General features: G+C 63.6%; 57 protein-coding genes (1 of these 57 only partly in view). 34 read left to right on the forward strand and 23 right to left on the reverse strand.

Annotated elements, in window-relative coordinates; translation table 11 throughout:
• Positions 1-39: 39 nt before the first annotated feature.
• Together clpA and clpS are read right to left on the reverse strand one after the other, a co-directional pair.
• Positions 40-2,340 (reverse strand): ATP-dependent Clp protease ATP-binding subunit ClpA, encoded by a 2,301-nt coding sequence (clpA, locus tag AWB67_RS20615; RefSeq protein ID WP_087658087.1) that lies wholly within the window; start codon positions 2,338-2,340, stop codon positions 40-42.
• Complete coding sequence (gene clpS / locus AWB67_RS20620; protein WP_014190611.1) at positions 2,337-2,651, reverse strand: ATP-dependent Clp protease adapter ClpS; 315 nt, start codon at positions 2,649-2,651, stop codon at positions 2,337-2,339. The genes clpA and clpS overlap by 4 nt, the downstream gene beginning before the upstream one ends.
• Before the next feature lie 530 nt (positions 2,652-3,181).
• Here clpS and cspD point away from each other — a divergent pair.
• A complete protein-coding gene (gene cspD / locus AWB67_RS20625; RefSeq protein ID WP_008351201.1) occupies positions 3,182-3,388 on the forward strand; it encodes a cold shock domain-containing protein CspD in 207 nt (68 codons plus the stop codon).
• 79 nt (positions 3,389-3,467) lie between these two features.
• Here the strand turns inward: cspD and AWB67_RS20630 are convergent, their stop codons facing one another.
• Positions 3,468-4,007 (reverse strand): DUF2628 domain-containing protein, encoded by a 540-nt coding sequence (locus AWB67_RS20630; protein WP_125477629.1) that lies wholly within the window; start codon positions 4,005-4,007, stop codon positions 3,468-3,470.
• Positions 3,968-5,224 (reverse strand): NADP-dependent isocitrate dehydrogenase, encoded by a 1,257-nt coding sequence (gene icd / locus AWB67_RS20635; RefSeq protein ID WP_087658089.1) that lies wholly within the window; start codon positions 5,222-5,224, stop codon positions 3,968-3,970. Before icd ends, AWB67_RS20630 begins: the two co-directional genes overlap by 40 nt.
• Positions 5,225-5,526: 302 nt before the next feature.
• Between icd and AWB67_RS20640 the strand changes: the two genes are divergently transcribed.
• The 10 genes from AWB67_RS20640 (at position 5,527) to AWB67_RS20685 (ending at position 16,595) form a co-directional block, all read left to right on the forward strand.
• A complete protein-coding gene (locus AWB67_RS20640) occupies positions 5,527-6,096 on the forward strand; it encodes a pseudouridine synthase (RefSeq protein ID WP_087658090.1) in 570 nt (189 codons plus the stop codon).
• Between the two features lie 339 nt (positions 6,097-6,435).
• Entirely contained in the window at positions 6,436-6,654 is a 219-nt protein-coding gene (locus AWB67_RS20645) for a hypothetical protein (protein ID WP_087658091.1), read from the forward strand.
• A 189-nt stretch (positions 6,655-6,843) separates the two neighbouring features.
• Positions 6,844-7,353: a DUF192 domain-containing protein gene (locus AWB67_RS20650; RefSeq protein WP_374729837.1), complete on the forward strand. Its 510-nt coding sequence runs from the start codon at positions 6,844-6,846 to the stop codon at positions 7,351-7,353.
• A 264-nt stretch (positions 7,354-7,617) separates the two neighbouring features.
• Entirely contained in the window at positions 7,618-9,723 is a 2,106-nt protein-coding gene (fusA, locus tag AWB67_RS20655) for an elongation factor G (protein WP_087658092.1), read from the forward strand.
• A gap of 186 nt (positions 9,724-9,909) precedes the next feature.
• Positions 9,910-10,389 carry a cupin domain-containing protein gene (locus tag AWB67_RS20660; RefSeq protein ID WP_087658093.1) on the forward strand — a complete coding sequence of 160 codons (480 nt, stop codon included), beginning with the start codon at positions 9,910-9,912 and terminating at the stop codon, positions 10,387-10,389.
• 111 nt (positions 10,390-10,500) lie between these two features.
• A complete protein-coding gene (locus AWB67_RS20665; protein ID WP_087658094.1) occupies positions 10,501-12,186 on the forward strand; it encodes an ABC transporter substrate-binding protein in 1,686 nt (561 codons plus the stop codon).
• A 6-nt stretch (positions 12,187-12,192) separates the two neighbouring features.
• Positions 12,193-13,206: an ABC transporter permease gene (locus AWB67_RS20670; protein ID WP_087658095.1), complete on the forward strand. Its 1,014-nt coding sequence runs from the start codon at positions 12,193-12,195 to the stop codon at positions 13,204-13,206.
• Complete coding sequence (locus AWB67_RS20675; protein WP_087658096.1) at positions 13,203-14,060, forward strand: ABC transporter permease; 858 nt, start codon at positions 13,203-13,205, stop codon at positions 14,058-14,060. Before AWB67_RS20670 ends, AWB67_RS20675 begins: the two co-directional genes overlap by 4 nt.
• Positions 14,057-16,135 carry an ABC transporter ATP-binding protein gene (locus AWB67_RS20680; protein WP_087658097.1) on the forward strand — a complete coding sequence of 693 codons (2,079 nt, stop codon included), beginning with the start codon at positions 14,057-14,059 and terminating at the stop codon, positions 16,133-16,135. The genes AWB67_RS20675 and AWB67_RS20680 overlap by 4 nt, the downstream gene beginning before the upstream one ends.
• Positions 16,136-16,196: 61 nt before the next feature.
• Positions 16,197-16,595 carry a Rap1a/Tai family immunity protein gene (locus AWB67_RS20685; RefSeq protein WP_087658098.1) on the forward strand — a complete coding sequence of 133 codons (399 nt, stop codon included), beginning with the start codon at positions 16,197-16,199 and terminating at the stop codon, positions 16,593-16,595.
• Between the two features lie 6 nt (positions 16,596-16,601).
• Here the strand turns inward: AWB67_RS20685 and AWB67_RS20690 are convergent, their stop codons facing one another.
• The gene (locus AWB67_RS20690) at positions 16,602-18,044 is read right to left on the reverse strand and encodes an MATE family efflux transporter (protein ID WP_087658099.1); all 1,443 of its coding nucleotides are present in this window, start codon (positions 18,042-18,044) and stop codon (positions 16,602-16,604) included.
• 209 nt (positions 18,045-18,253) lie between these two features.
• Here AWB67_RS20690 and AWB67_RS41875 point away from each other — a divergent pair, with 209 nt between their 5' ends.
• From AWB67_RS41875 to AWB67_RS20700, 3 genes are all read left to right on the forward strand, one after another.
• Entirely contained in the window at positions 18,254-18,529 is a 276-nt protein-coding gene (locus AWB67_RS41875) for a hypothetical protein (protein WP_235025238.1), read from the forward strand.
• Positions 18,530-18,546: 17 nt separating this feature from the next.
• Entirely contained in the window at positions 18,547-18,990 is a 444-nt protein-coding gene (locus AWB67_RS41880) for a carbonic anhydrase family protein (protein ID WP_235025241.1), read from the forward strand.
• Positions 18,991-19,140: 150 nt separating this feature from the next.
• Positions 19,141-19,887, forward strand: coding sequence for a GntR family transcriptional regulator (locus tag AWB67_RS20700; RefSeq protein ID WP_087658100.1), 747 nt, complete (start codon positions 19,141-19,143; stop codon positions 19,885-19,887).
• Between the two features lie 6 nt (positions 19,888-19,893).
• Here the strand turns inward: AWB67_RS20700 and AWB67_RS20705 are convergent, their stop codons facing one another.
• The gene (locus AWB67_RS20705; protein WP_087658101.1) at positions 19,894-21,279 is read right to left on the reverse strand and encodes a CoA transferase; all 1,386 of its coding nucleotides are present in this window, start codon (positions 21,277-21,279) and stop codon (positions 19,894-19,896) included.
• A gap of 156 nt (positions 21,280-21,435) precedes the next feature.
• Here AWB67_RS20705 and mdtD point away from each other — a divergent pair, with 156 nt between their 5' ends.
• From mdtD to AWB67_RS20720, 3 genes are all read left to right on the forward strand, one after another.
• Entirely contained in the window at positions 21,436-22,824 is a 1,389-nt protein-coding gene (gene mdtD, locus AWB67_RS20710; protein ID WP_235025242.1) for a multidrug transporter subunit MdtD, read from the forward strand.
• A gap of 260 nt (positions 22,825-23,084) precedes the next feature.
• The gene (locus AWB67_RS20715; RefSeq protein ID WP_087658103.1) at positions 23,085-24,359 is read left to right on the forward strand and encodes an EAL domain-containing protein; all 1,275 of its coding nucleotides are present in this window, start codon (positions 23,085-23,087) and stop codon (positions 24,357-24,359) included.
• Positions 24,360-24,793: 434 nt separating this feature from the next.
• On the forward strand, positions 24,794-26,296 hold the full coding sequence (locus tag AWB67_RS20720) for a Dyp-type peroxidase (protein WP_200822271.1): 1,503 nt from the start codon (positions 24,794-24,796) through the stop codon (positions 26,294-26,296).
• A gap of 35 nt (positions 26,297-26,331) precedes the next feature.
• On the opposite strand, the gene AWB67_RS20725 is transcribed toward AWB67_RS20720, so the two are convergent.
• The 4 genes from AWB67_RS20725 to AWB67_RS39605 form a co-directional block, all read right to left on the reverse strand.
• Positions 26,332-26,502 carry a ribbon-helix-helix protein, CopG family gene (locus AWB67_RS20725; protein WP_235025239.1) on the reverse strand — a complete coding sequence of 57 codons (171 nt, stop codon included), beginning with the start codon at positions 26,500-26,502 and terminating at the stop codon, positions 26,332-26,334.
• Positions 26,503-26,574: 72 nt separating this feature from the next.
• Positions 26,575-27,156: a superoxide dismutase [Fe] gene (sodB, locus tag AWB67_RS20730; protein WP_087658105.1), complete on the reverse strand. Its 582-nt coding sequence runs from the start codon at positions 27,154-27,156 to the stop codon at positions 26,575-26,577.
• A 218-nt stretch (positions 27,157-27,374) separates the two neighbouring features.
• A complete protein-coding gene (xseA, locus tag AWB67_RS20735) occupies positions 27,375-28,742 on the reverse strand; it encodes an exodeoxyribonuclease VII large subunit (protein WP_087658162.1) in 1,368 nt (455 codons plus the stop codon).
• Positions 28,739-28,993 (reverse strand): hypothetical protein, encoded by a 255-nt coding sequence (locus AWB67_RS39605; protein WP_125477630.1) that lies wholly within the window; start codon positions 28,991-28,993, stop codon positions 28,739-28,741. Before AWB67_RS39605 ends, xseA begins: the two co-directional genes overlap by 4 nt.
• 163 nt (positions 28,994-29,156) lie before the next feature.
• Between AWB67_RS39605 and lpxK the strand changes: the two genes are divergently transcribed.
• From lpxK to AWB67_RS20760, 5 genes are all read left to right on the forward strand, one after another.
• Entirely contained in the window at positions 29,157-30,173 is a 1,017-nt protein-coding gene (gene lpxK, locus AWB67_RS20740) for a tetraacyldisaccharide 4'-kinase (RefSeq protein ID WP_087658106.1), read from the forward strand.
• Positions 30,154-30,360, forward strand: a complete 207-nt coding sequence (locus AWB67_RS20745) for a Trm112 family protein (protein WP_087658107.1) — start codon at positions 30,154-30,156, stop codon at positions 30,358-30,360. Before lpxK ends, AWB67_RS20745 begins: the two co-directional genes overlap by 20 nt.
• Before the next feature lie 12 nt (positions 30,361-30,372).
• Positions 30,373-31,170, forward strand: coding sequence for a 3-deoxy-manno-octulosonate cytidylyltransferase (gene kdsB, locus AWB67_RS20750; RefSeq protein ID WP_087658108.1), 798 nt, complete (start codon positions 30,373-30,375; stop codon positions 31,168-31,170).
• A 332-nt stretch (positions 31,171-31,502) separates the two neighbouring features.
• Positions 31,503-32,165 carry an adenylate kinase gene (gene adk / locus AWB67_RS20755; RefSeq protein ID WP_087658109.1) on the forward strand — a complete coding sequence of 221 codons (663 nt, stop codon included), beginning with the start codon at positions 31,503-31,505 and terminating at the stop codon, positions 32,163-32,165.
• Between the two features lie 118 nt (positions 32,166-32,283).
• Positions 32,284-33,042, forward strand: coding sequence for a 3-hydroxyacyl-CoA dehydrogenase (locus AWB67_RS20760; RefSeq protein WP_087658110.1), 759 nt, complete (start codon positions 32,284-32,286; stop codon positions 33,040-33,042).
• A 54-nt stretch (positions 33,043-33,096) separates the two neighbouring features.
• On the opposite strand, the gene AWB67_RS20765 is transcribed toward AWB67_RS20760, so the two are convergent.
• Both AWB67_RS20765 and murJ read right to left on the reverse strand, forming a co-directional pair.
• Positions 33,097-33,942, reverse strand: a complete 846-nt coding sequence (locus tag AWB67_RS20765) for a SirB1 family protein (RefSeq protein ID WP_087658111.1) — start codon at positions 33,940-33,942, stop codon at positions 33,097-33,099.
• Positions 33,942-35,492, reverse strand: coding sequence for a murein biosynthesis integral membrane protein MurJ (murJ, locus tag AWB67_RS20770; RefSeq protein WP_087658112.1), 1,551 nt, complete (start codon positions 35,490-35,492; stop codon positions 33,942-33,944). Before murJ ends, AWB67_RS20765 begins: the two co-directional genes overlap by 1 nt.
• A gap of 340 nt (positions 35,493-35,832) precedes the next feature.
• Between murJ and rpsT the strand changes: the two genes are divergently transcribed.
• Entirely contained in the window at positions 35,833-36,114 is a 282-nt protein-coding gene (gene rpsT, locus AWB67_RS20775) for a 30S ribosomal protein S20 (RefSeq protein WP_087658113.1), read from the forward strand.
• A gap of 149 nt (positions 36,115-36,263) precedes the next feature.
• Here the strand turns inward: rpsT and AWB67_RS20780 are convergent, their stop codons facing one another.
• On the reverse strand, positions 36,264-36,596 hold the full coding sequence (locus AWB67_RS20780; protein WP_087658114.1) for a DUF3579 domain-containing protein: 333 nt from the start codon (positions 36,594-36,596) through the stop codon (positions 36,264-36,266).
• Between the two features lie 461 nt (positions 36,597-37,057).
• Between AWB67_RS20780 and argF the strand changes: the two genes are divergently transcribed.
• Positions 37,058-37,987 (forward strand): ornithine carbamoyltransferase, encoded by a 930-nt coding sequence (gene argF, locus AWB67_RS20785; RefSeq protein WP_087658163.1) that lies wholly within the window; start codon positions 37,058-37,060, stop codon positions 37,985-37,987.
• A gap of 130 nt (positions 37,988-38,117) precedes the next feature.
• Entirely contained in the window at positions 38,118-39,347 is a 1,230-nt protein-coding gene (locus tag AWB67_RS20790; RefSeq protein ID WP_087658115.1) for an argininosuccinate synthase, read from the forward strand.
• 106 nt (positions 39,348-39,453) lie between these two features.
• On the opposite strand, the gene AWB67_RS20795 is transcribed toward AWB67_RS20790, so the two are convergent.
• Together AWB67_RS20795 and murB are read right to left on the reverse strand one after the other, a co-directional pair.
• A complete protein-coding gene (locus tag AWB67_RS20795; RefSeq protein WP_159964887.1) occupies positions 39,454-39,741 on the reverse strand; it encodes a M35 family metallo-endopeptidase in 288 nt (95 codons plus the stop codon).
• Between the two features lie 549 nt (positions 39,742-40,290).
• On the reverse strand, positions 40,291-41,307 hold the full coding sequence (murB, locus tag AWB67_RS20800; RefSeq protein WP_087658117.1) for a UDP-N-acetylmuramate dehydrogenase: 1,017 nt from the start codon (positions 41,305-41,307) through the stop codon (positions 40,291-40,293).
• 130 nt (positions 41,308-41,437) lie between these two features.
• On the opposite strand from murB, the gene AWB67_RS20805 reads away from it, so the two are divergent.
• Positions 41,438-41,923, forward strand: a complete 486-nt coding sequence (locus tag AWB67_RS20805; RefSeq protein WP_087658118.1) for a YajQ family cyclic di-GMP-binding protein — start codon at positions 41,438-41,440, stop codon at positions 41,921-41,923.
• 51 nt (positions 41,924-41,974) lie between these two features.
• Here the strand turns inward: AWB67_RS20805 and plsY are convergent, their stop codons facing one another.
• The 5 genes from plsY to queG all read right to left on the reverse strand — a co-directional run bounded on the left by plsY (position 41,975) and on the right by queG (position 45,914).
• Positions 41,975-42,598: a glycerol-3-phosphate 1-O-acyltransferase PlsY gene (gene plsY, locus AWB67_RS20810; protein ID WP_087658119.1), complete on the reverse strand. Its 624-nt coding sequence runs from the start codon at positions 42,596-42,598 to the stop codon at positions 41,975-41,977.
• Positions 42,599-42,641: 43 nt separating this feature from the next.
• Positions 42,642-43,133 carry a Cys-tRNA(Pro) deacylase gene (ybaK, locus tag AWB67_RS20815; RefSeq protein ID WP_087658164.1) on the reverse strand — a complete coding sequence of 164 codons (492 nt, stop codon included), beginning with the start codon at positions 43,131-43,133 and terminating at the stop codon, positions 42,642-42,644.
• A 108-nt stretch (positions 43,134-43,241) separates the two neighbouring features.
• Positions 43,242-44,180: a site-specific tyrosine recombinase XerD gene (xerD, locus tag AWB67_RS20820; RefSeq protein WP_087658120.1), complete on the reverse strand. Its 939-nt coding sequence runs from the start codon at positions 44,178-44,180 to the stop codon at positions 43,242-43,244.
• Positions 44,177-44,656, reverse strand: a complete 480-nt coding sequence (locus AWB67_RS20825; RefSeq protein WP_087658121.1) for a methylated-DNA--[protein]-cysteine S-methyltransferase — start codon at positions 44,654-44,656, stop codon at positions 44,177-44,179. Before AWB67_RS20825 ends, xerD begins: the two co-directional genes overlap by 4 nt.
• 4 nt (positions 44,657-44,660) lie before the next feature.
• Positions 44,661-45,914 carry a tRNA epoxyqueuosine(34) reductase QueG gene (gene queG / locus AWB67_RS20830; protein WP_087658122.1) on the reverse strand — a complete coding sequence of 418 codons (1,254 nt, stop codon included), beginning with the start codon at positions 45,912-45,914 and terminating at the stop codon, positions 44,661-44,663.
• An 18-nt stretch (positions 45,915-45,932) separates the two neighbouring features.
• Between queG and tsaE the strand changes: the two genes are divergently transcribed.
• Together tsaE and AWB67_RS20840 are read left to right on the forward strand one after the other, a co-directional pair.
• Complete coding sequence (gene tsaE / locus AWB67_RS20835; RefSeq protein ID WP_087658123.1) at positions 45,933-46,496, forward strand: tRNA (adenosine(37)-N6)-threonylcarbamoyltransferase complex ATPase subunit type 1 TsaE; 564 nt, start codon at positions 45,933-45,935, stop codon at positions 46,494-46,496.
• Entirely contained in the window at positions 46,478-48,013 is a 1,536-nt protein-coding gene (locus tag AWB67_RS20840; RefSeq protein WP_087658124.1) for an N-acetylmuramoyl-L-alanine amidase, read from the forward strand. The genes tsaE and AWB67_RS20840 overlap by 19 nt, the downstream gene beginning before the upstream one ends.
• Before the next feature lie 12 nt (positions 48,014-48,025).
• On the opposite strand, the gene AWB67_RS20845 is transcribed toward AWB67_RS20840, so the two are convergent.
• Together AWB67_RS20845 and AWB67_RS20850 are read right to left on the reverse strand one after the other, a co-directional pair.
• Positions 48,026-48,907, reverse strand: a complete 882-nt coding sequence (locus tag AWB67_RS20845; RefSeq protein ID WP_087658125.1) for an EamA family transporter — start codon at positions 48,905-48,907, stop codon at positions 48,026-48,028.
• Positions 48,908-49,024: 117 nt separating this feature from the next.
• Complete coding sequence (locus tag AWB67_RS20850) at positions 49,025-49,294, reverse strand: hypothetical protein (protein WP_087658165.1); 270 nt, start codon at positions 49,292-49,294, stop codon at positions 49,025-49,027.
• Positions 49,295-49,448: 154 nt separating this feature from the next.
• Between AWB67_RS20850 and AWB67_RS20855 the strand changes: the two genes are divergently transcribed.
• Together AWB67_RS20855 and trxA are read left to right on the forward strand one after the other, a co-directional pair.
• Complete coding sequence (locus AWB67_RS20855; protein WP_087658126.1) at positions 49,449-50,348, forward strand: pirin family protein; 900 nt, start codon at positions 49,449-49,451, stop codon at positions 50,346-50,348.
• Between the two features lie 88 nt (positions 50,349-50,436).
• Entirely contained in the window at positions 50,437-51,285 is an 849-nt protein-coding gene (trxA, locus tag AWB67_RS20860; protein ID WP_087658127.1) for a thioredoxin, read from the forward strand.
• 89 nt (positions 51,286-51,374) lie between these two features.
• Here the strand turns inward: trxA and tcdA are convergent, their stop codons facing one another.
• Positions 51,375-52,238 carry a tRNA cyclic N6-threonylcarbamoyladenosine(37) synthase TcdA gene (tcdA, locus tag AWB67_RS20865; RefSeq protein ID WP_087658128.1) on the reverse strand — a complete coding sequence of 288 codons (864 nt, stop codon included), beginning with the start codon at positions 52,236-52,238 and terminating at the stop codon, positions 51,375-51,377.
• Between the two features lie 223 nt (positions 52,239-52,461).
• Between tcdA and pdxH the strand changes: the two genes are divergently transcribed.
• From pdxH to AWB67_RS20885, 4 genes are all read left to right on the forward strand, one after another.
• Complete coding sequence (gene pdxH / locus AWB67_RS20870; RefSeq protein WP_087658129.1) at positions 52,462-53,103, forward strand: pyridoxamine 5'-phosphate oxidase; 642 nt, start codon at positions 52,462-52,464, stop codon at positions 53,101-53,103.
• Between the two features lie 173 nt (positions 53,104-53,276).
• Positions 53,277-54,491 (forward strand): class I SAM-dependent methyltransferase, encoded by a 1,215-nt coding sequence (locus AWB67_RS20875; protein WP_087658130.1) that lies wholly within the window; start codon positions 53,277-53,279, stop codon positions 54,489-54,491.
• A gap of 38 nt (positions 54,492-54,529) precedes the next feature.
• Positions 54,530-55,525 (forward strand): DUF72 domain-containing protein, encoded by a 996-nt coding sequence (locus tag AWB67_RS20880; RefSeq protein ID WP_235025243.1) that lies wholly within the window; start codon positions 54,530-54,532, stop codon positions 55,523-55,525.
• A 165-nt stretch (positions 55,526-55,690) separates the two neighbouring features.
• Positions 55,691-55,995: the 5' portion of a flavin reductase family protein gene (locus tag AWB67_RS20885; protein WP_087658132.1), read on the forward strand. It continues 208 nt past the right edge of the window; only the first 305 of its 513 coding nucleotides appear in the window; its start codon is at positions 55,691-55,693; the stop codon falls past the right edge of the window.

A 55,995-nucleotide genomic window follows, 5' to 3' on the forward strand; every position in this document is an offset into this window, starting at 1 on the left:
CGGGGAAACCGTGCCGCTTTTTTCTATAAAGCTTCTACATCACTCGACTTCAACCGCCTCCGGATTCGGATTACGCGGCACCGGATTTTCATCGAACGTCAGTTGCACCTTGTCGTTCTCGTCCACGTCGACCGTTACGCGACCACCCGACAGAAGCTTGCCGAACAACAATTCGTCGGCAAGCGCCCGGCGGATCGTGTCCTGGATCAGACGCTGCATCGGCCGCGCGCCCATCAGCGGGTCGAAACCGTGCTTCGCCAGGTGCTTGCGCAGCGCGTCGGTGAAGAGCGCATCGACCTTCTTCTCATGCAACTGGTCTTCCAGTTGCATCAGGAACTTGTCGACCACGCGCATGATGATTTCTTCATCGAGCGAACGGAAGCTGATGATCTGGTCCAGACGATTCCGGAACTCCGGCGTGAACATCCGCTTGATATCGGCCATTTCGTCGCCGGTTTCGCGGCGGTTCGTGAAGCCGATCACCGACTTGCCCATCGCTTCGGCGCCCGCATTCGTCGTCATGATGATGATGACGTTGCGGAAATCAGCCTTGCGACCGTTGTTGTCGGTCAGCGTGCCGTGGTCCATCACCTGCAGCAGCACGTTGTAGATGTCCGGATGCGCCTTTTCGATTTCGTCGAGCAACAGCACGCAATGCGGCTTCTTCGTGACGGCTTCGGTCAGCAAACCACCCTGATCGAACCCGACATAGCCCGGCGGCGCGCCGATCAGCCGGCTCACCGCGTGACGTTCCATGTACTCGGACATGTCGAAGCGCAGCAATTCGATGCCGAGCGTGAACGCAAGCTGCTTCGCGACTTCGGTCTTGCCGACGCCGGTCGGACCCGAGAAGAGAAACGCGCCGATCGGCTTGTCCAGCTTGCCGAGGCCTGCGCGCGCCATTTTGATCGATGCCGACAGCGCATCGATGGCCGGATCCTGCCCGAACACGACGCTCTTCAGGTCCCGATCGAGCGTTTGAAGCTTGCTGCGATCGTCCTGCGAGACGCTTTGCGGCGGAACGCGCGCGATCTTCGAAATGATCTCTTCGATCTCGTTCTTGCCGATGGTCTTCTTCTGCTTCGACTTCGGCAGGATGCGTTGCGCTGCGCCCGCTTCGTCGATCACGTCGATCGCCTTGTCCGGCAGATGACGGTCGGTGATGAAGCGCGCCGACAACTCAGCCGCCGCCGAAAGCGCACCCGACGAATACTTCACGCCGTGGTGCTCTTCGAAACGCGACTTCAGTCCGCGCAGGATCGCCACCGTCTGCTCGACAGTCGGCTCGGTCACATCGACCTTCTGGAAACGGCGCGACAACGCCGCGTCCTTTTCGAAGATGCCGCGATATTCCGTGAACGTGGTCGCACCGATGCACTTCAACTGTCCGGACGACAACGCTGGCTTCAGCAGGTTCGATGCATCGAGCGTTCCGCCCGAAGCCGCGCCCGCGCCGATCAGCGTGTGAATCTCGTCGATGAACAGAATGGCGTGCGGACGCTCCTTCAGTTCCTTCAGCACCGTCTTCAGACGCTGCTCGAAATCGCCACGATACTTCGTGCCCGCGAGCAACGCGCCCATATCAAGCGAGTAGACCTGCGCATCGGCAAGAATGTCCGGCACTTCGCCGCGCGTGATGCGCCAGGCGAGCCCTTCGGCGATCGCGGTCTTGCCCACGCCCGCCTCGCCGACAAGCAGCGGATTGTTCTTGCGCCGGCGGCACAGCACCTGCACCACGCGCTCGACTTCGGACTCGCGACCGATCAGCGGATCGATCTTGCCGTCCTTCGCCAACTGGTTCAGGTTCTGCGTGAACTGCGCGAGCGGCGTTTCCTTCTGCGCGGCGGCTTCGTCCGTTTCCGGATTCGCTTCGCTGCTCGCCTTCGCGGCGTCGCCACTGTTCGTCTTCGCGATGCCGTGCGAAATGAAATTCACGACGTCGAGCCGCGTCACGCCCTGCTGCTGCAGGTAGTAGACGGCGTGCGAATCCTTCTCGCCGAAGATCGCGACGAGCACGTTCGCGCCAGTCACTTCCTTCTTGCCGTTCGACGTCGACTGCACGTGCATGATCGCGCGCTGAATCACGCGCTGGAAACCAAGCGTCGGCTGGGTGTCGACGTCGTCCGTGCCGGGCACGGTCGGCGTGTTGTCATGAATGAAATTGCGCAGGTTCTGACGCAAATCTTCGATGTTTGCTGCGCATGCGCGCAACACTTCAGCCGCGGTCGGGTTGTCCAACAAGGCCAGTAAAAGATGCTCGACCGTAATGAACTCGTGCCGCGCCTGACGTGCTTCCATAAACGCCATGTGCAGACTGACTTCCAGTTCCTGGGCAATCATGCTTCCTCCATCACACACTGCAGCGGGTGCCCCGCCTGCCGTGCATGGCTAACGACTTGCTCAACTTTGGTCGACGCGATGTCCCGCGTGTAGACCCCACAAACTCCCCTGCCCTCGCGATGAACCTTCAGCATGATTTGCGTCGCAGTCTCACGATCCTTGTTGAAGTACTCCTGCACCACCATCACGACGAATTCCATCGGCGTGAAGTCGTCATTCAGCAGCACCACCTTGTACATGGCCGGCTTCTTCAGCTTTTGTTCCTGCCGCTCCAGTACAGTGCCGTCCTGCTTGTTGGGATTGATCGCCATACACCCATTCTAAACAACTCGGACAGGCCCGCAATGCTGCCGAAAAACGCCGACCGTCCGGTCGGAAAACTGCACAAACGACGCGCGCAGCCAGAGCCTGTCATGCCTGAATTCCGCCGCCGCCCGCCTGAGCCACGGCCCGCTTGAACTTCCGTGAATCCAGTATCGCACAGCTACAAAAAAACTGACCGGAGGCTCCCCCGCGGCGCGTTGCCGGTACTGCTTGCCGGTACTCCTCATGTGAGACGATTATGCGACTTTTCAAGATGACTTGCTTGGGGCGCAGCACACACGCAAAGCAGGAATAACCCTACGAATGTGGTCTTTACAACGTGCTTAACGGCTATCTCAAAATTTTCTTGACACGTGATTTAAGAGATTCAACAATCAAACTGGCACTTTTTTCCGAAGACCAATCAGGCGAAAGAAATGCCGAGGTGAGCTTGTGAGGAGGGCACGGTTCACACACTGAGTGGCCGCTGATCTTTTCGAGCGTGCTCGTGGTAGCGACGAGAGTTAGAGGGGAAGTAATGTCAACTGGTACGGTCAAATGGTTCAACGACGCGAAAGGCTACGGATTCATCACGCCCGATGAAGGCGGCGAGGATCTGTTCGCACATTTCTCGGCGATACAGATGAACGGTTTCAAGACGCTCAAGGAAGGCCAGAAGGTCAGCTTTGAGATCGTCCAGGGACCGAAGGGCAAACAGGCTTCGAACATCCAGGACGCAGCCTGACCGTTCGATCGCACTTTTTGCCTCTGGGACCCGGCTTCGTGCCGGGTTTTTTGTTTTTTATCTTCGTTTTGGATGACGCTTAGACGACCTGGATGCCTTCGAGGATATTCCAGCCGTCATTGCCTTTGATTTTCTTGAGGTAATACGAGTAATTCACCGTACACGCCGACAATCCCGAGAGCACGAATCCCAGGATTTGCGATATATCGCGGCCGGTCATTGAATAAACAAGCAACTCGACGAGAAACAGCACAATTGCACAGGCGAACAATGTCAGTGCCTTGCGCCACATTCCGAGATAGAGAAAATAGAACGGTCCGACGAAGAACCCCAGAAAGCTGAAGACGATGGTGATTCGTTTCAAAAACGGTCGCGTTTTGATCGCAGCCTTGAATCCGGCGGAATCAGGCGCGCCGTGGGCCTCAAAGAATTCGAAGCGCTCGCGCCACTTGGGCTTCAATTCCATCGATTCGATTAGATGTGACGCCACGGAGTGATGCTCCTTGTCAACGCAAGCGAAAAACCCCGGCAGCGTAAAAACGCCAGCCGGGGTTTCCCGAAACCAAAAATCAAGCGCGCTTACATGTTCTCGATCATCACCTGACCGAATCCCGAGCACGAAACCTGCGTCGCCCCTTCCATCAGGCGCGCGAAGTCGTACGTCACGCGCTTTTGCAGGATCGACGTTTCCATTGACTTGATGATCGCATCCGCCGCTTCGATCCAGCCCATATGGCGCAGCATCATCTCGGCCGACAAGATCTCCGAACCCGGATTCACATAATCCTTGCCCGCGTATTTCGGCGCCGTGCCGTGCGTCGCTTCGAACATCGCGACCGAATCCGACATGTTTGCGCCCGGCGCGATGCCGATGCCGCCCACCTGCGCCGCCAAAGCATCGGAAATGTAATCGCCGTTGAGATTCAACGTCGCGATCACGTCATATTCGGCGGGACGCAGCAAGATCTGTTGCAGGAACGCATCCGCGATCACGTCCTTCACGACGATATCGCCGCCCGACTTCGGGTTCTTGATCTTCATCCACGGGCCGCCGTCGATTAGTTCCGCCGCGAATTCGCTCTGCGCCAGTTCATAACCGAAATCACGAAACGCGCCTTCCGTGAACTTCATGATGTTGCCCTTGTGCACGAGCGTGACCGAGCGGCGATCGTTGTCGATCGCGTACTGGATCGCCTTGCGCACGAGCCGCTGCGTACCTTCCTTCGACACCGGCTTGATACCGATCCCCGACGTCTCCGGGAAGCGGATCTTCTTCACGCCCATCTCTTCCTGCAGGAACTTGATGACCTTCTTCGCTTCCTCAGACTGCGCCGGCCATTCGATGCCGGCGTAGATATCCTCGGAATTTTCACGGAAGATGATCATGTCGATCTTCGCCGGCTCGCGCACCGGCGACGGCACGCCCTTGAAGTACTGCACCGGCCGCAGGCAGACGTAGAGATCGAGTTGCTGGCGCAGCGCGACGTTCAGCGAGCGGATGCCGCCGCCGACCGGCGTCGTGAGCGGCCCCTTGATCGACACGACGTATTCCTTCAGCACGTCGAGCGTTTCGTCGGGGAGCCACACGTCCGGGCCGTAGACCTTCGTCGCCTTTTCGCCCGCGAAGATCTCCATCCAGTGGATCTTCTTCTTGCCCGCATACGCCTTTTCCACCGCCGCGTCGACCACCTTGATCATGACCGGCGTGATGTCGAAACCGGTGCCGTCGCCTTCGATGTACGGGATGATCGGCTGGTCGGACACGTTGAGGGAGTAATCCGCGTTCACGGTGATCTTGTCACCGCCCGTCGGAACCTTGATGTGCTGATACGGCATGATCGACTCCAAAGAAGGCTGGGCTGGTTGAAGGCTAGCTGAGCAGATTGCGGCATGCGGCCGGCATGTCGGCGACGCGCGCATGGTGGCCAGAACTTCATTCTAGCCCACCGCGCCGGGCGTTTTTACGGCTACCGGCGCCGCTTCGCCGTACCTCACTCCGTTCTCATGTCTTATATAAGACATAGGACTTGCCGTTCCGGATTATGCATTAATATCCCGCCATGCGCCATCCGGCGATGCCCGCGAAACCCGCGCGCATTCAGGCCCGGCGCGCCCTTCCAACGTCCCCTGGTTCTCCCATGCCGCTCATCGCCCTGAATAAGCCGTTCGGCACGATCTGTCAGTTTTCACCGCACGAGACGCGCGCGTCGCTCGGCGACTGGGTGAAGACGCCGGGCGTGTATCCCGCCGGCCGGCTCGATGCGGACAGCGAAGGCCTGCTCCTCCTCACCGACGACGGCGCCTTGCAGACGCGCATCGCTGAACCGCGTCACAAGCTCGTCAAGCGATATTGGGCGCAGGTCGAAGGCGCACCCGACGATACGGTGTTGAAGCGCCTCGCGAAAGGCGTCGATCTCGGTGATTACGTCACGCGCACTTGCCGCGCGAATTTCGTCGAGCCGCCGGCGACGCTCTGGCCGCGCACGCCGCCGATCCGCTATCGCGCAGCGATCCCCACGACGTGGATCGAACTCTCGATCACCGAAGGCAAAAATCGGCAGGTGCGGCGCATGACAGCGGCGGTCGGCTTTCCGACGTTGCGACTCGTGCGCGCGGGCATTGGCGCGCTCGATGTGTTCGCGCTCGGACTCGCGCCCGGCGAATCGATGGAACTGCCGCCGCGCGCGCCTTGGGATGGCATCGAATAGTTTCGGCTTGCTTAAACAAATTGTCACCGAGACACGCCAGGCCATCGCCGTTTCAGCGTTTTTTTCGAGCCCGAGTAAATATCGACGAAGATTTTCGTCAACCGAGTCCCGACACCCCGCGTTAGTGGTCGCAGATGCCTTGCAAAGCTATCCGGCATTAGCGAATGACCCACATCGATAACCTGCTTTTCACAGGCTGTTTGTAAGGTTTTAGCGCTCGCGGCAGTATCGATTTATTTGTCGATACCGCTGTCAACCGAAAGGTGGATGGCTCGTTTACCGACATGACTCCAATAACCGGGTCGTTGGTTAATTTACTCAAGCTAAAGGATTCACAAGATGAACAAACTGATCGCTGCTCTCGTCGCTGGCCTGTTCGCAACGGCTGCTTTCGCACAAGCTTCGGACGCTACGGCTCCGGCAGCAGCACCGGCAGCAGCCGCTTCGTCGGCTCACAAGACGACGCACAAGAAGAAGACTTCGCACAAGAAGTCGTCGCACAAGAAGGCAGCATCGGCAGAAGCAGCACCGGCAGCCGCTACGGGCGCATCGCAGTAAGTTTGATGTAAAGGCAGTAAAGCGAAGTCAAAAACAGCAGTACTGCCGTTCCAACGGCTTAGAAAGGCAGATGGCCACACGGCAATCTGCCTTTTTTCTTTTTGCGCAGGCATCGCGTAACATGCGCGAGTCTTTTTTGGCTTTTCCTGTTAAACCAAGATTTCAGCAAGGAGTTTCGCCGTGCGTCTTGTGCTGCGCTCGTTTCACCCGTTCCGTCGTTTCGATTTCTTTCGCGCAATCAGATCGTTGGCGATCGCGCTTGTGCTGCCGCTCGCCGCGTTGTCGGCGGTTCATGCGCAGCAGCTTCCGCCGGGCGCGAAGCAGCCGACCGATTTCCCCCGCGCGAAACTCACCGCGGGCATGTTCGTGATCGACGCGGCAGTCGCCGCGAGCGACGCCGATCGCGAACAGGGCCTCATGTACCGCTCGAAGCTCGCGCCGAACGAAGGCATGCTCTTCGTGTTCAACGAGAACGCCGTGCATTGCTTCTGGATGAAGAACACGCTGATCCCGCTGTCGATCGCGTTCATTCGCGCGGACGGCACGATCACCGATATCGACGAAATGCAGGCCGAGACGACCGATAACCACTGTCCGCACAACAACGGCGTGTATGCGCTCGAAATGAGCAAGGGCTGGTTCGCGTCGAAAGGCATCAAGCCGGGGATGAAGATCCAGGGCCTGCCGCAGCCGCATTAAAGCTGCAGTAACGCGCGACGCTTCACGACAAAACCGGCCGTCCACGCGACGCCGGTTTTTTTTCGTCCGCACGGCCCAGGAACCGAGGCCCGGCGCGGGCTGGCAAGATTCCTGCAAAGACCCTGTCGAAGCGCTATCCTAATAAACCAGCGAGACGCTGTCCGGCGGTTATCCAGCCGCGCGCGCCCCTAGCGGAACTCACCCCGCGCGGCGCCGCTTTGCGGGACTGCCGCCACCCGCTCGACCCATCCACAGGAGGTTCAAGTGCCCCGCAAGACTCCCATCGAGCGCTACCGGAACATAGGCATTAGCGCTCACATCGATGCCGGCAAGACCACCACCACCGAACGCATTCTTTTCTACACCGGTGTGAACCACAAGATCGGCGAGGTTCACAACGGCGCGGCCACGATGGACTGGATGGAGCAGGAGCAGGAGCGCGGCATCACCATTACGTCGGCTGCCACGACCGCCTTCTGGAAAGGCATGGCCGGCAATTATCCGGAACACCGGATCAACATCATCGATACACCCGGACACGTCGACTTCACCATCGAAGTCGAGCGCTCGATGCGCGTGCTCGACGGCGCCTGCATGGTCTACGATTCGGTCGGCGGCGTGCAGCCGCAGTCGGAAACGGTCTGGCGTCAGGCGAACAAGTACAAGGTGCCGCGCATCGCGTTCGTCAACAAGATGGACCGCGTCGGCGCCGACTTCTTCCGCGTCCAGCGCCAGATCGGTGACCGGCTGAAGGGCGTCGCCGTGCCGCTGCAGATTCCGGTCGGCGCGGAGGATCACTTCCAGGGCGTCATCGACCTCGTGAAGATGAAGGCGATCATCTGGGACGAAGCGAGCCAGGGCGTGCTCTTCGAGTACCAGGAGATTCCGGCAAACCTGCTCGCGACCGCGCAGGAATGGCGCGACAAGATGATCGAGGCGGCCGCCGAAGCGAACGAGGCTTATCTCGAGAAGTATCTCGGCGGCGAAGAACTGACCGAGGAAGAGATCAAGAGCGGCATCCGCCAGCGCACGATCGCGAACGAAATCGTGCCGATGCTCTGCGGCAGCGCGTTCAAGAACAAGGGCGTGCAGGCGATGCTCGACGCCGTGATCGACTATCTGCCCTCGCCGGTGGACATTCCCGCCATCCTCGGTCACGACGAATACGACAAGGCAGCGGAACGCCATCCGACCGACGACGAGCCGTTCTCCGCGCTCGCATTCAAGATCATGACAGACCCGTTCGTCGGCCAGTTGATCTTCTTCCGCGTGTATTCGGGCGTCGTGAATTCGGGCGATTCCGTCTACAACGCCATAAAGGAAAAGAAGGAACGCCTCGGGCGGATTCTTCAGATGCACGCGAACGAGCGCAAGGAAATCAAGGAAGTGTATGCGGGCGACATCGCCGCGGCCGTCGGCCTGAAGGAAGCGACCACTGGCGACACGCTGTGCGACCCGAACCACGTCATCATCCTCGAACGGATGATCTTCCCGGAACCGGTGATCTCGCAGGCCGTCGAGCCGAAAACGAAGGCCGACCAGGAAAAGATGGGCATCGCGCTCAACCGGCTCGCGCAGGAAGACCCGTCGTTCCGCGTGCAAACCGACGAGGAATCCGGCCAGACGATCATCTCCGGCATGGGCGAGCTGCACCTCGAAATTCTCGTCGACCGGATGAAGCGCGAGTTCAGCGTCGAGGCGACCGTCGGCAAGCCGCAGGTCGCGTATCGCGAGACGATCCGCATTCCGGTGGAAGACGTCGAGGGCAAGTTCGTCAAGCAGTCGGGCGGACGCGGGCAGTACGGTCACGTCGTGATCAAGATGGAGCCGCAAAAGCCCGGCGGCGGCTACGAATTCGTCGATGCGATCAAGGGCGGCGTCGTGCCGCGCGAGTACATTCCGGCCGTCGACAAGGGTATTCAGGAGACGCTGAAGTCGGGCGTGCTCGCGGGCTATCCGGTCGTCGATGTGAAGGTGACGCTGACCTTCGGCTCGTACCACGACGTCGATTCGAACGAAAACGCGTTCCGCATGGCCGGATCGATTGCATTCAAGGACGGCATGCGTAAGGCCAAGCCGGTGCTGCTCGAGCCGATGATGGCCGTCGAAGTCGAAACGCCCGAGGAATTCATGGGCAACGTGATGGGCGATTTGTCGGGGCGGCGCGGCATCGTGCAGGGCATGGAGGACATCGCGGGCGGCGGCGGCAAGCTGGTGCGCGCCGAGGTCCCGCTCGCCGAGATGTTCGGCTATTCGACGACGCTGCGTTCGCTGTCGCAAGGCCGTGCGACCTACACGATGGAGTTCAAGCATTACGCAGAAACGCCAAACAATGTCGCAGATGCGATCGTAAATTCGAAGTCGAAGTAAACTCTGTCGACCAGAGTTGGCGCTGTCGACCAGAGTTGGCGCTTTAGCGCTTACTCTGGTCCCATGCGCTTACTCTGGTCCCATGCAAAGCACCTGCTGTAACCAGTCCGTTGTATGCCCGTGCTTCACGTGTGGCCGCAACGGACTTTTTTTATCCGCGCGGCTTCTTTCGACGGAGAAAAAATCATGAGCGACGAACAGCAAACCGACTGGCGCGAACACGGCGTCAAGGTCATCAAGGGCGACCAGCTCGACACCAACACGCCGCAGACACCCGGCATGAACCGCGCGGCGGCGATCAACGCGGCGCGCGTCGGCGCGCAGAAGATCTGGGCCGGCACCGTGACGATCCATCCGAACGCGAAAACGGGCGCGCATCATCACGGCGCGCTGGAAAGCGTGATCTACGTCGTGCGCGGGCAGGCGCGCATGCGCTGGGGCGAGCATCTGGAATTCACCGCCGAGGCCGGTCCGGGGGATTTCATCTTCGTGCCGCCGTACGTGCCGCATCAGGAGATCAACGCGCGCACCGACGAGCCGCTCGAATGCGTGCTCGTGCGCAGCGACAATGAAGCCGTCGTGGTGAACCTGAATATCGACGCGGTGGAGGAGCCCGAAGCGGTCTACTGGGTCGATCCGATCCACAAGCATCCGCACGATCATTGAGGCGGCGTGAAGCTTGCTACATGAGCGCGACGCCCTGAAGCGCGTGGCTCGGCTAAACTGGCCGCAACGCCGCTCGCAACAAATACAACATACGGAACGGAACGCCCACTGATGAAGACATCGACCGATCACGATCACGCCTTCGACCGCGCCCTGGACGATTCACGCTCGGGCGCCGGCGATTTCGGCAATCACGCCATCGACGAATTCAAGGCCGGCCGCCTCACGCGCCGCGAGTTGCTGCGCCACGCGAGCGTGCTCGGCTTCGTGCTGGCCGTCGGCGGCGTCGGCAGTCTGATCGGCATGCCGCGCGGCGCCCGCGCGCAGGGCGCGGGCAAGCCGGGCGGCACGATCCGCGTCGCGCACCTGACGCCGGTGGGCGCGGTCGATCCGCTCACCGTCACCGATGCCGCCGGTCTCGCGCTCATCAACCAGACCGGCGAATTCCTGATCGACGACGACGGCGAGAAGCTCACGCTGCGTCCGGCGCTAGCGCTGTCGTGGAAGTCGAACGACAAGGGCGACGTGTGGACCTTCAAGCTGCGCGACAACGTCAAGTTTCACGACGGCCAGAAGATGACCGCGAAGGACGTCGCCGCGACCTTCAACCGCCTCGCCAACCCCGGCAGCGGATCAGCGGCGCTTTCGGTGCTGAAGGGCGTGCTGTCGAAGAATTCGGCGAAGGCGATCGACGACCTTACCGTCGAGTTCCATCTCGATGCACCCAACGGCAACTTCCCGTTCTACGTTTCCTCGGACAACTTCAACGCGGTGATCCTGCCCGCGAGCTTCTCGGGAACGTATGAGAAATCGTTCATCGGCACGGGGCCGTTCAAGTTCGAGAAGTACACGCCGAAGGTGGGCGCGTCGTTCGTACGCAATCCGGACTACTGGGGCGAGAAGGCGCTGCCCGAGCGCGTGACCTTCGCGTTCTACGCGGACCAGCAGGCGCAACTGCTCGCGCTGCAAGGCCGCCAGGCCGACGTGATGGGCGACTTCACCGTGCAGGGCGGCGTAAGCGTGCTGAACAACGCGCAGTTCAAGGTGCTTGGCGTGAAATCGAGCGCGCACCGGCAGATGCACATGCGCACCGACAACGCCCAGTTCAAGGACAAGCGCGTGCGCCAGGCGCTCGCGCTCGCGATCGATCGCGAGATCATCGTAAAGGGCCTCTTTCGCGGCCGCGCGCAACTCGGCAACGACAGCCCGTTCGCGCCGGTGTTCCCTTCAAGCGATCTCTCGGTGCCGCAGCGCAAGGTCGATATTGCGAAGGCGAAGCAACTGCTCGCGCAGGCGGGCGTGCCGAACGGCTTCGACGTCACGCTCACAACCGAAAAGTACATGGAGATACCCGATCTCGCCGTCGTGATCCAGAACGCGGCGAAGGCGATCGGCGTGCGCATCACGCTGAAAGTGGAGAGCCAGGAGCTGTATTACGGCACGGGCACGTTCGGCAAGTCGGACTGGCTCGATTCGCCGCTCGGCATCACCGATTACGGCCATCGCGGCGTGCCGAACGTGTTCCTCAACGCGCCGCTCACGAGCGGTGGCACGTGGAACGCGGCGCACTTCAGGAATCCGCAGTACGACAAGCTGGTGGCGGATTTCGTCGCCGCACTCGACATCGCGTCGCAGAAAAAGCTCTCCGCGCAGATTCAGAACCTGCTGCTCGACGAGACGCCGGTCGTCATTCCGTATTTCTACGACTATCTGGTCGTCACGCGGGCGAACGTCACGGGCGTGCGCTTCAACGCGAACTCGCAGCTTTATCTCGATCGCGCGACGATCAGTGGCTGATCGTTCATGAACACGGCGACGACAGAAGCGCTCACGCCCTCACGAGGAAGCGGCAGCGCGTGGCGCATCGCGCGCTTCACCGGCACGCGGCTCGTGCTCGCGCTGATCACGCTGTGGCTCCTGTCGGTGATCGTGTTCGCGGGCGGGCAGTTGCTGCCGGGCGACGTCGGGCGAGCGATCCTCGGGCCGCTCGCCGATGCCCGCGCCGTCGCCGCGCTCAATCATCAGCTCGGCGTCGACCGGCCGCTTCTCACGCAATACACCGCGTGGATCGGCCACTTCCTGCGCGGCGACATGGGCCAGTCGTATGCGTACCGGTCGCCGGTCGCGCCGTTCATCGTCGATGCGCTCGCCAACTCAGCGAAGCTCGGCGCGCTCGCGTTCATCGTCGTGGTGCCGCTCGGGATCGCGGGCGGCGTGTATTCGGCGCTGCACGCGGGACGCTGGATCGATCGCGTGATCAGCATCACCGGCCTCTCGGCGACGGTCGTGCCGGAGTTCGTTTCGTCGATCGTGCTGATTCTCGTGTTCGGCGTGTGGCTGCAGTGGCTGCCGATCGAAGCGACCTTTCCGCCCGACGCGAATGTCTTCGTACAGTTGAAGCACCTGGTCCTGCCGGTGCTCCCGCTCGTGCTCGTGTTCTTCGGCTATATCGCGCGGATGGCGCGCGCGGGCACCGTCGAGGCGCTCGACGCCGATTACACCCGCACCGCGATCCTTAAAGGCCTGCCGCGCCGCACGGTGATCTGGCGCCACGTGCTGCGCAATGCGTTGCTGCCGACCGTCACCGTTGCCGCGACGCAGCTCGGCTACATGATCGGCGGGCTGGTCGTTGTGGAGACGCTCTTTCACTATCAGGGCATCGGCTCGCTGATCTACAACGCCGCGAAGGCGAAGGACTTCCCGATGCTCGAAGCCGGCGTGCTGACGGTCGGCGTGATCTATACGGCGGCGAACCTGATCGCCGATGCGCTCTATGTCGTGCTCAATCCGCGGCTGCGCGTGAGGGAATCGCAATGAGCACCGCGCCCTCGCCTGCAGTGAAAGCCCCGCGCTTCGAACGTTCGACGGCGTTGCTGCGCTCGCCGACCTTCGTCATCGGCGCCCTGATTCTGCTCTTCTGGGTCGCGTGCGCGCTCATCGGACAGCACGTCGTGCCGCAGGACCCGTACGCATCCGATCCGCTCAACTCGCTCACGCCGCCCGATGCCACGCACTGGTTCGGCACCGACCAGCTCGGCCGCGACGTGTTCGCGCGCGTGATCGTCGGCGCGCGCGACATCCTGACGATCGCCCCGCTCGCGACGCTGCTCGGCACGCTCGCGGGCACGGCGATCGGCCTCGTCGTCGGCTACTTCGGCGGCTGGGTCGACAACGTGATCGGCCGCGTGATCGATGCACTCCTCGCGCTGCCGCTCGTGATCGTCGCGCTGCTCGCGCTCGCGGCGGTCGGCGCAAGCAACGCGACGGTGATCATCGTGATCGGTCTCACTTTCGCGCCGATCACCGCGCGCACGGTGCGCTCGGCGGTTTTCGCGGAACGCAACCTCGACTACGTGCTCGCGGCGCAACTGCGCGGCGAAAACGCGTTCTACATCATGTTCGCGGAGATCCTGCCGAACGTGCTGCAGCCGATCATCGTCGAGGCGACCGTGCGGCTCGGCTACGCGATCTTCGCGGTGGCGACGCTCTCGTTCCTCGGCTTCGGCATCCAGCCGCCCTCGGCCGACTGGGGCCTTGCGCTCTCCGAGTGCTACACGCTGATGGCGGGCGGCGCGTGGTGGACCGTCGTGTTCGATGCGCTCGCGATCGCATCGCTAGTAGTCGGCGTGAATCTCGTGGCGGACGCGATCCAGGGAGTGCTCGACCGATGAACGGACCTCCGCCGTCGGCGTTCCCGGCATTCGACATCCCGAAGCGCGATCGCGCCGATGCGCTGACGATCGTCGGCCTGACGGTCGCCTACCGGATGCGCGGACGCGAGCGCGACGTGCTGCAGGACATCACGCTGCGCGTGCGGCGCGGCGAGGTATACGGACTCGTCGGCGAGTCGGGGTGCGGGAAATCGACCGCCGCGCTCGCCGTGCTGCGCTATCTGCCGCGCAACGGACGTGTGAAGGCGGGCAAGATTTCGATCGGCGGGCGCGACGTAGCTTCGCTGCACGCCGACGCCTTGCGCGACATGCGCGCCAATGCGGTGTCGATGGTGTATCAGGACCCGGGGCGCGCGCTCAATCCGTCGCTCACCATCGCGCGGCAGGTGTCGGAGGCGTTCGAGGCGTCGGGGGCATCGGCGGATGATGCGCTCGCGCGCACGGTCGATATCCTGCGGCGCGTGCGCATCGCGTCGCCCGAACGCGTGATGGAGAGCTATCCGCATCAGCTTTCGGGCGGGATGCAGCAGCGCGTCGTGATCGCGATGGCGCTCGCGTGCAATCCCGAACTTCTGATCCTCGACGAGCCGACGACCGGGCTCGATGCCACCGTCGAAGCCGAAGTGCTCGATCTGATCGCGCAGTTGCGCGCGGAACTCGGCACAGCCGTGCTGTTCATCAGCCACAACCTCGCGGTGATCGGACGGATGTGCGATCGCGTCGGCGTGCTGTATGCGGGCAAGCTCGTGGAAGAAGGCGTGACGCGAGACGTCTTCGCCCGGCCGCGCCATCCGTACACGGTCGGTCTGTTGCGCTGCCTGCCGACGAGCGGTCGCAGCAAGGACATGGGGCGCCTCGACACGATTCCCGGCTCGCTGCCGCTGCCGGGCACGGTGACGCAGGGCTGTATCTACGCGGAGCGCTGCAAGCTCGCCGACGCGCGATGCCTGCGCGACGCGCCGCCGCCGTATCGCGTGGCGTCGGAGAACGGCGACCAGATGGCGCGCTGTCACTATCACGAGCGCGCGATCGATCTGCCGCGCGCGACGCCCGAAGCGGCGACCGATCCCGTCGATCTTTCGGAGGCGCCCGTGGCGCTCAAGGCGCGTAACGTATCGAAGACGTTTCGCGTCGGCAACGAGCTCGTGCGCGCGGTTCACGACGTATCGCTCGATCTCGCGCAGGGCGAGACGCTCGGGCTCGTCGGCGAATCGGGCAGCGGCAAAACGACGCTCGCGAAGCTGTTGCTCGGCCTCCTTTCCCCCGACGAAGGCGCGACGCTCGAACTCGACGGCGCCGCTCTGCCCGCGCGCGTCACGCGTCGCAACGACGAGCAGGTGAAGTCGTTGCAGATCGTGTTCCAGAACCCCGACTCCGCGCTCAATCGCGCGCATTCGGTTCGGCAACTGATCGCGCGGTCGCTCGCGAAGCTCGCTTCGTTGCGCGGCGCGGCGAAGGAGGAGCGCCTGCAATCGCTCAGGGAATCGGTGCGGCTGCCCGAACGCTATCTGAGCGCGCGCACGCGCCAGCTGTCAGGCGGATTGAAGCAACGCGTCGCGATTGCGCGCGCGTTCGCGGGCGATCCGCGCGTCGTCGTCTGCGATGAACCGACCTCCGCGCTCGACGTCTCCGTGCAGGCCGCGATCCTCAACCTGCTCGCCGATCTCCAGCGCGAGCGCGGCGTGAGCTACGTGTTCATCTCGCACGACCTGCATGTGGTGCGCTATCTGTCGGATCGCATCGCGGTGCTGTATCTCGGGCGGATCATGGAGATCGGCCGCGCCGCCGATGTCTTCGGTGGCCCGCAGCATCCTTATACGGAGGCGCTGCTGTCGTCGGTGCCGTCGCTCGATGGCAGCTCAGCAGCGCATGGCGGACGCATCCGCCTGTCCGGCGAATTGCCGAGCGCAGCGAATCCGCCTTCAGGATGCGTGTTCAATACGCGCTGTCCGCGCAAGCTGGGCGCGATCTGCGAGGAGCAGGAGCCGCCATACGCAGATGCGGGCGGCGCGCACCGGATTCGCTGTCACATTCCCATTGAAGAGTTGCGCTCGCTTCAGTCGCAGGAAAGCTGACGGAACCAAAGGCCACGCGATCCCTCTCACTCGGACACCGTTCGATATGAGGGATAACAACATGAAGCGACACGTTTCGATTGCGCTGGCTTTTTCGACACTCGGCTTGGCCACGGCGGCGTATGCGCAGCAAGCGCCCGTCGATCCGAGCTTTTCCGCGTATTCGCTCGCCCAGCAGTGCTCGCAGAAATCCGACAACGCCGCGCAGGGCCAGTGCGTGGGCGCGGTGCGCGGTATCGTGCGCGGCTATCAGTACGGCGTGCTGTTCCTCGGCCAGCGCTCGTCGCTGCCGGCAAACGAGACACAACGCGTGTCGCTGTGCCTGAACGACGTGAAAGTCTCGTCGATCGTCGACGAATTCCTCACCGACGCCAAGCAGGTCAAGGACGACGACCTCAAGCGCACGCCCGCTGAAGTCGCCGTGCTCGGGTCCGTGCATTCGCATCACGCATGCATGTAACGCACGTCATTGCACTTCGGGCGCGACCGTATTGCCCGCCGCCGCGCCCGGCACGCTGACCGATACCGCCGCCGGTTCCTCCGCGTGCCGCGCGGCGAGGCGCGCGCAGTCGCCCATCGGCAGGCGCTTCACGACGATCCACGCCACCACCATCGCCATCAGCCCGAAGATCGCGCTGCCCGCTGCCTGTCCGATGAGCACGCCAATCGGACCGTACTTGATGCCGACCGCGACGAACGGCACGGTGCCGAGCGTCGTGCGTCCCCAGTTGAAGAGCGTCGAGAGAAGCGGCCGGTCGAGGTTGTTGAACGTCGCGTTGGCGACGAAGAGACAACCGACGAACGCATAGCTCGCGACCAGCCACGAGCAGAACACCGAGATGATCTCAGCCGTGACGCCCCGCGCCGAGAACGCGCGGATCAGCCCGTGCTGCGCGAGCGCGAGCACGATCCACGCGAGCGCGACCGTCGCGAGCACGAAGCCCAGGCTGTTGCGGATCGTCTCGCGGATGCGGTCCGCGCGCCCCGCGCCGAGGTTCTGCGCGACGATCGGCCCGACCGCGCCCGTCAGCGCATAGATCAGCGCGAAGGCGACGGGCGTGATGCGGTCGATGGTCGCCTGCCCCGCAATGGCCGCCGGCCCGAAGCGCGCCATCGCGTGCGTGACGTACGCAGCCGCGACGGGCGTCGCAAGGTTGGTGAGGACCGCCGGCAGCGCGATCTTCAGCACAGGCTTCACGTCGTCCCACGTGCGCTGCGGCTGAAAGCGCGCGATCAGGTGATTCACGCGGCTCACGCCGTACAGCCCGACGAGCGTGAGCACAATCCGTGCGATCACGTTCGAGATCGCCGCGCCGGTCAGGCCGAGGTGAAAGCCGAAGATCAGGATTGGATCGAGGATCGCGGTGACTATCGCGGCGGAGAGCGTGACCGTCATCGCGCGGCGGGCGTCGCCGATCGAGCGCATCAGCGCCGCCGTGCACATGCCGATCGCGAGCAGCGGCAGGGTCGGCGCGGTGATGTAGAGAAAGAGGCGCGTGAGTTCGCGCGTCTCGCCGGTGGCGCCGAGCGCGTCGAGAATGTGTTCGAGCAGCAGCAGCGTGATCGCGGTCAGCACGACCGTAACGAGTACGATGAACGCGAGGCTGGCGGTCGCGACCTGCCGTGCCTTCGCGCGCTCTCCGGCGCCGAGCAGGCGCGCGACCGTCGCGCTCACGCCGATCGTCATGCCGATCGAGATCGCGACGTGGAAGAAGTTGACCGTGCCCGCAAAGCCGACCGCCGCCGCGACCGATGTGTCGCCGAGCATCGACACGTAGAAGAGATTCGCGAGATCGACGGCGAACACCGCCATCAAACCGATCGCGCCGGTGCCGGCCATGACGATCACGTGACGCATCGTCGAACCGGTGACGAAGCGGGCTGCAGCGGGATTCGTGCGTACGTTCATTCGATACCTTCACCTTCGATGCGAGGCCATCAGCGCGGCCTCTTCCAAAGCATCATGGCATGAACGGCCGTGCGATGCGAAGAGCGTCATTGCGGGCGGGCAGCGCGTTATCCGTTTATGACAAATATCCGCTGAACGCGTCGTTCGCGATCCTTAGAATGGCGCGCGCCGGCGCTCCAGCCGGTGACTCATTCTTTGGATCAACGATCATGAACACCCATCAGTTCCTGCACACCCTGACGGCAGCGGGGGCCGCGTTATCGCTCGCGCTCGCCTGCGGCACGGCCCGCGCGGACAACTTCGACTACGAGCATCAGAAGGAACGGCGCCTCGAAAGCGGCGCGTCGCAGTCGCCGATCGACATCGCCAGCAAGGACGCCGTGCGGTCCGAGCACTACGACGACGAGAAGGACGACATCGTCGTGCACGCAGCCCGTGGCGGCGCGAGCGTGATCGATAACGGCCATACAGTGCAGGTCGGCTGAAGGACAGCAGCGGGACCATTCGCGGGCGCCACTTCGCGCTTGTCCAGACGCATTTCCACGCGCCCGCCGAGCATGGGATCGACGGCAAGCGCTATCCGCTCGAAGGCCACTTCGTCTTCAGGGCGCCGGACGGGCGGCTCGCGGTGGTCGCCGTGCTGTACCGGGAGAACGCCGGGAACAAGCAGTTCGCGGCCATCGTGAAGGCCGCGCGGCGCGATCACGCCGTGGCGCTTCCGGTCTTCGATGCCGCCGCGCTGATGCCGCACGACATCGACCACTACTATCACTACCTCGGCTCGCTGACGACGCCGCCGCTCTCCGAGAACGTCGAATGGTACGTGCTGGCCGATCCGGTCGATCTGTCGCGCGACGACATCGCCGAGTTCACCCGTCTCTACGCGCATAACGCACGGCAGCCGCAGCCACTGAACGGTCGTCCGTTATTGGAGTACAAGGACTGAGGCTCGCCGTGTGAAGGACGGCAGTCTCGTCCTTCACACGCAGCGATCTCCGCAAATACCCGCACGACATGGCTGTCCGATTACGCTTAAACCCCGCTCGATGACCCGTTTGTCTTAGAATCGCCGCTTGGTCCCTCTTGCGTCCGCTTTATGAACTCGACATCGGAAGACCGCTGGCGCGACTTGCGCCCGGACCCGGACAGCGACACCCCGCTCTATCTGCAACTCGCCCGCAAGCTCGCCAACGCGATCCACGACAATCGCTGGAACGCGGGCGAAGCGCTGCCGTCGGAGCGCGTGCTGTCGGAAGCGCTGGGGGTATCGCGGATCACGTCGCGAAAGGCGATCGCGCTGCTCGTCGAACAAGGGCTCATCCGCCGCACGCAAGGCGCCGGCAGCTTCATCACGCCGCGCTACGAAGACCCGCTCTCGCGCCTGTCGAGCTTCAGCGAGATGCTGCGGCGGCGCGGCTTCACGCCGAGCTCGAAATGGATCTCGCGCGTGATCGAGCCCGCCAATCGCGATGAAGTGATCCAGCTCGGGCTCTCGCCGGCGGCGGCCGTCACGCGGCTGCGGCGGCTGCGGCTTGCGGACGGCATCGTGATGGCCGTCGAGAATTCGACCTTCCCTGCGTCGCTGATCCCCGATCCGCAAGCGGTTGGCGATTCGCTCTACAGCTTTCTCGATCAGCGCGGACTTTCCATCGTGCGCGCGCTGCAGCATTTTCGAGCGGTGAACGCGAGCGAGGAAATCGCGCAGCAGATGGGCATCGCGCCGCACGACGCGCTTCTGCTGATCACGCGCGTCGGCTATACCGCCGATCAACGCGCGATCGAACTCACCGATACCTACTGCCGCAACGATTACTACGATTTCGTCGCGGAACTGCGCAAGTAAGCGCTTCTACCAGCGTGGCTCGTCGCTGCCGATCGGCACCGGCGGCAGCGCCCAATGCGGCGGCGTCACCGACATGCGCTCCGCCGGCTGCGTGCAGGTGAGCGTGCCGAAGGGCGAATCCATCGTCTGCAAAGCGTCGCGGACGTCGTCGATCGACGGATCGGCCGCGGCCTGTCCGCCGTCGAGCGTTCCCATCGATTGCAGCCAGCGGCCCGTTTGCGCGAGCGACACCCGCACGTGCCAGCTTCCGCCTTCCTTCGCGCGTCGATTGAGCGCCACCATCGCGCCGAACGCGGCGAGGTAGCCGGTCGCGTGATCGAGCGCCTGGCATGGCAGATGACGCGGGTTCGTCTGACCGGCCGCACGCGCCTCCGTCCACGCGATGCCGCTCGCCGACTGCACGAGGCTGTCGAAGCCGCGTCGCGTCGACCACGGCCCTTCGTGCCCATACGCCGACACCGTCGCGTAGACGATGCCGGGCTTCGTGCGCGCGGCGTCCTCCGGCCCGAAGCCGCGCGCCGCCAGCGACTGCGGCCGATACGACTGCACGAAGACATCGGCGTTCTTCAAGAGCGCCTGCAGCGACGCGCGGCCGTCAGGCTCGCGCAGATCGAGCGTCGCGGAGCGCTTGCCACGCCCGTTGTCGATCACGAGCGGCGCGATGTTCGGCAGATGCGGACCGTTGATCAGGAGCACGTCGGCGCCGTGCTGCGCGAGCGTGCGCCCCGCGACCGGCCCCGCGATGACGCGCGACAGATCGAGCACGCGCACGCCGGAAAGCGGCCGCTCGGGCTGAGCGCCGCCTGCGCCGACCGGCATCGCAGGCGCATCGCCGATGCGGACGATTTCGAAGAGCGGCAGCCGCGCGAGCGCCTGAGCTTGTGGCAGCGCAGCCCATTCGTCTGGCGAGCGGATCAGCGCGGCGCACAGGCCCGCATCGCCGAGCGCCTGATCGAGCGCGGCGCCGTCCCAGCCGCGAATCGCCTGCGTGACGGCCGCGTGATCGTTCGCGCATCCCAGCACCCGCACGATGCCCGCGCGATGATGCGCGAAGTTCGCGTGAAGCTGAATCCAGCGGCCGTCGCGCGTCTCGTAGAAGCCCGTGACCGGATCGCGCGGGTCGGGCGCCGGGCCATCGTCAACCCGCAGATACCGCTCGCTGCGAAACGCGACGCACGCGCGCCGCGCATCGGCATCGATTTGCTGCGCGCGGCCGGTGCGCTCGCGAAAGCACTCCGCGGCGGCGAGTGCTTGCGCGGCAATCACGCCATTTGCAAGCGCGGCCACCCGATACACCGACGGCAACTGCGGATCGTCACCTGTAATCGAAACGTCGGAAAGCGCGGCCGGATCGCACTGCGCTGCCTGCCAAAGCTCTTCTAGCGGAGTCATCGAAAGCCCCTGCGTGGATGCGAACCGCCAGTCTACGAGCGGCACGAAGCGTGGATCAACCGTAAAATCATCGCGCTCCGCTCAACGAACGCGCCCATGCCCGACACCCTCCGCTCGACCGTTGCCCCCACGCCGTCCGACCGGTCGCTCACGATCATGCTGTGGCTCGTCGCGACGGGGTTCTTCATGCAGACGCTAGACTCGACCATTGTCAACACCGCGCTCCCCGCGATGGCGAAAAGCCTGGACGAAGCGCCGCTGCGCATGCAGGGCGTCGTGATCGCGTACTCGCTCACGATGGCGATGATGATCCCCGTCTCCGGCTGGCTCGCAGACCGGCTCGGCACGAAGCGCGTGTTCTTCAGCGCGATCCTCGTGTTCGCGGTCGGGTCGCTGCTCTGCGCCAACGCGCAATCGCTCACGCAACTGGTGACTTACCGCGTCGTGCAGGGCGTCGGCGGCGCGATGCTGCTGCCGGTCGGGCGGCTTGCCGTGCTGCGCGTCTTTCCCGCCGAGCGCTATCTTTCCGCGCTCGCCTTCGTCGCGATTCCGGGGCTGATCGGCCCGTTGATCGGCCCGACGCTCGGCGGCTGGCTCGTGCAGATCGCGTCATGGCACTGGATCTTCCTGATCAACGTGCCGGTGGGCATCGCCGGCTGCATCGCGACGCACCTCTACATGCCCGACAGCCGCAACCCCGCGACGCCGCGCTTCGACCTCGCGGGCTACTTGCTGCTCGCGGTCGGCATGGTCGCGCTGACGATTTCCCTCGACGGACTCGCCGACCTCGGCATGCAGCACGCAATCGTGCTCGTGCTGCTGATCCTCTCGTTCGGCTGCTTCGTCGCGTACGGACTGCACGCAACGCGCGTCGCCAACCCCCTCTTCCCGCTCGATCTGTTCAAAATCCACACGTTCAGCGTGGGGCTGCTCGGCAATCTCTTTGCGCGCATCGGCAGCGGCGCGATGCCGTATCTGATTCCGCTGCTGCTGCAGGTGAGCCTCGGTTATACGGCGTTTCAGGCGGGGATGATGATGCTGCCCGTCGCGGCGGCGGGGATGCTGTGCAAGCGGCTCGTCACGCGCCTCATCGAACGCCACGGCTACCGGCGGGTGCTCGTGGTGAACACGGTGCTCGTCGGGCTGATGATGGCGAGCTTCGGGCTCGTGAGTCCGGGCGAGCCGCTGTGGCTGCGGCTCGTGCAACTGGCGATCTTCGGCGGGGTCAACTCGATGCAGTTCACCGCGATGAACACGCTGACGCTGAAAGACCTCGGAACGGGCGGCGCGAGCAGCGGCAACAGCCTCTTTTCGCTGGTGCAGATGCTTTCGATGAGCCTCGGCGTGACAGTCGCGGGCGCGATCCTCGCGACGTTCACCGGTTTGCTGCCGCGCGTCACCGAGACGAATTCGCTACCTGCTTTCCACGCGACGTTTCTCTGCGTCGGCGTGATTACGGCGGCTACGGCGTGGATTTTCGGGCAGCTCGCGCCGGAGATCCGCGCGATTCCCAAAAGGAAGGCGGACCCGTCGGAATCGAACTAGGCGCTTGCCATGCGAATGCCGCCACCCGGCCGATTCCGCCGTCCGGTCGTGCGTCGCGCACTCGAACGGTGCGTGCGGCACCGCTTGGCGGCGCGAATTCGTCCGCCGCTGAGCACCGCCCCGCACGCGCGAGCCAATGAACACACGAATATGCGGCATCGTCTTGAAATTGCTGAAAACGCGCATGGATCTTGCTCGGACGTTCGGGCGCCTATCCTGTAAACTCAAGAGCTACGTCAATCCGCCAACGCCCCGACACCATGAGCATGGTTGAACTCGACCCTCCCCGCTTCCAGCCGCCGCGCCCGATCGCCGGCGACGATGGCTCGCGGCGCACCGTCCTGTACGGCGAATACACCGTGTTCAGCGTGTTCCAGCCGGTGTTCTCGGTGTCGCACCGGCGTGCGATCGGCTATCACGCGTCCCTGCGCGCCCGCGACGACACCGGCCGCCACGTACCGTCGCCCGAGGTGTTCACGCAGGCGGCGCGCCGCGGCGACTTGCTGGAACTCGGGCGGCTCGCGGAATCGCTGCATCTGGGCAACTTCTTCGCGTTCGACAGCAACGACGAATGGCTTTTCCTGAGCCTGCACCCCGCCGCGTTGATGGACACGAGCTACGGCGACGCGCTCCTCGCCGCGCTCAAGGAACTGGGATTGCCGCCGCAGCGCGTGGTGCTCGAAGTGCCCGAGCAGGCGGGCGGCGAGACGACGCGCTTCGCCGAAATCATCGATTCGCTGCGCAAGTCGGGCTTTCTGATCTCGCTCGACGGCTTCGGCGTCAAGCATTCGAATATCGACCGCGTGTGGCATCTGCGGCCGGACATCGTCACGCTCGATCGCTGCATCCTGCAGCAGGCGAGCGAGCACAAGCACATCGAGCGCGTGCTGCCGGGGCTCGTGTCGCTGCTGCACGAATCGGGGCAACTCGTCCTGATGGGCGGTCTCACGACCGAGCGCGACGCGCTGATTGCGCTCGAATGCAACGTCGATTTCGTGCAGGGCGCGTATTTCGCCGGACCGAGCGTCGATGCCGTCAAGCCGCAGGCCGCCGCGCACGTGATGGATGCGCTGTCGGCAGCGTCGCGCGAACGGGTCGCGGCGCGCGAGCGGGCGCAGGCGGCGCGGCTTGCTCCGTATGTGAGCGGGCTGGAGAACGCGGCGTCGCGGTTGATCGAAGGCGAGCCGCTCCAGGCGGCGACGCGCGATCTGCTGCAATTGCTCGATACGGCGCGCTGCTTTTTGCTGGACCACGCGGGGCGGCAGATCGGCGACAACGTCGTGCCGATCGTGCGGACCTCGCAGCGCGCGAAGCGCTTCAGTCCGCTGCTGCATTCGGAAGGCGCGAGCTGGGAGCGGCGGCCGTACTTCATCGAGGCGCTGCGCGCGCCGGGACGCGTGCATTTGACGGCGCCGTATCTGTCGATCAACGAAGCGCATCTTTGCGTGACGGCGTCGATCGCCGCAGAGACGCCGCGTGGGTTGCAGGTGCTGTGCGTCGATATCAACTGGGATGCGGCGATTCGGCGGCGGTGATTTTGGGGCGCCCTTCGGTTTGCGTCCGCTTGCCCCTTTCCCGCTCTTAGAGTTCGCGAACGGCAGATTTACCGCCGTCAGCGTCAACGTAGCCTCCTGTAGTCGCGGCGGGGCCCCTGACTCCGTCAGCGTCAATGTTCAAGCGCTGAATTTTTCCGCTTGAGCCTCGGTCAGTATTAGCACTCGGCTCCGCCCCTCGCCGAGCACTTTTCAAATTCCCTCCGCAGCACAATCCTCCTACAGATCAGCACGATCGTCATAACGTGCCGCGATCGATTCCTCGTACGCTTGGCTGAGTTCGCGGCGGCTTCATGGATAGCCCGCCGCGTCACACTACTCGCGTGTCGACGTCATTCACAGCGCGCGATCCGCTCGCGGCAGGACCACGCGCAGCGTGGTCCTGTCCAACCCGCTCGATCTGGAGTCGCAAAAATATGTCATCTCTCGATACCCTCCTTGGCGCACCCGTTCGCTGGAACCAGGCCGCACTCGATGCCGACACGAGAACCTTCCTCGACGACCTGCAGGCGAACATCCTCAAGGGCCACGGCCGGCATCACAGCGCGCACGTCTTCATGAGCTTCCAGGGACTCGAGCCCGACCAGGTCGCCGAACTCGTCCGCGCGCTCGGGATGGCCTGCACGAGCGCCCACGAACAACTGCGCGGCAACAAGCGCCTGCCGCCGTTCCTCGACGGCGGCCCGGTCCGCTGCCTATTCCTGAGCGCGAGCGGCTACAAGGCGCTCGGTCCGAACGTCGAGATTCCGCCGGGCGAGGCGTTCCGCGCGGGCATGGCTGCGCGCGGCGCCGACCTCGGCGATCCCGACCGCGCCCGATGGGGCGCGCACGGCTGGTCGTACACGCCGCCCGACGCGATGTTTTTGGTGGCGAACGCGGACCCGCAATCCGTCGATGCCGATGCCGATGCCGTCAAGGCCTGGCTCACGCTCACCGGCGTGACGGTGCTCGCCGTCGAGCGCGGCTTGCAGCAGACGCGCAATTTCCGGCCGGGCGTGGCGGAAGGCGTCGAGCATTTCGGTTACGTCGATGGCCGCAGCCAGCCGCTTTTCCTGCAGGAAGACATCGACGAGGAAGCGGTATCGCCGGGCGGCTGGGACTTCCGCTTCAAGCCGTCGCAATTCCTGGTCACCGATCCGAACGGCAGCAGTCCGCTCTCGGCGGGCAGCTACTTCGTGTTCCGCAAGCTGGAGCAGAACGTGCGCGGCTTCAACGCGGCGGAAGAGTCGCTCGGACGCAAGCTCTTCGGCATCACGGCCGAAAGCGACGCGCTCACCGACGAAGAGCAGGTGAAGCTCGACCGCGCGGGCGCGATGGTCGTCGGCCGGTTCGAGGACGGCACGCCGCTTGTCCTGTCGGACCGCGAGGCGGGCCTCGCGCCGCCGAACAACTTCGACTATTCCGCCGATGCGGACGCGTCGAAGTGTCCGTTCCATGCGCATATCCGCAAGGTGAATCCGCGCGGGGACATAGAGCGCATCATCGGCGGTACCGATCCCGAGCCGGGACGCCGTCCGATCATGGCGCGACGCGGCATCACGTACGGCGCGCTGCGGCCGCACAACGCGGATTTGAGCGAATTCGCCGATGCCGGGCACGAGCCGGAAAAGGACGTCGGGCTGTTGTTCATGGCGTATATGGCGAGCATCGAAGGCCAGTTCGAGTTTACGCAGAAGTCGTGGGCGAACAATGCGTCGTTCGTCGCGAATATCAATCCGGCGAAGACGCTGCCTTCAGCGGGGATCGATCCGATCGTGGGGCAATCGGCGGATGCGGCGGTGCATGAGCATACGTGGCTCGATGGGCACACGCCGGGGGCCGTGGCGCAGAAGATCAGCTTCGAGCAGTTCGTCACGATGAAGGGCGGGGAGTATTTCTTCGCGCCGTCGCTGACGTTCTTGCGGGGGGTGGGGTTGTAGGTTTAGGGCTTTTTAACGGTGGGCTGCAAAAACTTCTACCATTCCGAGCGAAGTTGCCGCTGGTATTGCAGCCCATCGATTTGCTTGTGCTTCCAGATGCCGAATACATCGGCTTTGTGCTGCGAGACATAGGCGTCGATCGCGTCGCGGATGACTGCGGCGCGAGAGCGACCTTCGGCTTTAGCAATGTTCGTTAGCGCAGACACAACGTCAACGCCTAAAAACCAGAGAGCCCTCACGCGGAGGGCTTTCAGACTTCCGGAAGACACCCGAGGCGCTTAAGCCCCGAAATTCGTCCCGGCAAATTCCCAATTCACGATATTCCAGTAAGCATCCACGAACTTCGGACGCGCATTGCGATAGTCGATGTAGTAAGCGTGTTCCCACACGTCGATCGTCAACAGCGCCTTCGAATCCGTCGTGAGCGGCGTGGCAGCGTTGCTCGTCGACACGATGTCGAGCGTGCCGTCGGCCTTCTTCACGAGCCATGCCCAGCCCGAGCCGAACGTGCCGATCGCGACCTTCGCGAACTCTTCCTTGAACTTGTCGTAGGAGCCCCACTTGGCGTTGATCGCATCGCCGAGTGCGCCCGACGGAGCACCGCCGCCGTTCGGCGACAGGCTGTTCCAGAAGAACGTGTGATTCCAGATCTGAGCCGCGTTATTGAACACGCCGCCCGACGCCTTCTTGACGATCTCTTCGAGCGACAGGTTCTCGAACTCGGTGCCCGGAATCAGCTTGTTCAGGTTCGTCACATAGGTCTGGTGATGCTTGCCATAGTGGTACTCGAGCGTTTCTTCCGACATGTGCGGAGCCAGCGCGTTCTTGTCGAACGGGAGCGGCGGGAGCGTATGTTCCATTTTGCGTACTTCCTTCTATGTGGATTGTGGGGATCTGAGGAGTGAGGCAGTGGAGCAATGGATTGTAGGCGAGTTGGGATAACCCCGCAAACCGCATGCCCTTTATGAGCAGGATCGCTTTCAGGACCTTTCGTGCGGCGTAAAAAATGCTCGACTGCCTCGATTTTCAGGCGTCAAAAGTACGCGCCTTTCGTGCTTTTTACGGGCTTATAGGTGATTCAAAACTCGTCGGTGAGGCGCGGCTGGACGTCGGCGAGGAGCACGTCCGCCGTGCCTTCCGCGAGATGCACCGTCAGTGGCCGCTTCGGTTTCAGCGCGCCCGGCGTACGCACGGCGCGGCCTGTTTGCGCATCGATCAGCGCCGCGTAGCCGCGTTCCAGTGTGCGCCGCGGACTCAGCACCTGCAAGCGCGCCGCCAGTTCCGAAACACGCGCCGACGCGCGCTCGTGCCGCCTCGTCTGCGATGCCTGCAAGCGCTGCGCCACGCGCATCAGATGCTCACGCTCGGCGTCGAGATCGGGACGCCAGCGCTGCCAGCGCAACTGCACGAGCGCGAAGCGTCCGCGCGCATCGCGCACCGGACGCGCGCCTGCGGACGCGAGCCGGGTCGCGAGCTGCCGCAGATGCGTGCGCTGCCGTTCGAGCCGCTCGGTCGGGCTCACGAGCCGGCGTGCGAGCCAGTCGAGTTGCTGCGCGCGACGCTCCATCATGCGGCCGAAGCCGCGCGCGAGCGTCGCGTGACGGTGATCGAGATCGCGCAGCAGCATCACGCGTTGCGGACTCACGAGTTCGGCGGCGGCGGTGGGCGTCGGCGCGCGGACGTCGGCGGCGAAATCGGCGATCGTGAAATCGGTTTCGTGGCCGACGCCGCTCACCACCGGCACCGCGCTCTCGGCGATCGCGCGCGCGAGCACTTCTTCGTTGAACGCCCAGAGATCCTCGATCGAGCCGCCGCCCCGGCAGACGATCAGCACATCGACTTCGCGCCGCGCGCTCGCTGCCTCGACCATCGCGGCGAGCTTCGCGCTCACGCCGGCGCCCTGCACCGGCGCGGGATAGACGATCACGGGAATATGCGGCGCGCGTCGGCACAGCGTAGTGAGCACGTCGCGCAACGCTGCGGCCTGCAGCGACGTGACGATGCCGATCGCACGCGGATGCGCGGGCAACGCGCGCTTTCTCTCGGCGGCGAAGAGCCCTTCGCTTTCGAGTTGCGCCTTCAGACGCAAGAACGCTTCGAAGAGCCGCCCTTGCCCCGTGCGGCGCACGGCCTCGACATTCAGTTGCAATTCGCCGCGCGGCTCGTACATCGTGACGAGCGCGCGGACTTCGATCTTGTCGCCTTCGCGCGGCGTGAATTCCGCGTATTGCGCACGGCCGCGGAACATGACGCAGCGCATCTGCGCCTGCGCGTCCTTGATCGAGAAGTACCAGTGGCCGCTCGCTGCGCGCGTGAAATTCGACACTTCGCCCGACACCCATACGAGCGGAAACGACCGTTCGAGCATGGAGCCGATCGCGCGATTAAGCGCGGAAACGGGGATGACGGCGTCGCCGCCCTGCTGGGACAAGGGATCGGAATTCATGGGAAAGGTGAGTTTGAACAGACCGGACGGACGATACGCCATTCGGCCATGCGGCGCCAAAAAGGCTCGCGGAGTTTATCAAGTGTCCACACAGAAGGACTTACCGAAAGGCGCAGCGGACGGCTCGGGAAAGGCCGTGCGACGGTTTCAAGTGTCTGATTTTGAATGACAAAATTCGTGGAATGGTTCGCATCGCCGAGAGAAGGCTTTTCCGAAGCGGATTCTGGCGTTTTCGTCAGCAAGTTCTTCACAGAGTTATCCACAGGCTGTGAATGGCGTACGCGCCGTTGCGGCGACTGGCGTCCATGGCGCTCGCGCGCTAGAGTGCCGGGTTCAAGACCACCGCTTTAAGGAGATCCCCGCCGATGCAGAACCCGTCGCGCTTCGTCCTCGCTTCTGGCGAAAAGTCGGTCCATGTCTGATTTCAAGCCGCCGATCGAAAACTTCTTCGCGCGCGAATGGCGCACGCGCGGCTGGGTCGCGTGGGCGCTCACGCCGTTCGCTTGCCTCTTCGGCGCCGTCGCCGCGACGCGCCGCGCGCTCTTCGAACTCGGTTGGATCAAGCGGGTGGACGTGGGCGTGCCGGTCGTGATCGTCGGCAATGTAACCGTCGGAGGGACCGGCAAGACGCCGACCGTAATCGCGCTCGTCGAGGCGCTGCGGGCGGCGGGCTTCCAGCCGGGCGTGGTGTCGCGCGGCTACGGCGCGAAGGTCGACCAGGCGACGAGCGTCACGCCGACGAGCTTGCCCGACAAGGTCGGCGACGAGCCGCTGCTCATCGCACGCCGCACGCACGCGCCGGTGTTCGTGTGCCCGGACCGCGTCGCCGCGGCTCAAGCGCTGCTGAAAGCGAACCCGTCGGTGGACGTAATCGTGAGCGACGACGGCCTTCAGCACTACCGCCTCTCCCGCGCGTTCGAACTCGTCGTCTTCGACGACCGTCTCGGCGGCAACAACTTCCTGCTTCCGGCGGGCCCGTTGCGCGAGCCGATGTCGCGCCGCCGCGATGCGACGCTCATCAACAGCCCATACGAGCGCACCCTGCCGCCGTGGCCGAACACGTTCCCGCTCGACCTCCAATCCGGCGATGCGTGGCTCCTCGACGATCCCACCGTGCGCCGGCCGCTGGCGCAGTTCGCGGGCGAGCGCGTCGTGGCGGCGGCGGGCATCGGATCGCCCGAGCGTTTCTTCGCGACGCTGCGCGCGGCGGGCATCACGCCGGCGACGCGCGCGTTCCCCGATCACTACTCGTACCAGGACAATCCGTTCGCCGGCATCGACGCCGATTCGATCCTGATCACCGAGAAGGATGCAGTAAAATTCGGGGCCTGGCGTGACGCGCGGATCTGGGTCGTTCCGGTCGAAGCCGTGCTGAAGCCCCGCCTCATCGCTCTAGTTGTGGAGAAACTCCGTGGACGCACGCCTGCTTGAAATCCTCGTCTGCCCGATCTGCAAGGGCCCGCTCACTTACGATCGCGCGGCGCAGGAGCTCATCTGCAGCGCGGACAAGCTCGCGTACCCGATCCGCGACGGCATTCCCGTGATGCTCGCCGAGGAAGCGCGGCAGACGGTTGAAGGCACGCCCGTCGAGCCGATCAAGCCCGCCAGCGGCAACTGAGATTTATCCGCGATGACCGCCGCCCCGTCCTTCGTCGCCGTCATTCCGGCGCGCCTTGCGTCCACGCGCCTGCCGAACAAGCCGCTTGCCGACATCGGCGGCAAGCCGATGGTCGTGCGCGTCGCCGAGCGCGCGCGGCTTTCGGGCGCGCAGCAGGTTCTGATCGCGACCGATTCACCGCGCGTCGTGGACGTGGCGAACGAGCATGGCGTCGAAGTGCTGTTGACGCGCGCCGATCACCCCACGGGCACGGACCGCCTCGCCGAAGTCGCGACGCATTTCGGCTGGAGCGACGACACCATCGTCGTCAACGTTCAGGGCGACGAGCCGCTCATCGATCCGCAACTCGTACGCGATGTCGCGACGCATCTCGCGTCGCATCCGTCGTGCGCGATCGCGACCGCGGCGCACCCGATCCACGATCCCGCCGACGTCTTCAGCCCGAACGTCGTGAAGGTCGTGCTCGATGCACGAAGCGTCGCGCTCTACTTCTCGCGCGCGCCGATTCCGTGGTCGCGCGATGCGTGGCAGCCGCACTGGCCCGATGTCGGCGCGCTCGCAACGCTGCCCGCCGTGCCGCCGAACGTGCTGCGCCACATCGGTCTCTATGCGTATCGGGCAAAATTCCTGCGCGTCTACCCGACGCTCGCGCAGGCGCCGATCGAAGAAGCCGAAGCGCTCGAACAACTGCGCGCGATGTGGCATGGCGAGCGCATCGCGGTGCTCGTGACGAACGACGCGCCGCCGCCAGGCGTAGATACCCCCGCCGATCTCGCGCGCGTCCAGGCGCTTTTCAGCAGCGGAAACTGAACCGGCGAACGCTTCGCGAAGGGCGCAAAAGAAGCGCTCCAACCGCGCAATTCCGCGCCTTCACGCAACTCGTGTAAACCCCCGCTCTCGCCCGGATAACGGGCATCACAGCCGTTTTTTAGCGGCCGCGATTATGACTAGCCGTGGCATAATCAAGCGATTAGCGCGAGCCATCCGGTCAGCGCCACGCTCAACTTTGCGCCGCTGTCGACTAGTGCCGCGCCGTCTCTCCGACCGGCTGCGCCCATGTTCCCGACGCCGCACGAGCGTGCATCGCCGGATGCTACTTAAGCCTCGCGGCGCAGGTTTCAAATCGATTCGGAGATATCACCATGCGGTTGATCCTGTTGGGCGCGCCCGGCGCGGGCAAAGGAACCCAGGCAAACTTCATCAAGGAAAAGTTCGGCATTCCGCAGATCTCGACGGGCGACATGCTGCGCGCCGCCGTCAAGGCCGGTTCGCCGCTCGGCGTCGAAGCGAAGCGCTTCATGGACGCCGGCGAACTCGTTCCGGACACGCTCATCATCAATCTCGTGAGGGAACGCCTGCAGCAACCGGACTGCGCGAACGGCTATCTGTTCGACGGCTTCCCGCGCACGCTGCCGCAAGCCGAAGCGATGAAGGACGCGGGCGTCGCGATCGACTACGTGCTCGAAATCGACGTTCCGTTCGACGAAATCATCCTGCGAATGAGCGGCCGCCGCGTGCATGCGGCATCAGGTCGCACGTATCACGTCAAGTTCAATCCGCCGAAGAGCGACATGCTCGACGACGTCACTGGCGAGCCGCTGATCCAGCGCGACGACGACAAGGAAGAGACCGTGAAGAAGCGGCTCGACGTGTACGTCGCGCAGACGAAGCCGCTCATCGAGTACTACAACACGTGGGCACAGCACGGCGACGCGAGCGGGCTGAAGGCGCCGGCGTATCGCAAGATTTCGGGCCTCGGTACCGTCGACGATATTCGCGCGCGCGTGTTCGAAGCGTTGAAGTAAGCGCGCTCGCTGCGTCAAGCGGCACTCGAAACCCGCTCCCTCGTGAGCGGGTTTTTTCGTTTATAACGCAGCGGCTACAATCGATCGGCTCAAAAACGCAGACACAAAGGAGTGAGACATGGAGATTCAAGGCAACGTTTTTCTGATCACCGGCGGTGCGTCGGGACTCGGCGCGGCGACCGCGCGGCTCGTGACCGAACACGGCGGCAAGGCCGTCCTCGCCGACATGAACGAAGCGGCAGGCGAGGCGCTCGCGAGAGAACTCGGCGGTGTCTTCGTCAAATGCGACGTGAGCCAGGAAGCCGACGGTCAGCGCGCCGTCGAAGCCGCGACGCAACTCGGCACGCTGCGCGGGCTCGTGAACTGCGCGGGGGTCGCACCGGCGTCGAAGACGGTCGGACGTGACGGCCCGCACCCGCTCGACCTGTTCGCGAAGACCATCGCCGTCAATCTCATCGGCACGTTCAACATGATCCGGCTCGCGGCGACGGCGATGTCGAGGAACGAGCCGACCGCGGCCGGCGAACGCGGCGTGATCGTAAGCACGGCATCGGTCGCGGCGTTCGACGGGCAGGTCGGCCAGGCTGCCTATGCCGCGTCGAAGAGCGGCGTCGCGGGCATGACGCTGCCGATCGCTCGCGACCTCTCGCGCAACGCGATCCGCGTGATGACGATCGCGCCCGGCATCTTCGAGACGCCGATGCTGCTCGGCATGCCGCAGGACGTGCAGGACGCGCTCGGCGCGATGGTGCCGTTTCCGCCGAGACTCGGGAAGCCGGCGGAGTTCGCGATGCTCGTCAAGCAGATCTTCGATAACCCTATGCTCAATGGCGAAGTGATTCGTCTCGATGGCGCGATCCGGATGCAGCCGAAATAAGGCGTTTGCGGACGCTGAAAGCAAAACGGCGGCCTTTTTACAGGCCGCCGTTTTTCAATCGCCGTTGTGCTGGGTTCGCTGCCGCAACTCGTGCAGTTCGGTTTCAACCACTGTCGCGTCTTCCGCGTCGGGCCGGTCGTCGAGGTAGCGCTGCAAATCCTCTAGCGCTGGCCGCAAATAATCGAGCCGCGCATACGCGAATCCACGATCGCGCACTTCTTCGATGCTCTCCGGCAGCAGAATCACGAGCCGCTGCTGCACCGCGAGCAGCCGCTGCCAGCGTTCCGTCTGCAAATACACGCTTTTCAGGTTGCGCAGCATCCGCGCGACGATTTCCCGCCGCGTCGCCGGTTGCAGCAGCATGCGCAGCGCGCTCCCGAGCGATTCGCCGACGCGCTGCACGTACGGCTCCAGCATCTCCACCATCTGCGATTCGGACAGCGAGTGGCCGGTGGTCGGATCGAGCATCACGTCGCCGTCGGGCGTCGTCACGCGCAGCAGGAAATGTCCCGGAAACGACACGCCGCGGACCGGAATTCCGAGTTGCTCGGCCATCTCCAGATACACGACGGCGAGCGATATCGGAATCCCGCGCCGGCGCTTCAGCACGATGTTGATGTGGCTGTTGTCGGGATCGTAATAGTCGTTGAGGTTGCTCGTGAAGCCGAGCTCGCGGAAAAAATAGCGATTGAGCACGCCGACTTTCTGCTTGATGTCGGCGTCGTCGGGCATGCGGCGGCGCACGCGCACGACGAGTTCATCGACTTCAGCCAGCACGCCCTGCATGTCGAGATCGGGATAGGCGTCCTGCGCGAGTGACAAAGCAGACTCAGTGAGCGGAAAACTCTCGTCTTCCGCCACGAGCGAGCTGAAATAGTCGAGGATGCGCGTTGTCGTCATCAAAGCGTTCGCCTTCGGAAATACGCGTATTTGAAGCCCATCGCGGAGAGCATACCGAAATATAGCGCGGCAAACAGGACGAGGCTCGCTCCGAGCAGCGCAATTCGTTCGAGCGGCGCGGCGCGCATGCCGATCCAGTCGAAATTCGCGGACACCCAATGCATCACGCCCGCAAGCACGAGACACGCGCCCAGCAACTGCGCGAAAAAGCGCGTCCATCCCGCGGACGGCTGGTAGATCCCGCGCTTTCGCAAGCCGATGAAAAGCAGCATCGCGTTGGCGAGCGCGCCGAGCCCGATCGACAACGTCAGGCCCGCGTGCGAGAAGATCGGCACGAAAATGTAGTTGCTGACCTGCGTCATGATCAGTACGCCGATCGCGATCTTCACCGGCGTCTTGATGTCCTGCTTCGCGTAGAAGCCGGGCGCGAGAATCTTGATCAGGATCAAGCCGACCAGCCCGATGCCATACGCCGAAAGCGCGCGCGCGACCATCACGACGGAATTCGCATCGAATCTTCCGTAGTGGAAAAGCGTCGCGGTGAGCGGCTGGGCGAAGAAGAACAGCGCGACGGCGCTCGGCGCGGCCAGCAGGAAGGTGATGCGCAGGCCCCAGTCGAGGAGCGCCGAGTACTCGACGGGATTCGCATCGACGTGCGCTTTCGACAAGCTCGGCAACAGGATCGTCCCGAGCGCCGCGCCGAGGAGCGCGGTCGGGAATTCCATCAGGCGGTCGGCGTAGTTGATCCACGAGACGGCGCCCTGCCCGATCTGCGACGCGATATTCGTGTTGATGATGAGGCTCAACTGCCCGACCGAGACCGCGAACGTCGCAGGCACCATCTTCGCGAGCACACGCTTCACGCCCGGATGCCGCAGCGCGCGAAAGAAATTCAGCCCGATGCGCGGGATCATGTCGATTTTCTTCAGCCCCGGCAGCTGCACGAGAAACTGCAGCAACCCGCCGACGATCACCGCATACGCCAGCGCGAACACCGGCACTTTCAGGTGCGGCGCGACGAATACGGCCGCCGCGATGAACGCCACGTTCAGCAGTACCGGCGCAAACGCGGGCAGCGAGAACTGCTTGTACGTATTGAGCACACCGGACGCGAGCGTCGTCAGCGAGATGAAGATGATGTACGGGAACATGATCCGCGTCATCGATACCGCGAGGACGTAGGCCTGTCCGTCGTGCTTCAAGCCGGACGCGACCGCGAACACGACCCACGACGCCCCGGCCACGCCCGCGAGCGACAGCACGGCGAGGCCCCAGGCGAGCACGGTCGACATCGCATCGACGAGGGCCTTGGTCGGATCGTGGCCTTCGCTGTTCTTGAACTCGGCGAGGATCGGCACAAAGGCCTGCGCGAACGCACCCTCGGCCGACAACCGCCGCAGCAGATTCGGGATTCGGAAGGCGACGTAGAATGCGTCGGTGTATTGGCTGGCGCCGAAGGCTCGGGCAATCAGCGTTTCGCGGACCAGGCCGGTCACGCGCGACAGCAGCGTGAAGCCGCTGACCGTCAGTAGGGCGCGGAATAGATTCATGGGGCGCTTATTATACGGGCGGCGCTCGGACCATTCCGATTGGCGGGATGCAAAGGCGCGCTTTGGGTCTGCTCCCGATTGGCTCTAGAGAAGCACCCGCCCAATCCGAACTTGTCACATCTCGTATTTCATTGCTATAATCGCCGGTTTCGAAGCTCCGCAAAGGCAGCTTCACGTCTTTTTTCGACGATTTTTGCGCTCCCGGGCAATCGTTCCCGTGAGTTCTGATCAAATGCAGCGCGTAGGAAACACCCTCGTCTGGCCTGCGGCCAGAGCAGTAGCGGGAGGGCTGAACACTCGCTGAAACAAGTAAACAGCAGGAACAGGATAAGGAACCGTCATGGCAAATACCGCACAAGCTCGCAAGCGCGCCCGTCAGGCCGCCAAAGCCAACTCGCACAACTCGGCACTGCGCTCGAAGTTCCGCACTGCCATCAAGGCAGTTCGCAAGGCAATCGATGCCGGCGACCAAGCCAAGGCTGCCGAACTGTACAAGACGTCGGTCAAGACGATCGACATCATCGCCGACAAGAAAATCGTTCACAAGAACAAGGCCGCTCGTCACAAGAGCCGCCTGGCTGCAGCCATTAAGGGTCTGCAGGCTCCGGCCGCAGCTCAGTAATTCCGGCTCGCTGCCGGCTGGATCGGCCGCCTTTGCTGGCGGCATCGGCATCCGGTCGGCTGCTGCTTCCTGTTTCCGCTGCTGCAGCACACAAAAAAGCCCGCTTACGCGGGCTTTTTTGCTGTCTGGCGCCCGATTAGCTGCCGTTCTCAGCCTTGCTTCGTCTGCGTGCCGTGATGCGCCGGCAATTCGCACGCCTCGGTGACGAGCAAATCGTTGTCCTTCGCGAAGTTCAGGACGAAATCGAAGGCCATCGGCTCGATATCGCGCAGCCGCGAGTCGAGGATTACGGTCTTCACGTCGCCGAGCAGCGTCGGGCGCACGTACACGGAGTATTGCAGGCGGGCATTCGGCCCCCTCGCTCCCGGACCGAACGCCGACATCACGCCACAAAGACGCTCGCACCAGTCGCTTGGCCGAAAAGTCTTTCCGTTCTTGGTGACGCCTTGAATGAAGTACTCGGTTGGGGTTGCTTCGGCCATGTAGGAATACCTGTTTGACGGCCGGCTGAGGCGCCGGCGTACGCGCATGCGTGACGCGTGAGCCGCATCGGCCGAACGGCGTCGAATACGGCTTTCGCGGTGTTGAATCGTGCTCTGACTGCCCGGCTCGCTTCAGGATTCGACCGTGACGATCGATCGTGAAACCTGCGTGTCACACGCGATTTTCGCGCGGCGAATTGCGTCTGCGAACGCGCGTCGAAAGCGGCCAGATGTTGCGGATCTGTCAAAAAAACCATCGGGATTATACCGTAGCGGCCCCTGTCCCGCAGTGCACACAAAATGCCGCATCCTCGCCCGGAAAGCCGCTCGGCCGCGCCGGCTGGCCTTTTGGCCAACTCGTCAAACGTTGCGAAATCCTTTATGCTCAAAAGTGATACCACCAACGACGGCGGCGCCGTCCGGCTCACTTCGGGCCGGGTCGAAGCCGCCGTATGCGTTTCATGACTACCAAAAAAATTCGCCACTATCTGCAGTTCAAGGACTTTTCGCTCGACGATTACGACTACGTGCTCGAACGCGCGCGCATCCTGAAGCGCAAGTTCAAGAACTACGAGACGTATCACCCGCTGCACGACCGCACGCTCGCGATGATCTTCGAAAAGAATTCGACGCGCACGCGTCTTTCGTTCGAAGCCGGCATCTTCCAGCTCGGCGGCCACGCGGTGTTTCTCAGCACGCGCGACACGCAGCTCGGACGCGGCGAGCCGATCGAGGACGCGGCGCAAGTCGTCTCGCGCATGGTCGACATCATTATGATCCGCACGTTCGGCCAGGAGATCATTCAGCGTTTCGCCGAGAATTCGCGCGTGCCGGTCATCAACGGTCTGACGAACGAATATCACCCGTGCCAGGTGCTCGCCGACATCTTCACGTTCTACGAGCATCGCGGGCCGATTCAAGGAAAGACCGTCGCGTGGGTCGGCGACGCGAACAACATGCTCTATACGTGGATCGAGGCCGCGCAGATCCTCGGGTTCAAGCTGCGTCTGTCCACGCCACCGGGCTACAAGCTCGACCGTGCGCTGGTGTCGGCGGATAGCGCGCCGTTCTACGAGGAATTCGACGACCCGAACGAAGCGTGCGCCAGCGCCGATCTCGTCACCACGGACGTCTGGACCAGCATGGGTTTCGAAGCCGAGAACGAGGCGCGCAAGAAGGCATTCGCCGACTGGTGCGTCGATGTGGAGATGATGGCGCGCGCGAATTCGGACGCGCTCTTCATGCACTGCCTGCCCGCGCACCGCGGCGAGGAAGTGAGCGCGGAAGTGATCGACGGGCCGCAGAGCGTCGTTTGGGACGAGGCGGAAAACCGTCTGCACGTCCAGAAAGCGCTGATGGAATATCTGCTGCTCGGCAAGCTCAACCACTGAGCGAGCGCACGAGCGTTCACCCGCCGCGTCATCCTGAAAATCCGGAAACGCGGCGTTTTGATGTCAAAATAGCGGTTTCCCGCGCGTTTGCCATGCCGGCGCGCCCTGTCTACAGCCACACGAGTTCACCATGAGCGATATCAAGAAAGTCGTGCTCGCCTATTCGGGCGGCCTCGACACCTCCGTCATCCTGAAATGGTTGCAGGACAACTACGACGCCGAAGTCATCACCTTCACGGCCGACATCGGCCAGGGCGAGGAACTCGAACCGGCGCGCAAAAAGGCGCTGCAACTCGGCATCAAGCAGGAAAACATCTTCATCGAAGACTTGCGCGAGGAGTTCGTCCGCGATTACGTGTTCCCGATGTTCCGCGCGAACACCATTTACGAAGGCGAGTATCTGCTGGGCACGTCGATCGCGCGTCCGCTGATCGCTAAGCGCCAGATCGAGATCGCGCGCGCGAGCGGCGCCGAAGCCGTGTCGCACGGCGCGACCGGCAAGGGCAACGACCAGGTGCGCTTCGAGCTCGGTTACTACGGGCTGGAGCCGGGTATCAAGGTGATCGCGCCGTGGCGCGAATGGGACCTGCTTTCGCGTGAAAAGCTGCTGGCCTACGCCGAAAAGGCCGGTATTCCGATCGAAATGAAGCACAAGCAGGGTGGCGCGCCATATTCGATGGACGCGAACCTGCTGCATATCTCGTTCGAAGGCCGTCACCTGGAAGATCCGAAGGCGGAAGCCGAAGCTGATATGTGGCGCTGGACCGTGGCACCGGAAGACGCGCCGGACCAGCCGGAATATCTCGATATCGAATTCGAACACGGCGATCCGGTGGCGCTGAATGGCAAGCGGCTGTCGGCGGCGGAAATGCTGACGGAGCTGAACCGGCTCGGCGGCAAGCACGGCATCGGGCGGCTGGATCTCGTTGAAAACCGTTACGTCGGCATGAAATCGCGCGGCTGCTATGAAACGCCCGGCGGGACGATCATGCTGAAGGCGCATCGCGGGATCGAGTCGATCACGCTCGACCGCGAAGTCGCGCATCTGAAGGACGACCTGATGCCGCGCTACGCGTCGCTGATCTATAACGGCTACTGGTGGAGCCCGGAGCGCCGCGCGCTGCAGGTGCTGATCGACCATACGCAGGAGAAGGTCAACGGCTGGACGCGTGTGAAGCTGTATAAGGGCAGTGTTTCAGTGGTGGCGCGCGATTCGAAGGAAACGCTGTTCGACAAGAACATCGCTACTTTCGACGATGACGGCGGTGCTTACAACCAGGCCGATGCAGGCGGGTTCATCAAGCTCAATGCGCTGCGGATGCGGATTGCGGAAAATGCGCGTCGCAAGCGGGGTGGCTGATTTTATAGCCGCGCTTGAGGCGTAACGCATCGAAAAGCCCGCCGATCGGAAGATCGGCGGGCTTTTTGCTAAGGGACCGACTGACGGTCACCCCAAAAACGCTTTATCAACCAACATGCCCGGCCCACGAGGCTCGCTCTCCCCCAATCATATAAAGCCTGTAGCCGTCGGCATTCTGAACGGCATGATTCGGATCGGTTTTACCGAGATTATGAGAACCGAGGCCTCCATATGCATAGTCCTGCGTAGATGCCACGTCATTCATATGACTGACTTCGTGAATAATACTTCCGTAGTGGTCGTTCTTAGCGAGATTGGGATTGAAATAATGCGGCGTGAAATAAATCGTGTGGTTCGTTTGATCCGTAAACGCTGCGGTATTTTCCTCTGGCACAATGTGCGGATGCTGTGCTGCGGCTAGTCTTCGGATTCTCCTGCACCTGATTATCGTATTGCCGCGAAGTCCGATTGCTTACTTGCGTAGTCATGCCAAGCCTCACGAAAATGATTAGTGAAGAACACGCAGCCAGCATCCCGGCCAGAGGGCTATTGCATTTGTCCCGGCCCTGACGCCGATGCGATGCGAACCGATGGCTGCTGCCACCCGGCTCGCATGCAGTGATATTCAATTAACCGTTCGCGTGAGGGTCATACACTGTTGCTACAAGCAACGTCCCGAAAAAACGCAGGGGAATTCTTTTCGGCAAACCGGATTTAATAAAAGATTAAAGCCGACGGACATCTGTAAAAAATGGGGATGTTTCTTTTCGATTATCTATTCGAGTGCCGGTGCCATCAGTTTGGAATGGCGGCGCAGAAATTCAGCATTCGCCACGGCGCGCATTGAATTAGCAAAAGCGCCATTAGTCGTCGAAATAGTGATTCAAAAAATGCGCGGGGCGCAAACCCCGGCCGTCAGCTACTACAGCCACCAAAAGCCTGATCAAAGACAAACCGGCTCGGCCTCCAACTGGACACCGAAATGCTCGAACACATCCCGCCGGATCGCGTCCGCAAGTTCGAGCACTTGCGCACCCGTCGCGCCGCCGCGGTTTACGAGCACGAGCGCCTGACGATCGTGCACCGCCGCGCCGCCGATCGCGCGCCCTTTCCAGCCGCAGCGGTCGATCAGCCAACCCGCCGCCAGCTTGGCCGATCCATCCGGCTGCCGATACGACACGACTTCAGGTTCGCGCGCCCTCAGCGCGTCGAAGGCTTCAGCGCCCACCACCGGATTCTTGAAGAAACTTCCCGCGTTGCCGAGCACCTTCCAGTCCGGCAGCTTCGCGCGGCGCACGGCGACGACCGCATCGAAGATAGCCTGCGCGTCGTGCTTGCCCGAATTTTCGAGCGCGCGCGCGACGTCGGCGTAATCGGCGCGCGGCGTCCACGCTTTCGGCAGTCGGAATACCACCGACGTGATCAGAAACCGCCCGCGCCCTGCCCGCTTGAAAAAGCTGTCGCGGTAGCCGAACGCGCACGCCTCGCGATCGAACTCGTGCGCCTCGCCCGTCGCCAGTTCGATCGCTCGCAGTCGCTCGAAGCGTTCGCCCATTTCGAGGCCGTACGCGCCGATATTCTGAATCGGCGCCGCGCCGACCGTGCCCGGGATCAGCGCGAGGTTTTCGAGGCCCGGCATGCCAACGGCCAGCGTCCACGCGACGAAGTCGTGCCAGTTCTCGCCCGCGCCCGCTTCGACGAAATACGCATCGTCGTCTTGCGCGATCAGCCGCTTGCCGAGGATCCCGACCAGTAACGCGACGCCGTCGAAATCGCGCGTCAGCACGACGTTGCTGCCGCCGCCGAGCACCAGTTGCGGCAGGTTCGCGATGCGGCCATCGTTTGCAAGCGCTGCAACTTGCGCTTCGCTTTCGAGCCTCATTGCGAAGCGGGCGCGCACGTCGAAGCCGAACGTGTTGTGCGCGCGAAGCGGGTAGTCGGCGATGAGAGGCTGAGGCATGAATAACCGCGTGGGGAAAAGAGGCGTCCTTGGGAAAATCGGGACGGCGTCGGTAGAATGATGACCGGTCCGTGATTATAGCGAGAGCGCACCCGCGACCCGCGCCTCGCCTCAACGAAGGGGAATACAGATGCCATCGTTTGACGTCGTCAGCGAAGCAAACATGATCGAGGTGAAGAACGCGCTCGAGCAGTCGAACAAGGAGATTGCCACGCGCTTCGACTTCAAGGGTTCCGACGCACGCGTCGAGCAAAAGGAACGCGAACTGACGCTCTATGCCGACGACGATTTCAAGCTCGGCCAGGTCAAGGACGTGCTGCTCTCGAAGCTCGCGAAGCGCAACGTTGACGTGCGTTTTCTCGAATATGGCAAGATCGAGAAGATCGGCGGCGACAAGCTCAAGCAGGTCGTGACGATCAAGAAAGGCGTGACGGGCGATCTGGCGAAGAAGATCGTCAAGCTCGTGAAGGACAGCAAGATCAAGGTGCAGGCGAGCATTCAGGGCGATGCGGTACGCGTAGCGGGCACCAAGCGCGACGACCTGCAAAGCACCATCGCCATGCTGAGAAAAGATGTCACCGACACGCCGCTCGACTTCAACAATTTTCGCGATTGACGCGCGGGCCCTGAACCACGAAGCCGCCCTCGGGCGGCTTCTTTCATTCTTTCATTCCGCAGCCTGAGCCGCGCGTTTCTTCTCGCCGATCCGGCTTTCCTGCCCGTTCAGCAGCTTCGAAATATTCCCACGGTGCCGCCAGATCAGAAGCGCGCTCATCACGGCGACCGCGAGCGAAATTCGGCTCGGCCCGAACAAAAAAACTTGAAAGAACGGAGCGAACACCGCTGCAACGAGCGCCGCGAGCGACGAATAGCGGAAAAAAAACGCGATGATGAGCCACGTAAGCAGCGTGGCGAGCCCGAGCACCGGATGGATCGCGAGCAGCACGCCAGCCGCGGTCGCGACGCCCTTGCCGCCCTGGAACCGGAAGAAGACCGGATACAGGTGGCCGAGAAACACAGCGATGGCGGCAAGCGCGATCGCCGTGCCGTCGAGCCCGAAGCGCGCGCCGAAATGCACGACGAACCACACCGGCAGCCAGCCTTTGAACGCGTCGCCGAGGAGCGTCAGGACGGCCGCGAGCTTGTTGCCGGTGCGCAGGACGTTGGTCGCGCCGGGGTTGCCCGAGCCGTACGAGCGAGGATCGGCGAGGCCCATCGCGTGGCTCACGACGACCGCAAAAGAAATCGAGCCGATCAGGTAAGCAACAACGGCGACGATCAGATTGTTCATGGATTCAGCTCAGTCATTCAACGGTTCGAAAGTGGCGCGCATTTTAATCGACGCTCGCGCACTGCACGGGTTTCGCGTGCAGCAGTTCAGTCAGCACCGAAGGCCGGATACTCACCAGATAGCCGCGCCGCCCGCCGTTCAGATAGATCGTATCGAGATCGAGAATGCTCGATTCGACGTACACCGGCATCGCCTTCTTCGTGCCGAACGGCGACGTGCCGCCGACCAGAAACCCCGAATGCCGGTTCGCCACCTCCGGCTTGCACGGCTCGATGCGCTTGGCTCCCGTCTGCCGCGCGAGATTTTTCGTCGATACCGTGCGGTCGCCGTGCATCAGCACGATCAGCGGTTTCGCGTGCTCGTCTTCCATGACGAGCGTCTTGATCACGCGATGTTCGTCGACCCCGAGTTGGCGCGCCGATTCCTCGGTGCCCCCATGCTCGACGTACTCATACGGATGCTCACCGAATTCGACCTTGTTGCGCCGCAGGAACTGCGTCGCGAGCGTTTCGGATACGTGTTTGGCCTTGGACATGTGCGCATTGTAGCGGCGCCGATCCGCGCTCACCATCGGCCGGACGGTCTATTGCGGGCGTCGCCGCGAGCGTGGCACGATCGTTCGCAGACGATCACGAGAAGCGATTCACCCGCGCGGATGATGCTGCTGGTGCAAGGTGCGCAGACGTTCGCGCGCGACGTGCGTGTAGATCTGGGTCGTGGAGATATCGGAATGGCCGAGCAGCATCTGCACGACGCGCAAATCCGCGCCGTGGTTGAGCAAGTGCGTGGCGAACGCGTGCCGCAGCGTGTGCGGCGAGAGCGGCACGGTCACCCCGCCGACGATCGCGTGCCGCTTGATGATGTTCCAGAACTGCTGGCGCGTCATGCCCTCGCCGCGCGCGGTGACGAAGAGCGCATCGGCGGCGCGGGCGCCCAGGAGCGCTGGACGCGACTCGCGCAGATACCGCTCGATCCAGCCGTGCGCCGTCTGGCCGAACGGCACGAGACGCTCCTTCGAACCTTTGCCCATCACGCGCAGGACGCCGTCGTTCAGGCTGATCTCGACCGTCTTCAGCGTGACGAGTTCAGTTACGCGCAGGCCGCTCGCGTACATCAGCTCGAGCATCGTGCGGTCGCGCAGGCCGAGCGCCGTCTCGACATCGGGTGCGTGCAGCAACGCCTCGACTTGCGCTTCGTTGAGCGTCTTCGGAAAGCGCGGCGGCTGTTTCGCGGAACGCAGCTTCAGCGTGGGATCTGCGACCGCGCGATGCTCGCGGATCGCCCAGCCGTAGTAGCGGCGGAACACCGACAGACGCCGGTTCGCCGAAGTCGCCTTGTCGCCGCGGCGCGCGGCCATGTAGGCGTTCAAGTCGGCTTCGGTGACGGTATCGATCGTGCCGCCGCGCGTCTTCGCGAGCCAGTCGGCGAAGAGCGTGAGGTCGCGGCGGTAAGCTTCGAGCGTGTTCGCAGCGAGCCCGTGTTCGAGCCACAGCGCGTCGCAAAATTGATCGATCGACGTGTTGCTCGCGACGAATTCGGGTGCCTGGGGCGGTTCAGTGAAGTCGGTGAGTTCGGTGCTCATGCTCGTGCGATCAGTACGCCTTCATGCGCCAGCAGCCAGCGCTTGACGTCGGTGAAAAAATTGTCGCCCGCGTGATGCGCGAATCCACCGAGGCCACTCGCCGCCACGACGCGGTGACACGGCACCACGATCGGCAGTGGATTCGAGCCGCACGCCTGCCCGACCGCGCGCGGCACGCTGCCGATCGACTGCGCGAGCTGCCCGTAGGTCAAGACGTCGCCAGGCGGGATGCTGCTGATCGCGCGCCACACGCGGCGCTGGAACGCCGTGCCGCGCGAGGCGAGCGGCAAGTCGAAATGCATCGAAGGGTCGTCGAAATAGCGGTGGATCTGATCGGCGGCGGCCTGCGCGAGCGGCGTGTCCGGCTCGACGCAATGCGCCGATAGCGGCAAATAGACGATTTCGCGCACGGTCGAACCGTCGGTCCGGATGCCGACCTTGCCGAACGGCGCATCGATTATCGCGTTGAATGTCATCGCATCATTCTCCGGGAGTTTCACCGTAGCGGAGCGCCCATTCGACATGTTCGCGCACGACCGGCGACGGATCATCGGCCCGCGCCTGAAGCGCCTCGATGATCCCCGCGCGCTCGTCGTCCTCGATTTCTGCGCGGAGCGCGTTGCCCATCGCCACCGCGATATTGCGCAGCCACCGCTCGTGGCCGATGCGCCGTATTGCGCTGCCCTGCATCCTGACATCGAAGTCGTCCGCGCTCCAGCGGAACAGTTCGACGAGCGACGCGCGGTCAAGTCCGTGCCGCACGTCGAAGTCGGCGACCGGCGCGGCTCGCGCGAACTTGTTCCACGGACACACGAGCTGGCAATCGTCGCAGCCATACACGCGGTTGCCGATCAGCGGCCGCAAGTCCTCGGGGATGCTGCCTTTCAGCTCGATCGTCAGGTACGAAATGCAGCGCCGCGCGTCCACGCGATACGGCCCGACAATCGCGCCGGTCGGGCACGCCGCGATGCAGCGCGTGCATTGGCCGCAGTGAGCGCCGTCGTGTTCCGGGGCGCCCAGCGGGTTCGTCACGGTATCGGGCGGCAGCGGCATATCGACGTAGATCTCGCCGAGGAAGAACAGCGACCCGGCATCGCGTTGCAACAGCAGCGTGTGCTTGCCGCGCCAGCCGACGCCCGCTTTCTGCGCCAGCGCGACTTCGAGCACCGGCGCCGAATCCGTAAAAGCGCGATAGCCGAAGCCGCCGATCTCGCCTTCGATCCGCTCCGCCAGTTGCTGCAGCCGGTTGCGCATCACCTTGTGATAGTCGCGTCCGCGCGCATAGATCGACACGACCGCGGCCGTCGGATCGGCGAGTCGCGACCACTCGATCGCGCGCCAGTCGTTGCGCTGACCATCGGCTGTCATGACGCTTTCGTCGCCTGTGAGACCAAGTGTGGAAGCCGGCAAATAGGCGATGCGGGCCGTGATGACGCGTCGCGTGCCGGCCACAAGCTCGGCCGGCCTCGCGCGTTTCATGCCATGTTTCGCCATATAATCCATTTCGCCGTGATAGCCTGCTTCGAGCCATGAAGCCAGGCCTTCTTCGGCATCCGTCAGGTCGGCGTCGCTGATGCCGACAGCACCGAACCCCAGCTCGCGCCCCCACGTCTTGATGCGTTGCGCGAGTTCCGCCAGCGCGGCTTCATCGTGGATATCGAAGGCGCGCGAGTCAGCGGCGGCGTTCCCGGACGCGGTCGTGACTTCCATAGAGTGTTCCGGCAATCGGTTCATCACGACATTTTACGAGCAATGCCCGCAGCCCAAGCACGATCGACGCCTACCCTTCCCGCCCCTCAGCTCGAACGCCGCTTCGAACTGCCGGACGAAGACGCGACGCTCGCCTTCGGCCAACGCTTCGCACAGGCGCTCGACTCGCTGCGTGCGGAATCTGAAGCATCGCAATCCATTCATCACGAACGTTTCACCGGCTTGCAGGTCCAGTTGATCGGCGACCTCGGCGCGGGGAAGACCACGCTCGTGCGCGCGACGCTACGCGCGCTCGGCCACGAAGGACGCGTGCGCAGCCCGACTTACACACTAGTCGAGCCTTATTCGCTCGATACGAAGTCCGGGCCGCTCGACGTCTATCACTTCGATCTCTACCGCTTCGCCGATCCCGCGGAGTGGGCCGACGCCGGCTTTCGCGAGTATTTCGATCGCGGCGCGGTGTGTCTCGTCGAATGGCCGCAGCAGGCGGGCGGCCTGCTCGGCGTGCCCGATCTCGAGTTCGCGCTGGAAATCGAGGGAGAAGGCCGCGCTTTGATTGCGCGGGCGTTTAGCGATACAGGAAAGACATGTCTCGAAAGATGTTGATCAAGCCGTTCCATTCGATCGAATCGACGGCGACCGCCTCGCACAACTGGCGCCGCCGGCAAGTGCTGCGCGCGGGCGTCTCGACGATCGCGCTCGCGCTCGTCGCCCCGCGTCTCGCACACGCGAGTTCCGTGCTGGGCGTGCGCGTCTGGCCCGCGCGCGACTACACGCGCGTGACGATCGAATCCGATCAGCCGCTGCAGAACAACCAGCAATTGCTGCAGGGACCGGACCGGCTCGTCGTCGACCTGAGCGGGCTCGATCTCGATCAGGAACTGAAGGATCTCGTCTCGAAGATCACGCCGAACGATCCGCAGATTCAGGCCGTGCGCATCGGGCAATATCAGCCGCACGTCGTGCGCATGGTATTCGACCTGAAAGGCTCCGTGAAGCCGCAGGTTTTCACTCTCACGCCGATCGGCAGCTACAAGTACCGGCTCGTGTTCGACCTGTATCCGGCCGTCGCCCCCGATCCGCTGATGGAACTGCTCGCCCAATCGGAGCGCAAGCAGGAAGCGTTCGACAAGACCAACCCGAATCCGAATCCGCCGCCCGCCACGTTGAGCGGCCCGGCGACGGCGCCCAAGCCGCTTGCGCAGGACAACTCCGACGACTTCTTCCAGAAGTACGCGGACAGCACCGATCTGCCGCGCGCGCCGGTCGCGTCCATCCCGCCGATGCCGGCGCCCGCGCCACGGCCGACGGTGAAACCCGCCGTGCCGCTCGCGCCGCCGCTCGCGAAAAGAGAGGACGACGACGACAACTACGCGTTCTCCGCGCCCAAGTCGAACAGCAAGCCGGGCACGACGCGCCTGCTCACCGTCGCGATCGATCCGGGCCACGGCGGCGAGGACCCCGGCGCGATCGGCGGCAACGGGACGTACGAGAAGCACATCGCGCTCGACATCGCGAAGAAACTGCGCGCGAAGATCGACTCCCAGCCGAACATGCGCGCGATGATGACCCGCGACGCCGACTTCTTCGTGCCGCTCAACGTACGCGTGCAGAAGGCGCGGCGCGTCGGCGCGGACCTCTTCGTCTCGATCCACGCGGACGCTTTCACCACGCCCGACGCGCGCGGCTCGTCGGTGTTCGCGCTGTCCGACCACGGCGCGTCGAGCGCGGCCGCGCGCTGGCTCGCGAACAAGGAAAACGAGTCGGATTCGATCGGCGGGATCAACGTGCGCACGCAGGATGTCAGCGTGAACCGCGCACTTTTCGACATGTCGACGACCGCGCAGATCCGCGATTCGATGCGCTACGGCAATTTCGTGCTGAACGAGATCGGCGGGATCAACAAGTTGCACAAGGGATCGGTGGAACAGGCCGGGTTCGCCGTGCTGAAGGCGCCCGACATTCCGTCGATCCTCGTCGAGACCGCGTTCATCAGCAACCCGGACGAGGAATCGCGCCTGAACGACGACGCCTATCGCGACAAGATGGCGAACGCGATCATGAAAGGCATCAAGCGCTATTTCGCGGCGAATCCGCCGCTCGCGAAGAACCGGATGACGTGAAGCTGAAGCGTTCTAGCGCGCCGCCGCCAGCCGCTCGACGATCCACCCGCCGAACACGTTCACGGCGAGTCCGGCCATCACGAGCGCGGCGCCGGCGATCTGCATCGGCGTGAGCGCCTCGTCGAGCAGCAGCGCCGCCGACGCCAGTCCGATGATCGGCACCAGCAGCGAAAAAGGCGCCACCTGGTTCGCCGGGTAGCGCGCCAGCAGCTTGCCCCACAGGCTGTAGCCGATCAGCGTCGCGACGAACGCCAGATAGGCGATCGCGAAAATCGAGAGCATCGGAATGGAACGCAGGCTCGACTCGATCTTCTCGGGGCCCTCGAAAATCCACGACAGCGCGAAAAACGGCAGCGGCGGAATCAGGCTCCCCCACACGACGAGCGACACCAGATCGACCTTGCCCATGCGCTTTGTCACGACATTGCCGAGCGCCCACATCGCGGCGGCGACGAGCGTGAACATGAAGCCGGCTAAGGTCATCGCGTGGCCACCCTGCATGCCGATCAGTGCGAGCCCGCACGCGGCGATCACGAGACCGGCGAGGTTCGAAGCCCGGACGCGTTCGTGCAGCAATATCGCGGCGAAGATCATCGTGAAGAACGCCTGCGCTTGCAGGACGAGCGACGCCAGACCGGCGGGCATCCCGACATACATCGCGTAGAAGAGAAAGGCGAACTGGCCGAGCGAAATCGACAGACCGTAGGCCAGCAGCCAGAAGAGCGGCACATTCGGGCGCTTGACGAAGAGCACCGCCGGGATCGCGGCGAGTGTGAAGCGCAGCGCGCCGAGGAGCATCGGCGGAACACCGTGCAGACCGACCTTGATCACGACGAAATTCACGCCCCAGGCGAGAATCACGACTAAAGCAAGCAGCAAATCCCTGGGCGACATCGCCGGCTCCGTTTCTTAGGCTTTTGCGGAAACGGCAGTTTAACGGAGGTCTTTGCAGCCGGCTTGTCTGAAACTGCGCCGACGCCCGCTCAAGGCGGACGTCCGCGCGGGCCTTGCTTACTTGCTCTGGCCGTTCTCCGTCCCAGCGGCGCCGCCAGCGGTGGTCTGATCAGGCGTCTTCTTGCCCGTCGACGACGTATGGCTACTCGTGTGGTGCTTCTTCGACTTGTGCTTCGAGGTCATGCCAGTAGCCGAGTCGTCCTGCGACGGGCCGGCGGTCGGCGCGGCCGTCGCGTTCGACGAGTTGCCCGACGAGGTCTGCGCCATCGCGCCGGTAGCTGCAAAAAGGCCAGCGGTCAAAGCGATCAAAAGCGTGTTCTTTCTCATTTCGAAACTCCTTTCAAGTTGCTCAACGATGCTGCAAGCGGTAGAGAAAAAGCGGCAATAACGCGAATCGAACAGCGTGAACGGCACGGACGCTGCGCCCGCCGGAACCGACCAGTAGAATCGGTCATTCCAGGACTCGAACGCGGCGGACCCCATGTCTTTGACCATCAACGTGCTTCTGAAGCCTCATCAACACGACGTCGGCGGGCTCACGGTGCGGCGCGTGCTGCCGGCGCTCGCCGTGCGGACCGTCGGTCCGTTCATCTTTTTCGACCACATCGGACCCGCAACGCTCGTGCCCGGCGCGGGCCTAGACGTGCGTCCGCACCCGCACATCGGCTTGGCAACCGTCACCTATCTCTTCGACGGCGCGATCATGCATCGCGACAGCGTCGGCTCCGTGCAGAAAATCGTCCCCGGCGACGTCAACTGGATGACTGCCGGCCGCGGCATCGTCCATTCGGAGCGCACGCCCGATAAGGAGCGCGCGTCCGGCCAGTCGATGCACGGCATCCAGACGTGGGTCGCGCTGCCCGTCGCCGACGAGGAGGTCGAGCCGTCGTTCGAGCATCATCCGGGCGCGACGCTGCCGCAGATCGAACGCGACGGCGTCACGCTGCGCGTGATCGCCGGCAGCGCGTTCGGCGAGACGGCGCCGACCACCACGTTCTGCCCGACGCTCTATGTCGCCGCGCATTTCGGCGCCGACGCGGAAATCACGCTCGACACCGAGCACGAGGAGCGCGGCGTGTATCTCGTCGAAGGCGATCTGACGATCGACGGCGTGCCGCTTCCCGGCCAGCAGATGGCGGTGCTGACGCCGGGCGTCGCGGCGACGCTCGCGAGCGCGAACGGCGCGATCGCGATGCTGCTCGGCGGCGCGGCGCTCGACGGGAAACGCTTCATCGAATGGAATTTCGTGTCGAGTTCGCGGGAGAAGATCGAGGCGGCGAGGCTCGCGTGGAGCGAGCAGCGCATGGGCCATGTGCCCGGCGAAACCGAATTCATCCCGCTGCCGCCGCCGCGCCGCGAGGACAAGGCGCCAGAGGCGTAGCCCGGGCGCGAGGGCATGAATATTGAGAAACGCGTGACACGCCCCCACATAGGCGTGAATCAATGCGCCAAGGATCAAGGAGAACATCATGGATACGACCATCGCCACCTTTGAGAACGACGTCATCAACGCATCGATGCTCGCGCCGGTGCTTGTCGATTTCTGGGCCCCGTGGTGCGGCCCGTGCAAGACGCTCGGCCCGATGCTAGAGCGGCTGGAGGCCGAAGCCGCAGGCAAGTGGAAGCTCGTGAAGGTGAATGTCGATGAAAATCAGGAACTTGCGCAGCACTTTCAGGTGCGCAGCATTCCGCATGTGATCGCGTTCGCGGACGGCCAGGCCGTCGATCAGTTCATCGGTGTGCTGTCGGAAGGCCAGTTGCGCGAGTTCCTCGACAAGCTCGTCCCCGACGGCGCCGACGCCGAGCGCCGCGCCGCGCATGCCGCGTGGGAAGCGGGCAACAAGGCCGAGGCGATCGATCTGCTCAAGACCGCGCTCGCGATCGACCCCGGTTTCGACGAAGCGCGGCTCGACCTGATCGGCTGGCTCCTGGCGGAACAGCGCATCGACGAGGCGCGCGAGGAAGACAAGCTGCTGTCGCCGAAGACGACGCAGGGCATCGACGCGCGCTACAACGCGCTGAAAACCGAGCTCGACGCCGCCGATGCCGCCGCCGACCTCCCTCCCGCCGACGCGCTGATCGACGCGGTCAACCAGAAGCCCGACGATCTCGAAGCGCGTTTCGCGCTGGCCAACCGGCTGATCGCCGGGCGCGACTACGCGGGCGCGCTGGAGCATCTGCTGGCGATCGTCGTGCGCGACCGCAGCTTCATGGACGACGTCGGCCGCAAAACGATGCTGTCAGTTTTCGAACTGGCCGCGCATCAGCCGGAAGTGGTTTCGCAATGGCGACGGAAATTGAGTGCGGCGATGAATTAACAGTCGCCTTTCAAATCGATTAATCGATGCTTTTAGAATTAAAAACGGCCGGCTTTAAAAAGCCGGCCGTTTTTTTGGAAGCGATTTCTTTAAGCCTTTTTCGCCAGATCGCGTAAAACGTACGCGACCGCGGCAAATCCGAAAGCCGCCGTCACGCACACACTCGATCCAAAACCCGCGCAGTTCAGTCCGACCGGTCCCGCGTAGCCCGGCGCCGTCTCCAGATGCTCGGCCTCCTCGCTGATATCGCAGGCCGGCGCTTCCGGGTAGATCAGAGGCTCATCCGAATACACGGCGCTCACCTTGAACTTCGACTTCGGCCCGCGCGGAAAGCCGTGCACCTTGCGCAACTGGCCGCGCACCTTCGAGAGCAGCGGGTCCTGGATCGTCTGCGCGAGATCGTCGATGCGAATGCGCGTCGGGTCGAGCTGGCCGCCCGCGCCTCCCACCGTGATCAGCGGCTGGCGCCGCTCCACGCACCACGCGATCAGCGCGGTCTTGGTGCGCACGCTGTCGATCGCGTCGATCACGTAGTCGAAGCCGCCGCCAAGCACCGCGTCGAAGTTCGCCGGCTCCACGAAATCCTCGACCTGACGCACTTCGCACGCCGGATCGATCAGGCGGATGCGCTCGGCCATCGCGTCGACTTTGGCCTTTCCGTAGTTGCCGTCGAGCGCGTGGATCTGCCGGTTCGTGTTGCTCTCCGCGACGTTGTCGAGGTCGATCAGCGTGATCGCGCCGACTGCGCTGCGCGCCAGCGCCTCGGCCGCCCACGAGCCCACGCCGCCGATGCCGATCACCGCGACGTGCGCACGTTCGAACGCGGCGAGCGCGGGTGCGCCATACAGCCGCGCGACGCCGCCGAAGCGCCGCGCGCGATCGGCTTCTGCGTCTCTGTGTCGAGCAGACTCGGGCGATGCGGAGTTAATATTGGAATCAGATGTGGCGGTCATAGTGCTCGAAGATGGAAACGCGTTCCTGAAACATACTTGAACGAACGATGCTCAATGACAACGATAGCGAGCATTGTCTGCAGGATTTCATTGGATTGCGTATTCTGCCTTATCGGTCAATTATCGTTCGATGCGCGGGCGATCATGAAACCGTGACCCTGATCAAAAGCACGAACGACTGCCCTTGGATATACTGGTGCGACTGTAGCGTTCGCTTAAAAAAATGACGACTCTCGCCGATCTCCGTAAGAGTTATACCCTCGGCTCGCTCGACGTAGCCGATGTCGATTCGAACCCGGTTCGCCAGTTCGAAACGTGGTTCGCGCAAGCGCTCGATGCGAAGCTGCCCGAACCGAATGCCATGACGCTCGCCACCGTCGATACGCGCGGCCGCCCCTCGGCGCGCATCGTCCTGATCAAGGGCGCCGACGAACGCGGGTTCGTCTTCTTCACCAATTACGAGAGCCGCAAGGGTCGCGAACTCGCCGACAATCCTGCTGCGAGCCTGCTGTTTCACTGGATCGAACTCGAACGCCAGGTGCGTATCGAGGGCTCCGTCGTCAAGACGAGCGCCGAAGAGAGCGACGCGTACTACGTGTCGCGGCCGCTCGGATCGCGCATCGGCGCGTGGGCGTCGGAGCAGAGTCAGGTGCTTGAAAGCCGCGCGGCGCTCGAAGCCCGCGAGCGCGAACTGATCGCGCAATACGGCGACCACCCGCCGCGCCCCCCGCACTGGGGCGGCTACCGGCTCGTACCTGACACCATCGAATTCTGGCAAGGCCGTCCTTCACGGCTGCACGACCGTATCGTGTACACGCGCGAAAGCGCGGGCGGCGAATGGAGCATCGTCCGGCTCGCGCCTTGACGACGCTTTGCCCCGCGTAGAACGCGGACCATGAAGTGGCATGCGCGCGCCGGCCTCGGGCGGTTGGAGCGCGCGTGTCCGGTTGACCACATGGAGCGTGTGAAAGCAGCGCCGCAGGACGAACATGAAATGCGAGCCTTCCCTTAATTTCATCTAAGCGCGGAGAAACAAGCATGTTCTGGGAGAAGAAGCTGACGCAGTGGGTGCAGGACGTTCGGGACCGGGCGAACCTTCCGGCGCGTCTTGTGCTGTGGGACGGCCAGCAGCACGACTTCGGCATTTTCGCCGCGCCGCAAGTCACGCTGCACGTGAGAAGCGCGACCGCGCTGCCCTATCTGCTGGAACCCAGTCTCGACAACCTCGGTGAGGCCTACATCAAGGGCAAGATCGACATCGAAGGCAAGCTGTCGGACATCATCAACATCGGTTATTCGCTCGCCAAGAGCACCGTCACCAACGCGAGCAAGCTCGCCCGCGTGCGACGCTACTTCCACCACTCGAAGGCGTCGGACAGGAAGGCAATCCAGTATCACTACGACGTGTCCAACGAGTTCTACGAGTTGTGGCTCGACCGGAACATGCTCTATTCATGCGCGTATTTCGAAAACGGCGACGAAGACCTCGACACCGCGCAGCTCAAGAAAATCGACCACATTCTCACGAAGATCCAGTTGCAGCCGGGCCAGCGCCTGCTTGATATCGGCTGCGGCTGGGGCGCGCTCGTGATCCGCGCGGCGCAGAAGTTCGGTGCGAAGTGCGTCGGCGTGACGCTCTCCCAAAACCAGTTCGATCTCGCGACCCGACGCGTGATGGACGCCGGCCTCGAAGGCCAGGTCGAGATCCGCCTGCAGGATTATCGCGACGTCGACGGCACGTTCGACCGCATCACGAGCGTCGGTATGTTCGAGCACGTCGGGCGCAAGAATCTGCCGGTGTACTTCGGCAAGATCCGCGATCTGCTGACCGACGACGGCATCGCGATGAACCACGGCATCACGTCCACCGATGCCGACAGCGGCGAAACCGCTTACGGCGCCGGCGAATTCATCGACCGCTACGTGTTTCCGGACGGCGAACTGCCGCACATCGGCCTTGCACTCGAATCGCTGCAGCGCGGGGGGCTGGAAGCGGTCGACGTCGAGAGCTTGCGGCGGCATTACGCACGCACGCTCGGCTGCTGGGCGGAGCGTTTCGAGGCGAACGCGGGCGAAGCGAAGCAACTCGTCGACGATGAAAAATTCCGAATCTGGCGGGTGTATCTCGCGGGCTGCGCATATGCGTTCGAGAACGACGACGTATCGATCTACCAGATCGTGTGTCGAAAGGCGGGACGCAGCGCGCAGACGCTGCCGTGGTCGCGCCGCTATATGTACGAGAAGGCGCTCTGAACGCGACGGTTCCAGGGCTTTTCCCCGACGATGACGACCTGTTCGGCGCGTCTGCATTGCCTTCGCCGAAAAACCCGCGCGGCGTGCTGCCCGCGCCCGTCGCGCCCGAACTCGCCGCCCTCGCGCAACGCCTGCCCGCCGCCGTTCATCTCGGGACATCGACGTGGTCGTTTCCGGGGTGGCGCGGCATCGTCTACGGCGACGATTATCCGAACGCCAAACTCTCCCGCGACGGCCTGAACGCCTACGGCGCGCATCCGCTGTTGCGCAGCGTCTCGATCGACCGCTCGTTCTACGCGCCGCTCCCGCTCGCCGACTACGCGCGCTACGCGGCACAGGTGCCCGCGCATTTCCGCTTCATCGTGAAGGCGCCGGCCACCGTGACGGATGCCGTCGTGCGCGGCGAGCGCGGCATTCCGGCCGGTGACAACCCGGCGTTCCTGAACGCGCGGATCGCCATCGACGAATTCGTGCGGCCGTGCATCGACGGCCTCGGCGCGAAAGCGGGCGCGCTCGTATTCCAGTTCTCGCCGCTGCCGGACGCTCTGATCGTCGAGCCGTCGAGGTTCATCGACCGGCTCGCGGAATTCCTGCGCGCGCTGCCGCCGCTCGAAGGCGAAACCTGCTACGCGGTCGAATTGCGCGACGCCGTGATGCTCACGCCGCGCTTCATCCGCGTGCTGCGTGATGCGAAAGTGCGCTACTGCATCGGTGTGCATGCGCGGATGCCGGCGATCGAACGGCAGGCGAAGGCGCTCGCGCTGCTGGACGAAAACGGCCTCGGACCACTGATCGTGCGCTGGAGCCTGCACAGCGGCTTCAAGTACGAGCAGGCGAAGGCGAAGTACGAGCCCTTCGACAAACTCGTCGACGAAGATCCCGACACGCGGCAAGCGCTGGCCGAACTGGCCGCGCGCTACGTGTTCGCGGGTCAGCCGGTGGTGATCGCGGTGAACAACAAGGCGGAAGGCTCGGCGCCGCTCACCTGCTTCGAACTCGCGCGCGAGATCGCGGCGGCGTGCGAGCGGAACTGAAAACTGCGCCGTTTTTCGTTACATCGACTCGGGCAAGAGCGAACTTTAATGAGACGATTCCGCTAGAATCGAAACAATTCGCCCATTTTTAAATGACTTCAGCACAGTCCTTCCGACTCATGCGCGACGCGCGGCCGGTCCGGTAGCACACGACACACTCGCCCGATGAAACGCGCCAAATTCCCGAATTTCGATCCTGCCGCCTTTCGCGGCGCGTTGAGCCAGTTCGCTACCGGCGTGACCGTCATCACGACGCGCGCGGCGTCCGGCCAGTTGATCGGCATCACTGCCAGTTCCTTCAATTCGGTCTCGCTCAATCCGCCGCTCGTCTTGTGGAGCCTCGCGACCAAATCGGCGTCCATGCCGGTGTTTCAGGCGAACAGCCACTACGTGGTGAACGTGCTGGCGGCGTCGCAGATCGACTTGTGCAAGCGCTTCGCGACGGTCAAGGGCGACCGCTTTGCCGGCGT

The sequence above is a fragment of the Caballeronia terrestris genome (assembly GCF_001544515.1).
Lineage (GTDB): Bacteria > Pseudomonadota > Gammaproteobacteria > Burkholderiales > Burkholderiaceae > Caballeronia > Caballeronia terrestris.

Excerpts from the sequence above, each read along its gene's own strand:
- clpA (WP_087658087.1), bottom strand. The coding sequence starts at position 2,340 with ATGATTGCCCAGGAACTGGAAGTCAGTCTGCACATGGCGTTTATGGAA.
- clpS (WP_014190611.1), bottom strand. The coding sequence starts at position 2,651 with ATGGCGATCAATCCCAACAAGCAGGACGGCACTGTACTGGAGCGGCAG.
- cspD (WP_008351201.1), top strand. The coding sequence starts at position 3,182 with ATGTCAACTGGTACGGTCAAATGGTTCAACGACGCGAAAGGCTACGGA.
- icd (WP_087658089.1), bottom strand. The coding sequence starts at position 5,224 with ATGCCGTATCAGCACATCAAGGTTCCGACGGGCGGTGACAAGATCACC.
- AWB67_RS20640 (WP_087658090.1), top strand. The coding sequence starts at position 5,527 with ATGCCGCTCATCGCCCTGAATAAGCCGTTCGGCACGATCTGTCAGTTT.
- AWB67_RS20645 (WP_087658091.1), top strand. The coding sequence starts at position 6,436 with ATGAACAAACTGATCGCTGCTCTCGTCGCTGGCCTGTTCGCAACGGCT.
- AWB67_RS20660 (WP_087658093.1), top strand. The coding sequence starts at position 9,910 with ATGAGCGACGAACAGCAAACCGACTGGCGCGAACACGGCGTCAAGGTC.
- AWB67_RS20665 (WP_087658094.1), top strand. The coding sequence starts at position 10,501 with ATGAAGACATCGACCGATCACGATCACGCCTTCGACCGCGCCCTGGAC.
- AWB67_RS20670 (WP_087658095.1), top strand. The coding sequence starts at position 12,193 with ATGAACACGGCGACGACAGAAGCGCTCACGCCCTCACGAGGAAGCGGC.
- AWB67_RS20675 (WP_087658096.1), top strand. The coding sequence starts at position 13,203 with ATGAGCACCGCGCCCTCGCCTGCAGTGAAAGCCCCGCGCTTCGAACGT.
- AWB67_RS20680 (WP_087658097.1), top strand. The coding sequence starts at position 14,057 with ATGAACGGACCTCCGCCGTCGGCGTTCCCGGCATTCGACATCCCGAAG.
- AWB67_RS20685 (WP_087658098.1), top strand. The coding sequence starts at position 16,197 with ATGAAGCGACACGTTTCGATTGCGCTGGCTTTTTCGACACTCGGCTTG.
- AWB67_RS20690 (WP_087658099.1), bottom strand. The coding sequence starts at position 18,044 with ATGAACGTACGCACGAATCCCGCTGCAGCCCGCTTCGTCACCGGTTCG.
- AWB67_RS41875 (WP_235025238.1), top strand. The coding sequence starts at position 18,254 with ATGAACACCCATCAGTTCCTGCACACCCTGACGGCAGCGGGGGCCGCG.
- AWB67_RS20700 (WP_087658100.1), top strand. The coding sequence starts at position 19,141 with ATGAACTCGACATCGGAAGACCGCTGGCGCGACTTGCGCCCGGACCCG.
- AWB67_RS20705 (WP_087658101.1), bottom strand. The coding sequence starts at position 21,279 with ATGACTCCGCTAGAAGAGCTTTGGCAGGCAGCGCAGTGCGATCCGGCC.
- mdtD (WP_235025242.1), top strand. The coding sequence starts at position 21,436 with ATGCTGTGGCTCGTCGCGACGGGGTTCTTCATGCAGACGCTAGACTCG.
- AWB67_RS20715 (WP_087658103.1), top strand. The coding sequence starts at position 23,085 with ATGAGCATGGTTGAACTCGACCCTCCCCGCTTCCAGCCGCCGCGCCCG.
- AWB67_RS20720 (WP_200822271.1), top strand. The coding sequence starts at position 24,794 with ATGTCATCTCTCGATACCCTCCTTGGCGCACCCGTTCGCTGGAACCAG.
- sodB (WP_087658105.1), bottom strand. The coding sequence starts at position 27,156 with ATGGAACATACGCTCCCGCCGCTCCCGTTCGACAAGAACGCGCTGGCT.
- xseA (WP_087658162.1), bottom strand. The coding sequence starts at position 28,742 with ATGAATTCCGATCCCTTGTCCCAGCAGGGCGGCGACGCCGTCATCCCC.
- lpxK (WP_087658106.1), top strand. The coding sequence starts at position 29,157 with ATGTCTGATTTCAAGCCGCCGATCGAAAACTTCTTCGCGCGCGAATGG.
- kdsB (WP_087658108.1), top strand. The coding sequence starts at position 30,373 with ATGACCGCCGCCCCGTCCTTCGTCGCCGTCATTCCGGCGCGCCTTGCG.
- adk (WP_087658109.1), top strand. The coding sequence starts at position 31,503 with ATGCGGTTGATCCTGTTGGGCGCGCCCGGCGCGGGCAAAGGAACCCAG.
- AWB67_RS20760 (WP_087658110.1), top strand. The coding sequence starts at position 32,284 with ATGGAGATTCAAGGCAACGTTTTTCTGATCACCGGCGGTGCGTCGGGA.
- AWB67_RS20765 (WP_087658111.1), bottom strand. The coding sequence starts at position 33,942 with ATGACGACAACGCGCATCCTCGACTATTTCAGCTCGCTCGTGGCGGAA.
- murJ (WP_087658112.1), bottom strand. The coding sequence starts at position 35,492 with ATGAATCTATTCCGCGCCCTACTGACGGTCAGCGGCTTCACGCTGCTG.
- rpsT (WP_087658113.1), top strand. The coding sequence starts at position 35,833 with ATGGCAAATACCGCACAAGCTCGCAAGCGCGCCCGTCAGGCCGCCAAA.
- AWB67_RS20780 (WP_087658114.1), bottom strand. The coding sequence starts at position 36,596 with ATGGCCGAAGCAACCCCAACCGAGTACTTCATTCAAGGCGTCACCAAG.
- argF (WP_087658163.1), top strand. The coding sequence starts at position 37,058 with ATGACTACCAAAAAAATTCGCCACTATCTGCAGTTCAAGGACTTTTCG.
- AWB67_RS20790 (WP_087658115.1), top strand. The coding sequence starts at position 38,118 with ATGAGCGATATCAAGAAAGTCGTGCTCGCCTATTCGGGCGGCCTCGAC.
- murB (WP_087658117.1), bottom strand. The coding sequence starts at position 41,307 with ATGCCTCAGCCTCTCATCGCCGACTACCCGCTTCGCGCGCACAACACG.
- AWB67_RS20805 (WP_087658118.1), top strand. The coding sequence starts at position 41,438 with ATGCCATCGTTTGACGTCGTCAGCGAAGCAAACATGATCGAGGTGAAG.
- plsY (WP_087658119.1), bottom strand. The coding sequence starts at position 42,598 with ATGAACAATCTGATCGTCGCCGTTGTTGCTTACCTGATCGGCTCGATT.
- ybaK (WP_087658164.1), bottom strand. The coding sequence starts at position 43,133 with ATGTCCAAGGCCAAACACGTATCCGAAACGCTCGCGACGCAGTTCCTG.
- xerD (WP_087658120.1), bottom strand. The coding sequence starts at position 44,180 with ATGAGCACCGAACTCACCGACTTCACTGAACCGCCCCAGGCACCCGAA.
- AWB67_RS20825 (WP_087658121.1), bottom strand. The coding sequence starts at position 44,656 with ATGACATTCAACGCGATAATCGATGCGCCGTTCGGCAAGGTCGGCATC.
- queG (WP_087658122.1), bottom strand. The coding sequence starts at position 45,914 with ATGAACCGATTGCCGGAACACTCTATGGAAGTCACGACCGCGTCCGGG.
- tsaE (WP_087658123.1), top strand. The coding sequence starts at position 45,933 with ATGCCCGCAGCCCAAGCACGATCGACGCCTACCCTTCCCGCCCCTCAG.
- AWB67_RS20840 (WP_087658124.1), top strand. The coding sequence starts at position 46,478 with ATGTCTCGAAAGATGTTGATCAAGCCGTTCCATTCGATCGAATCGACG.
- AWB67_RS20845 (WP_087658125.1), bottom strand. The coding sequence starts at position 48,907 with ATGTCGCCCAGGGATTTGCTGCTTGCTTTAGTCGTGATTCTCGCCTGG.
- AWB67_RS20850 (WP_087658165.1), bottom strand. The coding sequence starts at position 49,294 with ATGAGAAAGAACACGCTTTTGATCGCTTTGACCGCTGGCCTTTTTGCA.
- AWB67_RS20855 (WP_087658126.1), top strand. The coding sequence starts at position 49,449 with ATGTCTTTGACCATCAACGTGCTTCTGAAGCCTCATCAACACGACGTC.
- trxA (WP_087658127.1), top strand. The coding sequence starts at position 50,437 with ATGGATACGACCATCGCCACCTTTGAGAACGACGTCATCAACGCATCG.
- tcdA (WP_087658128.1), bottom strand. The coding sequence starts at position 52,238 with ATGACCGCCACATCTGATTCCAATATTAACTCCGCATCGCCCGAGTCT.
- pdxH (WP_087658129.1), top strand. The coding sequence starts at position 52,462 with ATGACGACTCTCGCCGATCTCCGTAAGAGTTATACCCTCGGCTCGCTC.
- AWB67_RS20875 (WP_087658130.1), top strand. The coding sequence starts at position 53,277 with ATGTTCTGGGAGAAGAAGCTGACGCAGTGGGTGCAGGACGTTCGGGAC.